Consider the following 50,809-nt stretch of genomic DNA (forward strand, 5'->3'; position numbering starts at 1 on the left):
CAAAGCAGAAACGAACTCCAACGAAAGAACCATTGTAAAATTTTCGTTGTGACCGCTGCGTCTAGCCCGACCGCGGGCGAGTTCGTGAATTTGATCAGAACTTGCTCTGGCAAGTTCTGGTGCGAGATTCGGGTCTGCATAGCAGACATATTTCAAATCCGAATCTCTGCACATTCATGCGAAGCTATTCTAAGTGGAGGTGAAACCTCCGCTTAGGAAATAAGCGACGCAGTGGTCACAGAAAATTTTTCAGGTTCTTGTTGGAGTTTGTTTCTGCTTGTTCCAAACCACCCTAAACAAGAATTATTCTTGGCCTTGTTTGATTTCGCCTCGTTCGCAGCGATTTCCCCAGGAATCAATGAGTTCTCCATCACGGTAAACGCAGATGATTTCGCAGTGGTTTGCACAGTTTGGACATACAACTTCGCGAGTTACAAATTCCATATCTGCCACATCAAAGCTGAACGGTTTCTCAATGCCACATCCAAGTGCAAGGATCGCAGCACCATAACAACCCATCAGATGTCCGTTCTCATCTACGATGATATCTTCTCCCAGAGAGTCGGCAAAGGCTTTTACAACGCCTTCGTTTTTACTTACACCGCCCTGGAATACGATCGGCGGAAGGATTTTTTTACCTTTTCCGATGTTGTTTAAGTAGTTATTTGCAACGGCATTACACAGACCGGCAATGATATCTTCTTTTTTATGTCCCATCTGGATTTTGTGAACCAGATCGGACTCTGCAAATACAGTACAGCGGGCAGCAATCGGAGTCGGATTTTTGCTTCCGAGAGCGATTTTTCCAAATTCCTCTACTTCCACACCAAGACGGCGTGCCTGGCTGGAAAGGAAAGAACCGGTTCCGGCTGCACATAAAGTATTCATCGCGTAATCCACAGCAACACCGTTTTCCACACAGATGATCTTGGAATCCTGTCCGCCAATCTCAAGGATGGTGCGGACATCTGGATGCAGGGTTGTGGTTCCGACTGCGTGAGCTGTGATTTCATTTTTTACAATACTGGCGTTGCACATAGCACCGACCAGTTTACGGGCACTTCCGGTTGTTCCGGCGGCAACGACTTTATATTCATTCTGATCAATTTTTTCTCCAAGGGCAGCAATTACTTTTTTTGCTGCGCCCATCGGATTTCCCTCTGTCCAGAGATAGATTCCGGCGAGGATGTTTTTTCCTTCATCGATAATGACACCTTTTGTGGAAATGGATCCGATGTCAATTCCTAAATATGCTTTTTTCAAGATTCTGTTACTTCCTTTCTCATGGCAATCATATCATAAAATGCTTCCAGTCGGGTCTCGATACCAGTATCACTGGTCTGGGTGTCATAGTTTAAGTACAGCACCGGAATTTTGTAGTCGGAACTGATGTTGTGCAGTACCGGAACGGCATCCATCTCTGGTGTACAACCAAATGATTTTACATGAACCAGCCCGTCAAAGCCTTTCTCAGCATAATGTTCTGCCAGGGCAATGGTGGAAATGCTGGAACTTCCCATGTCAAATTTTGTGTATTTGCTGGAAAGCTTTTTCTGAATATTGACCCAGAGGGAAGATGGAAATTTATACAGGTCGTAGGTGAGGTAGCCTTTCAATTTCTTTAGAGTTCCCTCATCCGGACAGAGCAGCACACTGTTGGACAGGTTCATCCAGCGATGTACTTCCGCACCCATCTGTGCAATTTTTTTCTCAATTTCATGGTTGGAATAAGGATCCATAATGGTGAAATATTCACCGACCACACCGACACGCAGCGGATGCTCCGGTTTGTTTTTTGGAATGGCATCAAAGTCTGCAATGGTTTGTTTGTAGATGCGATTGACGTCTCTTAATCCTTTTGCTTTACGAAGCTGTGCCAGAAAACGATTGTATACTTTATCGTAAGAACCTTTTTCAATCTCAAAGCCCATGTTCTGACGGTAATTATCTTCTACTTTATCGATGACGACGATCATTCTGGCGGTGGCAGGTAAGGCCTTGGCCATCTGAAACAGTGTGGCATTCGGAGCAAACTGTTTCATGCCTTTTAACATGCCAATGAGGTTTTTGTAGCGGAAGAGGGTCAGGTTGAACATGTCAAAATCATAGCCCATATCCTTTAAAATCTGTTCATGAAGTTCGCCGTAGTAGCCCAGCCGACAGGTTCCACCGGTCTGGATCAGAACATTGGCGCCCTGCTCTAAAGCTTCAATGTAACAGCCCATCATACATTTGAACGGTGCACAGACGAAGTCCGGGCTGTATTTTGCACCAAGTTCAATCGTTCGTTTGGTCATGGCAGGCGGAGCCAGATATTCCAGATGCAGACCATTATTTACAAAGTACTGGATCGGTATGTCATAGTTTCCAAGCTGCGGATAACAGAGTTTATATTTCTTTTCCGGCATTACAGACGAGCCTCCTTTCGGAAACGGATAATATCAATAAAACTTTCCAGACGGGTCTCAATACCGGCATTTCCGTCCTGGCTGTCAAGCAGCAGGTTCAGAATCGGGCGGTCTTTGATCCGGCGGATGATCATCTCGTTGACCATGGAATCAGGTCCGCACGGGAAGGCGGTAAGCAGGATAATACCATCCACATCGTTGTGATATTTGGAAATTGCTCCAAGCAGCTCTCTGTTCATGATCCACGGAACTGCTTTGCAGATAGTCAGGGAATCCGTCTGTGCCTGCTTTAAATCTACAGCATCAGAACAGATAGGAACAGCATCCAGCTGTTCAATTCCTTTCATGATCGGTTTCCCGATATATTCATCATAAAGGTTGTAGCTGTGTCCGACTACAAGGATTTTGATGCGGTCATCGTGAAGTTTTGCTTCCTCTTCCTGAATGTGTTTTTCGTGCGATTCCTGCCATGCGGCATAAGCTTTCTGATAAGCGTCTTTTGCCTCATTTTCGGAAGCACCGAGAGAAAGCCCCAACATTATATAAGCCTGTGCTTCCGGGCATTTCTGCTGAAGATCCACGTTGCAGGTGATAAAGTTAATTTCATGCCCGCGGAAAGTATTGGCAGACATGTCATACAGGGCCTCGAAACGGGAGCACATGACACCGTCTTTTCCGTAGTTTGCGATACGCGGAACAAAGACAGCGTCACATTTTCCTTCCAGTGCGGAGACATGACCGAAAAATAATTTGCTGGAGAGGCAGTTTTCGTCGATGGCGTAGTGGCTGCCTGCATCCATAAGTGTCTTATTTGTATGTGGGCTTGCGATGGTCTCGTGACCAAGTTCCCGGAAAAAAGTTTCCCAGAGAACATGGTAACGATAATAAAGTAAAGCCCGTGGTATACCGATTTTCATATTTTATATACATCCATTCTTTTTAAAATAATTCAGATAAGCGCTAAACAGCTTTTCATCCACCGGTGGGCAGCTGATGCCGGACTGATTTAGCAGGACATTTGCTTTTGTACAGTCATAAATGGTATCTTTTCCCACAAAGTGGCGCAGGACACCAGGATTGGCGTCAGTGCCACTCTCAAACAGGCAGGCTAGTAGTGTTAGGGCATTTTCCGATGCGGTTGCCTGTTTCAGTTTGCTCTTCCATGTGCCAAAAGTAATGTAGCGTACCGGATAACCGTTGGCACGGATATAGGAAACCGCCTTTTTTACAGGAACCGGTTCCGGGTTGACCAGATTGAAGGCCTGATCCATGGCTTCCGGTTTGCGGGAAATGCAGCAGATCGCATCCGCCACGAAATCTACCGGTGTCATATGCATGCAGTAGCTTGTGCGCGGAATTGCCTGCATCTGGATCGTTCCAACGATCATACGGCTGACCATATCATCCATTTCCCAGATACCATTGGCTGCACCGGTGATATCACCAGGGCGATAGATTACGGTGTGCAGTCCGCGTTTCTGTGCGATTCCTACCAGTTTTTCTGATACCCATTTTGTCTCAGAATAAGCGAGGGAGAAGCCGTGTGCGGTGTTCAGCGAATCGTTTTCATAGACACGTTTACCCTTGTTATTCGGGGTGTCATAAACACTGTAGGAAGATACATAGTGGTAATATTTTGGTTTGCCGGCGCAGGCAAGCCGCAGCGTTTCTACTGTTCCGTGTACGTTGGTCTCTTTCAGGAACTCATAAGGGAAAATGAAGTTCAACAGGGCACCGTTGTGGTAGATGACCTGGATTTTTTCTGTCAGTTCCTGCCACAGTTCTTCGGAAAGACCAAATTTTTCTGTGGAGAGATCGCCGATGACCGGATGTAAAAATGCGCGAAAATCCTCGCTCCAGCATTCATAATGTTTCATGTTGTTGACCAGACGTTCCAGACCGGCTTCTTCAGAGTCTGCACGCACCAGGCAGCACAGGTTTAGTCCGTCATGCGGATACTGTGTCAGGATTGCACGGATCAGCTGAGCTCCAAGGAATCCGGTGGCACCAGTCAGCAGGATGTTTCTGCAGTCCTGTGGTGCGGTATCATAAGCACCTGTCGGAGCGATGGAAGGATCCAGATGACACTCTTGTTCCAGATCCACTGCTTTGGACACACCTTTTCCGCCGGTCAGTACCCGGCGGATATAGTTGGCCACACCGGAGACAGATGAGTCTAAAAGTACTTCTCTCAGATCCAGTTTGACATGGAAGCGTTCTTCCATTTTATTGACCAGCTCGAATCCCATCAGGGAATCACCGCCAAGCTCCAGGAAAGAGTCTGTGAGGTTGTACTGCTCAATATTCAAAACTTTTTCAAATACAGATTTTACCTGAAGCAGGATCTCGTCTGCTTTATCGATGGATTTGTCGATAATCGTGGTCTCACCGCTGCTGGTACGGTATGCATGGCTGCTGTGCAGGATCTGTAATTTACCTTGCAGATACAGTTCCCGGGCTTTCAGCATCTGAAGCTTGCTGTTGTCCGTACGCGGGATTGCGCCTCTCGGCACAAAAATAATATCGTAGAAAGAAAAACCAAAGCGCTCGGATACAGCAGCATTGATCTGCCCTACCCGTCTGACAAAATCTTCTTCCGGTTTGGATTCCACCACGGCGATGACATGTTCTTTTTCACTGTCATTAGTGGAGAAAAATCCGAAAGAAGTAGTAGCCAGAGCCGGTACTTTCTGCATGATCAGCGCCTGCAGATCACTTGGAAAGATATTATGTCCATTGATGATCAGCATTTCTTTGATGCGGCCGGTAATGTAAAGATGGCCTTCATACAAAAATCCAAGGTCGCCGGTTTTGTAAAAGTTGCGGTCATAGCCTTCCAGGCGTACGCGGAAGTTTGCATTTTCCTTTAAATTGCCCCAGTAACCGTTGGCCACGCTGTCACCGGAGATGAAAATTTCGCCGATGTGCAGATCCGGATACGGTTTCTTCGTTTTTGGATTGGCAATGGCCACGGTGAGATCTTTGACCGGTTTACCAACGCTGACGATTTCTTTGACCTGCTGGTTTTCTTTTTCCTCTGTTTGCAGAACCGCACAATTTTTCTGGTAAGCGTCATAGTCGAGCTTTAAGGTGCGGTAGTCCTGACTGGCAAAGGTAGCCAGACAGACATTTTCAGCCAGTCCGTAGCCCGGTGCCATGGCATTTGGGGAAAGCTGAAACATTTCAGCAAATTTTTCCACTGTTTTCGCACTGATAAATTCCGAACCGTTCATAAAATGGGTCACCTGGGTCAGCGGATATTTTGCTGCCTCTTCCGGTGTGAAAATACGGGTACATGCGTCAAATGCAGAACCCGGTCCGACGGTTAAGGTAAGGTTGAAGTCATGCAGCATTTTTATCCACAGCTTTGGATTCTCCAGAAATTGCATGGTGGATAAAAAGTATGCACAGGCATCTGTTGTGCAGAGTGGCATGCAGATTGTGACAACCAGTCCCAGATTGTGGAAAAACGGAACCCAGGTGCCGAGGGTGCCGTGATTAAAATCGTAACAGGCCTGGCATTGTTCCAGGTTTTTCATCAGTGCTTTCCAGGTGACACGAACGCCTCGCGGTGCGCTGGTGGAACCGGAAGTGTACTGCAGGTAAACGAGCCGGTTTTCTGCAGCTTCCACGATAACGTCTTTTCGTTTGTACGGGGTCAGCCGGTCAGTGTAAATACGTTTCAGTCGGATCACACTGGTAAAGGCCTCGCGGATCAGCCGGCCGGTCAGACTGACACCGGATTCCTGCTCCAGGGCATAGTTGGAAATCAGTGCTTTCGGCTGACAGGATTTCAGTACGGAGATAAAACGGGCAATCTTGCCTTCATCCAGCGGCGGTGGGATGACGGTGAAAGTGACACCGGCCATCATACAGCCGAGGATCGCATAAGTTGTGCCATAATCCTGCATACTGAAAATGACTGCCCGGTCGCCCGGACGCAGCCCTTTTTTTCGGAGTGCATAGGCAATCTCCAGAGATTTATGATAGAGGGAGCGCATGGTGATATCCTGCATCTCCCAGTCGCCGTTTTTATATTCCAGAAAACGGTAGATGACACGTTCCGGAGACTTTTCGGTCTGCGCGGAAAGAATGTCAATGAGTGAGGTTATTTTTTTCATGATCGATTCTTTTATCTCCTCTGTTCTTTCTGCTTACATACAGAAACTTTTACTTATTAATAATAGTGCATTCCCCTATGCTTCGCAAGTTAAATAAGTATAAAATATTTATTGCTCCGGTTCAGGCCTTATGTGTATTTGCGCAATAGCTCTGTTTGGAAGAATCGTAAGAGCTTCCCCCTTGACATTCGTTCACGATTCGCTTAGAATAACGGTTGATTACAGTTTTTCCGTTAAGGAAGGCACAAAAAATAAGAAATCGGCTGTGACAGGAAATAGTACAGATGGAAAATTCTACAGAGAGAGGATGTACATGGATTCCATGTATGCTGCGACATCCTTGTATGGAACATTTGGAACCGGGCCTTGAGCCCCGTGCGATGAGTACGGCGTAGAACCGGCGTTAACGGTATTGAGTGGATATGCGAAAAGAATGCATATAAGCAGGGTGGTACCGCCGGAATTCCGGTCCCTATGTGGGATCTGTTTTTCGGCGTTTTTTGATTTGACAGGAAAGGAAGTTGATTTTTCCGTCAGACAAAATATAGCAATACACAGTGATTCCAAGAGAACAGGATTAATAAGTGAAAAGGAGATACAGTCATGGCAAAGGACAAAAAATTAGTAGAAGCCATTACATCTATGGATGTGGATTTTGCACAGTGGTACACAGATGTAGTAAAAAAAGCAGGATTAACCGATTATTCCAGCGTCAGAGGATGCATGGTCATCAAACCGGCAGGTTATGCAATCTGGGAGAACATCCAGAAAGAGCTTGACCGTCGTTTCAAAGAGACAGGTGTAGAGAATGTATACATGCCAATGTTCATTCCGGAAAGTCTCTTAAATGTAGAGAAAGATCATGTAGAAGGATTCGCACCGGAAGTTGCATGGGTAACACACGGTGGATTAAATCCGCTGCAGGAGCGTCTCTGCGTACGTCCGACATCCGAGACATTATTCTGTGATTTTTATAAAAATGATATCCAGTCTTACCGTGATCTGCCAAAGGTATACAACCAGTGGTGTTCCGTTGTAAGATGGGAAAAAGAAACACGTCCGTTCCTTCGTTCCAGAGAGTTCTTGTGGCAGGAAGGCCATACAGCTCATGCAACCGCTGAGGAAGCAGAGGCACGTACAGTACAGATGCTGAACCTGTACGCAGATTTCTGTGAGGAAGTACTGGCTATGCCGGTTATCCGCGGACAAAAGACAGAGAAAGAAAAATTTGCAGGTGCTGAGGCTACTTACACCATCGAGGCCCTGATGCATGACGGAAAAGCGCTGCAGTCCGGTACAAGCCACAACTTTGGCGATGGATTTGCAAAAGCATTCGGCATCCAGTATACAGACAAAGAGAACAAATTACAGTATGTACATCAGACATCCTGGGGTATGACCACACGTCTGATCGGTGCCATCATTATGGTTCACGGTGATGATTCCGGACTGGTTCTGCCGCCGCACATTGCACCGACACAGGTTATGGTAATCCCAATCCAGCAGAGAAAAGAAGGCGTTTTGGAGAAAGCACAGGAAATCCAGGAGCGTTTAGGCAAAGTCTGCCGTGCAAAATTAGATGATTCTGACAAGAGCCCGGGCTGGAAATTCTCTGAGCAGGAAATGCGTGGTATTCCGATCCGTGTGGAATTAGGACCGAAAGATATCGAGAACAATCAGTGTGTACTGGTTCGCCGTGATACCCGTGAAAAGATCGTTGTTTCTCTGGATGAAGTAGAGAATGTAGTTCCGGAATTATTAGAGACTATCCAGAAAGATATGTTTGAGCGTGCAAAAGCACATCGTGATGCACATATCACAGATGCGCACAACTACGACGAGTTCTGTGACGCAGTAGAAAACAAACCAGGATTTATCCGTGGTATGTGGTGCGGAGACCGTGCATGCGAGGACAAGATTAAAGAAGAGACATCAGCAACATCCAGATGTATGCCGTTCAACGATCAGGAGCATATTTCTGACGTATGTGTATGCTGTGGAAAACCGGCGAAAAAACTGGTATACTGGGGTAAAGCATATTAAAATACACTTAATATGCTCTGCATGACCGCATAGATTTGCAGAAGAAGATATCACTTTGCAACACAAATCTGGCGGGAAAAACGCAGAGAGATTTTTCAATATTAAGTGAGCGAAAAATTACAGAGTTCAGGAGGGTGCGCAATGAAGATCGAGTTACCGGAAAAAGTGAAAACCGTCATTGGTGAGCTGAAAGCACATGGCTATGATGCCTATGCGGTAGGCGGCTGTATCCGTGACAGTATCCTTGGGCGCATCCCTGGAGACTGGGATATCACCACTTCCGCCAAACCGCAGCAGGTTAAGGCGATTTTTCCGCGGACGGTGGACACTGGTATTCAGCACGGAACCGTAACGGTTCTGATGGACAAAGAAGGCTTTGAGGTGACCACGTACCGCATTGATGGGGAGTATGAAGATGCCCGTCATCCGAAGGACGTGATTTTTACGTCAAATCTGCTGGAAGATTTAAAACGCAGGGATTTTACCATCAATGCCATGGCCTATAATGATGAGACTGGTCTGGTGGATGCTTTTGACGGAATCGCAGACTTAAAGACGAAGCGGATCCGCTGCGTGGGTGATCCGACAGAGCGTTTTACGGAAGATGCACTGCGCATGATGCGTGCGGTTCGTTTTGCAGCGCAGCTTGGATTTACCATCGAAGATGCCACCCGCCAGGCCATATGTGACATGTCAGAAAATCTGGCAAAGATCAGTGCAGAACGTATTCAGGTAGAACTTGTAAAACTTGTAACATCTGATCACCCGGAAGAAATGAAGACTATTTATGACACCGGGATCGCGGCTGTTATTTTACCGGAATTTTGCACGATGATGGAGACTGAGCAGCACAATCCGCATCATATTTATACGGTGGGAGAGCATACGATCCGTTCCATGCAGGAAATACGACCGGATAAAGTGCTGCGTCTGACCATGCTGTTCCATGATGTGGCAAAACCTGTCTGTCGCACAGAGGATGAAAACGCAATCCATCATTTTCACGGACATCCGGAAGTCGGTGCGGAGATGACACGAAAAATTCTGCGCAGATTGAAATTTGACAACGATACGATACGAAAAGTAACGGCGCTGATCCGGGCACATGATGACCGTCCGCCGTTGAAAGACCGTGCGGTCCGCCGTGCGATCTTCCGCAATGGAGTGGAGCTGTATCCGGAGATTTTTGAAGTGAAACGTGCGGATATTATGGCGCAGAGCAGTTTTTTGCAGCAGGAAAAACTGCTGTATGTGGATCGTTATGAGCATATGTATCAGCAGATTCTGGAACAGCAACAGTGTCTGTCGCTGAAAGATCTGTCAGTAAACGGCTCAGATCTGATCGCAAAAGGCATCAAACCGGGCAAAGAGATCGGTGCGATCTTGCATGAAATGCTTGATAAAGTACTGGAAGAGCCGGAAGTAAACGAAAAGGAAGTATTGCTTGACTGGTATTTTAACCAGAGTAAGACATAAATTCAGACACCTCTTCATATGATGAATAGAGCGAATCGGCAGTTCGAATATTTATCATATAAAGGGGTGTTTTTGTGTATTATCAGGTAGAGCAGGTATTGGAACGACAGGAACCGGAAATTGAAAAATTTTATAAAGGAAGGGGCATTCTCATCTGTGAATCAGAGGAAGGACTGTACGCATTAAAGGAATATTTTGGCTCCGCACAGAAGGCGGAGTTTTTATATTGGCTTGGGATCTGCCTGGAGCAGCAGGGCGTTCTGTGTGATTCCATGTTGAGAAATAAAGATGGGAATCTGATCACGGAAGGTGTGGATCATGTGCCCTATACCTTTCATCACTGGCTGCGGGGGCGGGAGTGCGAGATCCGAAACCGGATGGATCTGACGGTGATCGTCTCGTTTCTGGCCCGGTTTCATGTAGCCTGTGGCGGAGCGGAATTTGACGAGATGCCCGAAGAAGCAGAAGGTGGACGAAAAAAAGACCTGTGTCAGGAATATGTGCGGCATCACAGAGATTTAAAACATATCCGCAGGTTTATCCTGAAGCGGAACAATAAAAGTGATTTTGAACAGCTGTTTTTGCAGTGTTATGAAGAGTTTTTTCAGCAGTCAGAGGAAGTGACATGTTATCTGGAACGTTATCCGGAGCTTGGCAGCGGTTATACGACAGGAATCTGCCATGGAGAAATGAACCAGCACAATATCCTGCTGACAAGTGGCGGGGCAGCGGTAATCCATCTGGAACATGCCCATGTCGGAGCGCAGATTACGGATCTTGGAAATCTGCTGCGCAAGATTCTGGAGAAAAATGAGTGGAACCGGCAGCTTGGACTGGATCTGATCCGGGAATACAGTCGGGTGCATCCATTGAGCCGGCAGGATCTGCGGGGGCTTTATTATCGTCTGGCGTACCCTGAGAAGTTCTGGAAAATTGCCAATCATTACTATCGGACGAGAAAGGTGTGGGACTCCGGGCATAACTACGAAAAACTGTCCCGGGAGATCCGTCAGAATCAGGTGCGGAGTCAGTTTTTGCGTGCTTTGTGGGAATGCTGCAGAAAATGGTAATAATCATATAAGACGTACCGCTTGAACTTGAAAAGGTAGTTTCTTTTTGGTTAGGGATATGCTATAATATTTGGCGTGGATATGAAAACGAATCATGTCAATGAAAGAAACGCAGGAGGTCGATCATGAGTTACAGAGAAGCATATGAATCCTGGCTGAGTAATCCGTATTTTGATGAGGATACACAAACAGAATTGCGCAGCATTGCAAATGATGAGAAAGAGATTGAAGATCGTTTTTACATGGATCTTGAATTTGGTACAGCAGGTTTAAGAGGTGTGATCGGAGCGGGTACAAACCGTATGAATGTTTACACCGTCCGCAAAGCGACACAGGGACTTGCAAATTATATTATCAAAGTTGGAGCACAGGCAAAAGGTGTTGCCATTGCATACGATTCCAGAAGAATGTCTCCGGAATTTGCAAATGAAGCAGCTTTATGTCTGGCAGCAAACGGAATTAAGGCTTATATTTTTGAAAGCCTTCGTCCGACACCGGAGCTGTCCTATGCAGTTCGGTATCTTGGATGTACTGCAGGAATCAATGTGACAGCAAGTCACAATCCGCCAGAGTACAACGGATATAAAGTATACTGGGAGGATGGCGCACAGATTACACCGCCGCATGACAGCGGTATCATGGCTGAGGTAAAAGCTGTGACAGATTATGCGACGACAAAGACAATGGCAAAAGAAGATGCCGTTGCAGCAGGTCTGTACGAAGTGATCGGAGCAAACATCGATGATCCGTATATTGCGGAACTGAAAAAACTGGTGCTTCACCAGGAAGCCATTGATGCGGTTGCAGATGACCTTAAAATTGTATACACACCACTTCATGGTACCGGAAATATCCCGGTTCGCCGTGTGTTAAAAGAACTTGGTTTCAAACACGTTTACGTTGTTCCGGAGCAGGAACTTCCGGATGGAGAATTCCCGACTGTAAGCTATCCGAACCCGGAAGCTGCTGAGGCATTTACTCTCGGACTTGGCATGGCAAAAGAACTGGATGCGGATCTGGTACTGGCTACAGACCCGGATGCAGACCGTCTCGGCGTGTATGTAAAAGACAGCAAGACAGGCGAATATCATTCCCTGACAGGAAATATGTCTGGCTGCCTGATCGGTGCTTATGAGATTAGCCAGAGAAAAGAAAAATACGGACTTCCGGCAGACGGAGCTTTTGTAAAATCCATTGTTTCTACCAACCTGGCAGATGCCATCGCAGCAGATTACGGTGTAAAACTGTATGAAGTTCTGACCGGTTTCAAATTTATCGGACAGAAAATGCTGGAGTTTGAGACAAAAGGAAACGGCACATACCTTTTTGGTATGGAAGAAAGCTACGGATGCCTTCCGGGTACATACTGCCGTGACAAAGATGCAGTTGTTGCATCCATGGCGCTGTGCGAGGCAGCAGCATATTACAAGACACAGGGCAAGACTTTGTGGGATGCAATGCTTGATCTCTATGAGAAATACGGTTACTACAAAGATGATGTAAAAGCCATCACATTAAAAGGTATCGAAGGTCTTGCAAAAATCCAGGAGATCATGACGACACTGCGTGACAATACTCCTGCACAGATCGGTGAGTACAAAGTGCTGAGAGCAAGAGACTACAAGAAGGATACCGTGACAGATCTGGCTACAGGTGCAGTAGAGCCGACCGGACTTCCAAGTTCCAATGTACTTTACTATGAACTTCCGGATGCAGCATGGGTATGTTTCCGTCCGTCAGGTACAGAGCCAAAACTGAAATTTTACTACGGTGTAAAAGCAGACAGTATGGAAGCCGCAGATGCGAAAGCAGCTGAACTTGGCGCTGCTGTCATGGCAATCGTAGAGCCGATGTTAGGCTAGGGAAAATACAAATTGGCAGTATTGTTCTGTTGCAAAAGGGGTGTTTACGCTTGTTTTCCTTGACAAATACAGGGAAAACAAGTATAAATAGTCTATAGTAAAAAAAGAGAACATATTTTTCGTTCTACAGGAGGACATTATAATGAACAAAACAGAATTTGTTGCAGCAATCGCAGAGAAAGCTGAATTATCCAAAAAAGATGCAGAGAAAGCTTTAGCAGCATTTACAGAAGTTGTTGCAGATACTTTAAAAAATGGGGACAAAATCCAGTTAGTAGGCTTCGGTACTTTTGAAGTAGCTGAGCGTGCTGAGAGAACAGGTAGAAATCCACAGACAGGTAAAGATATCGTAATCCCGGCTTCCAAATCTCCGAAATTCAAAGCTGGTAAAGCATTAAAAGATATCGTAAATGCATAATAACTTGGTAAGTAAATAAAAAGTATAGCTGGGGCCGTTCCAATGGGACAGGCCCCTTCTTATTAGATAAAAAGTAATTGCGAAAGGAAAATAAAGATGAGATTAGATAAATATCTGAAGGTATCCCGCCTGATCAAACGTCGTACTGTGGCCAACGAAGCCTGTGACGCAGGCCGTGTCATGGTAAACAACCGTGTGGCGAAAGCCTCCCAGGACGTAAAAGTCGGTGATATCATTGAAATCGCATTCGGAAATAAAGCTGTCCGGGCCGAGGTACTGGTAGTGACAGACACTTCCCGCAAGGAAGAAGCAAAAGAAATGTTCCGATATCTGTAATAAGTTAGCAGAAGGTGTAAATATCCGGGTGACAGAAACTCAGAACAGATACGATTTCGTGGAATCAACCGTCATAATTTCAGAAACCTCCCATATACTGGAAACAGTAAGGGAGGTTTTTTATATGGAAGAGAGACAGGCAGCCAGACAGCACAAAATTATCCTGAACAATCGGGGAACCTGTGCGTTAAACGGAATATCCGACATCTTATCCTTTGATGTCAATGAAATTTTGCTGGAGACAGAGATGGGCATGCTGATGATCCGGGGGATGGATCTGCATGTGAATCGGCTGACCCTGGAAAAGGGGGAAGTGGATCTGTCGGGTAAAATTGATTCCATTCAGTATTCAGATGTAAACAAGGCGAAAAATGGTCAGGGGGAGTCGCTGCTCGGGCGGCTGTTTAAGTGATGGTAAGTCCGGAAATCTGGCAACAGGGGCAACTGTTTGTACAGGCAGTGTTTTTCGGGATCGCTATGTTGTTTGTCTATGATCTGCTGCGGATCTTTCGGCGGGTGGCGACTCACGGAACCGTATGGATCGCGGTGGAAGATATGTTTTTCTGGGTGATCAGTGCTTTTGTGCTATTTCAGTTCCTGTATCAGGAACATGACGGGAAGGTCAGGGGATTTGTAATCCTTGGAATGTTTTTAGGAATGCTGCTGTATGGAAAGAGTTTTAGCTGTATCGTGGTGCGAACCGGGACATTTTTACTAAAGAAAATTTGCGGTGGAGTCTGGTGGACTTGCAGGACTTTTATGAAACCTGTACGAATACTGATGAATCCAATTGGTAAAAGTGTACAGAGGTTGTATAGAACTGGTAAAAAAAGTAACCGATATGTAAAAAAACGATTGAAAAAATTATGGAAAGCAGTTAGAATGAGTTTATGTAAACTTTAAACGCAGAGTATAGGTAAACAGAGGGCGGATTACATAATGCGTAAAATGAAAAAGAAAAAACAGAACAGAACAGGTAAAATTTGTATCTCCTGTATGGTGCTGGTCCTGACACTGATCCTGTCGATTCAGATCGTGCATCTGTATGGAGTGAATGAAGGATATAAGCAGGAAGAAAAGACGAAGCAGGCGCAGTTGAAGGATGAACAGGACCGGGCCAGTGAGTTGCAGGAAAAGGAAGCTTATGTTGGATCGGATCAGTATATTGTTGATACAGCGAAGTCTAAGCTGGGGATGACATTTCCGGATGAGATTGTATTTAAAGAAAAATAATAATGGTACCTTATTATTATGAGGTTATAAAAGCGGGATTTTAAATTTGTCCTGGCAGCTAAATCGCTCGCCAGGACAAATTTGAAATCCCGCTATTTACGTTACCCCCTTCTTAAAGTGCTTGAGTTGCGTCGAAAGGCTTCAAAACCACAGTCATGAACGATTTTTGGCGAACGGTTCTCGAATTTTGAACTGCTATTTGACAAAGATTTTGCCGGTGGACAGGTAGAATGACTCTCTGAATAAGTAGAACGCAGGTGAAAAAAACGGCTGCGTTCATGAGCAAGCAGCAAAAGCGGATTGCGAATGTTCGCTTTAGAAAAATTCAGGGAGGGATGTATCGTGAGAAGAATGAATTTTAGTTTGAAGCATCTGGTTTTGTGCATGGCGGCGTTATTGGCTCCACAGTTTGAGGTGGCTGGGGTCTATCCAATGGTTCCGGCTCTTTTTATGATTGGATTTGTGTCTGGGGTGAACCGCAACCTTTTGTTTTTGTGCAGTATCAGTGGCCTGATCATTCTGGCGCCGGTGGCGGTGATGGTGAAGTATGCGTTGATCGTGCTGGCAAGTGCATTGGTAGTGCGGGGCGTGGAATGGTACAGGGGGCATTGCCGGTCGCTTCTGGCAGGGGGATTGTGCGGAGGGATCACCGTAATCGTGGGATTATTCTGGCATGGACTGCAGTTGCCGGGAACTGCTGGGATTTTTATCCGGATATGTGAAGGGATTATGGTAAGCTGTTTTGTGTATGTGGTGAGCCGGCTGTTGTCCATGATTCCGGAGTGGGAGCCAAAAAGGGAACAGCCACCGTTGATGTACGCTCCGGGCGGACGCAGGCTGACAGATTATGCGGAATCTTTTGAAAAACTGTCCCGCACTTTTCGGAAAATGAACCGGTTTAAGGATGATTTTTCCGCGGAGGAGCTGGGACGCATGCAGACGGAGGTCACCGGGCGGATCTGTGCTTCCTGCAGTCAGTGTGCCTTGTGCTGGGAGGAGGACACCATGCCGATGTATCAGGTGTTGTACCGTTTTTTGCAGTCGCTGCAGCGGGGAGAGGATGTGCGGGAGAGTTCCGCAGAGCTTGGAGAATATTGCATGTATAAGGAAGAACTGGTGGAACAGGTGATGCTGGTATTTGAGAAGGCGCATCTGAACATGGCATGGTATAACCGTCTGCAGGAAAACCGGGATGTGATCGCGCAGCAGCTGGATGCCATGGCTTATATCATGGAGGACTGCGCCAATGAGGAGCAGGATGTGACGGCTCGGGAAGGCAAAATATCTGCGTCCATTCGCTATGTATGGAAAGAGGCGGGAGTTGTGATCGAACAGCTGCGACTGCTGGAAAACAGTCATGGAAAATGGCAGGTATTGCTTCGGGGCAGGGCAAAGGGAAGCAAGTGTATATCTGTCCGGGAACTGGCAAAACTATTGAGTAGCGTCAGTGGCAGAAGGTTTGCGCCGGTGAAGGACAGTAAAGCCCTGCTGGGAGCCAGGGAGCAGTCCATGGTCTTTGTGGAGGGATGCCGGCTGACGGCAAATTACGGTGTAGCCCGGGCGGTGCGGGATGACGAGCAGGTCTCCGGGGACAATTTCTCTTTTCAGATGCTGGACAACGGAAGCTGCGTGATGGCGGTGTCGGACGGCATGGGAAGCGGTTATGCGGCTTGTAAAGAGAGCGAAATGGTGATAGATTTAATAGAGAAATTTATGGAAGCCGGATTTTTGCCGGATACTGCGTTGCGGATGATGAATTCTGCCATGGTGACACACGGGGAAAATAATCTGTTTTCCACGGTGGATCTGATGCGATTGGATCTGGACAGCGGTCAGGGTGAGTTTTACAAGATTGGTGCGGCGGCAACTTTTATTCGTCATGGAGATGAAGTGCGGCTGATCGTGCAGAAAAGCATGCCGGTGGGTGTGTTTGCGGGACAGAGTGTGCCAAAAGTAACGGAGCAGATCGAGGATGGTGATTTCATTATCATGATCACGGATGGCGTCATGGATCACCTGCATGTAAAAAATGCCGGTGAGGTGATGCGGGAAATCATTCATGGCATTGATACCACGAATCCGGCAGAATTTTCACGAAATGTACTGGAACAGGTGCTGCTTTTTACCGGTGGCCGGGTGCGAGATGACATGACGGTGCTGACGGTGGAAGTCTGGAACCGATAAACGAGGAAAACAGATATGAATATGCAAAGGAAAATACAAATATTTATAGAAGAATATCATATGATAGAACATGGAGACCATGTGGTGGCCGGGGTATCCGGCGGAGCGGACTCTGTCTGCCTGCTATTGATGCTTGAGCGGTTGCGAAAATCCATGGGATTTTCGTTGTCAGCGGTGCACGTAGAGCACGGGATCCGCGGAGCGGAAAGCCTGCAGGATGCAGAATTTGTGCGGAAACTGTGTGAACGATTGCAGGTTCCGCTGCGGACATTTTCTGTGGATGCGCCCAGGAGGGCGCAGAAGAGACGGCAGTCTCTGGAGGAAGCGGCCCGGGAACTACGGTATGAGTGTTTTTATCAGGCGTGCAGGGAACTTGGTGGCAGCTGCCTGGCGGTGGCGCATCACGGAGATGACTGTGCGGAGACAATGTTGTTTCATTTAAGCCGGGGAACCGGAATCCGGGGACTGTGCGGCATTGTGCCGGTGCGGCATGTGGCGGAGCAGAACGTAAATCTGATTCGGCCCCTTTTGTGCCTGACCCGGACGGAGATTGAGAAATTTTTACAAAAGGAGCAGCAGGAGTTCCGGACGGACAGCACAAATGCGGATCAGAATATGAGCCGCAACCGGATTCGCAGCCAGGTGCTGCCACAGCTGCGTCAGATTAATCTGGCAGCGGTACCGCATATGGTGCGGACCGCGGGGTATATGGAAGAAGTGTGCGATTATATTGATGATGCGGCATGGAGTCTGGGAAAGCAGTATATCTGTTATTTCCCAGAGGAGCAAAAACCGCAGGAGATTCGGATTGCGAAGGATGGTTTTAAAGAAATGCCGAAAATACTGCAGGAAAATCTATTGCACCGGCTGCTTGGAGAACTGGCGGGGAGCCGTAAAGATCTCACGGCGGTGCATGTGGAAAAAGTGCGGGAACTGTTTGAACTTCAGGTGGGACGGCAGATTGACCTGCCTTACCAGATGATCGCAGAGGCCGGGTATGAGGATATCTGCCTATATCGAAAAGCGGAAATATGCGGAACATGCGATACAAATGAGAATACAGCTGCACAGATGGTATGCAAAACATGCGGCATAAATGAGTGTGTGAGTGCACAGGCGAATACGAAGGAAAAAGGACAGAAAAATACTTCGGAAAAGATTTCCCCTAAAAAAAGGACAGAACTGCCACTGAATGTATCCGGTCAGGTGCAGGAGTTTTCCGGTATGCAGATAAGCGCCAGAGTTTTTCCTTTTGATGGAAATTTTCAACAAATTCCGGAAAAAACATATACGAAATGGTTTGATTATGATAAAATTAAAGATACTGTTCAGATAAGAACACGCCGTCCGGGGGACTTTCTACAGGTCAGGGCAGAGGGCGGACACAAGAAACTGAAAGATTATCTGATTGACAGCAAAATCCCGCAAAAGGAGCGGGATGCACTGGTTCTTCTGGCGGATGCCAGTCATATATTATGGATTGTTGGCCGGCGGATCAGTGAGACATATAAAGTGACACAGGAGACAAAACGCATTTTAGAAATATGCGTCAATGGAGGAAAAGAAAAAAATGAGTGACAAAATCCGTGTTATGTTTACTGAAGAAGAAGTAAACGCAAAAATCAAAGAACTGGGTGCTCAGATCAGTGCTGATATGAACGGCGAGCCGGTAAAGATCATCTGTATCTTAAAAGGTGCAAGCTTTTTTGCATGTGAACTGGCAAAACGTATCAGCGTTCCGGTTTATATTGATTTCATGTCTGTATCCAGTTATGGTGATGGCACAGAGTCATCCGGTATCGTTCGTATCATCAAAGATCTGGACGATTCCATTGAAGGTGAAAACGTACTGATCGTGGAAGATATTATTGATTCCGGTCGTACTTTAAGCTATCTGGTAGAGAACTTAAAGAGTCGTGGAGCAAAATCCGTACGTCTCTGCACACTGATGAGCAAACCGTCCCGTCGTGTGGTAGATGTTCCGGTGGATTATATCGGTTATGAGATTCCGGACGAATTCGTAGTTGGGTACGGTCTGGACTACGCACAGAAATACAGAAACCTTCCGTATGTAGGCATCGTAGAATTAGATTAAAAATAGAAAAAGGAGGGCTTTAAAAATTGAAACGTAATTTTAGAGGCCTTGGAATATATGTAGTTATTTTCCTGATTATTATTTTGGGATGGTATAGTTTCGGTTCCAAAGGAATCGCGTCAAATACCTGCACCCAGTCCGAGTTTGAACAGAAGCTGGATGACGATAAGATCAATTCCATTGTGATCAAACAGAACGAAGAAGTACCGACCGGTACTGCCACGATCCTCTTGAAGGACGGCAGCCGGGTACAGATGAATGTATCTGACGTCAGCACACTGCAGGATACATTGAAAGAAGCAGATTTTACAAACTACACCTTAAAAGATGTGCCGGGACGGAGTACTCTGGTTGAGATTCTCCCGACACTGCTGATGGCGGTGGTACTGATCTTCTTTATCATGAGCATGAATGCGCAGGCTGGAGGCGGCGGTAATTCCAAGATGATGAATTTTGGTAAAAACCGTGCCACACTAACCATGGGCGAAAACGTCAAAGTCAGATTTAAGGATGTAGCCGGTCTGAATGAAGAAAAAGAGGAACTTGAGGGAATGGTTGATTTCCTGAAAGATCCGGGTAAATACACAAAGCTTGGCGCACGTATTCCGAAAGGTGTTATTTTAGTGGGACCTCCTGGTACCGGTAAGACACTGATCGCAAAGGCAGTAGCCGGAGAAGCGGGCGTACCGTTCTTTTCTATTTCCGGATCTGATTTCGTAGAGATGTTTGTCGGTGTCGGCGCCTCCCGTGTCCGTGATATGTTTGCCGAGGCAAAAAAACATGCACCATGTATCGTGTTTATCGATGAAATCGATGCGGTAGGACGTCGTCGTGGAACCGGTATGGGTGGTGGCCATGATGAGCGTGAGCAGACTCTGAACCAGCTGCTGGTTGAGATGGATGGTTTTGGTATTAATGAAGGAATCATCGTCATTGCAGCAACGAACCGTGTGGATATTCTGGATCCGGCGTTACTTCGTCCGGGTCGTTTCGACCGAAAAGTATATGTTGGCCGTCCGGATGTGGGCGGACGTGAGCAGATTTTGAGTGTTCATGCCAAAAACAAACCGCTGGCAGACGATGTGGATCTCAGACAGATCGCGCAGACCACCGCAGGTTTTACCGGAGCAGATCTGGAAAACCTGTTAAATGAGGCTGCCATCATTGCGGCAAAAGAAAAGCGGATGTATATCTGTCAGGAAGATATCAAGAAAGCGTTTATTAAAGTAGGAATCGGTGCGGAGAAGAAGAGTCGTGTCATTACCGATAAGGAAAAAAGGATCACAGCCTTCCATGAGGCTGGCCATGCGATTCTGTTCCATCTGCTTCCGGATGTGGGACCGGTCTACACCGTGTCTATCATTCCAACCGGAGCAGGGGCTGCAGGTTATACAATGCCGCTGCCGGAAAAAGATGAGATGTTCCATACAAAGGGCCAGATGCTGCAGGAAATCATCGTGGATCTTGGTGGTCGTGTGGCAGAGGAACTGATCTTTGAAGATGTAACTACTGGCGCATCCCAGGATATCAAGCAGGCAACTTCTCTGGCGAAATCCATGGTTACCAAATACGGCATGTCCGATGACATAGGTCTGATCTGTTATGATGATGACGAAGAAGTGTTCATTGGAAGAGATCTGGGACATACCCGTGGATACAGCGAGACTGTAGCAGCCAGAATCGACAGTGAAGTGAAACGGATCGTGGATGAGTGCTATACAAAGGCCCAGGCAATGATCCGTGAGCATGAGGATGTACTGCATCGTTGTGCCCAACTGCTTCTGGAAAAAGAAAAAATTAACCGTGATGAGTTTGAGGCTTTATTTGATACAAAGGCAATAGAAGCGTCTGCTGAGTAAGAAATTGTGGAAGTTGCATGGTTGATTGTGCGATTTTCATTTAAAATGCGGAGAAGTTACTATTTGGTAATGGAAGATATGCACAAAAACTGAATGTGATATTTGTGAACTTTGTGAACACTTATCGGCTGGGGTTTGCTATTATAATACCTGTAAATACCCCCAATACATTATATAGTTTTTTGCTACCCCCATAGTAAAAAATACCTTCTCCTTTTGAAAGAGACAGCAGATCGAAATGGCTGTCTCTTTTATTTTTTTGATAAAACGGAAATTATTGAAAAAATACGAAATCGGGAAATCTTTTCTCGGCAGCTAGTCACTCGTTACCTTCGTTTCGCAAGAGTTTTATCGCGCTCGTTTCCAGCTCCTATAAAAGCTGGTCGCTTCCCACTCGCGCAAAATCTTGTGAAACTCAGTCACTCGCTAAATCGCTTGCCGAGAAAAGATTTCCCGATTTCTTACATTATATCAATACCAATGTTAAAAAAAGATAATTTGAGGAAGATAATATGAAGTATGATTCAGTGCAAAAGTTTAACAGTGTGGAAAATTATATTCTGCAGATGCGTCCGATTTTGAGGAAGAGAGCACTTTTCTCAGATGGAACGTCTGATTACAGGATTCCGCCGGAGCCGAAGGCAGGGGAAACTGTGAAAATCCGGTTTCGTACCGCAGCAGATAATGTAGATCTGGTAGTGCTCTGTCATGAGGATGAAAAAATCGAGATGCGCTTAGCAGATCGTGAGCGCGATTTTGATTATTATGAGGCTGAGATCCGCGTGGGCGAGGAGCAGTACAAATACCATTTTGAAATTGTTTCCGGTATGCTGCGCTGCACTTATGACCGGGCCGGTGTGTCCAGAGATTTTCGCCCGCAGTATGAGTTCTGCATTATTCCGGGATTCTCTACTCCAGAATGGGCGAAGGGTGCCGTTATGTACCAGATTTTTACGGACCGCTTTTATAATGGAGATAAATCCAATGATGTAAAAACCGGTGAATATTATTATATTAACCGCCAGACGAAGCAGGTGGAGAACTGGGATAAATGTCCGGAAGATTTTGATGTTGCTAATTTTTATGGCGGTGATCTGCAGGGCGTTTTAGATAAGATGGATTATCTGGAAGAACTTGGTGTGGAAGTTATTTACTTTAATCCGTTGTTTGTGTCTGCTTCCAGTCATAAATATGATACGCAGGATTACGATTATATCGATCCGCATTTTGGCGTGATCGTTGAGGATGGCGGCGAACCGATGCCGCAGGGCTGCACGGACAACCGTCAGGCTTCTATCTATAAAGCGCGTGTGACGAACAAGAAAAATCTGGAAGCCAGCAATGAACTGTTTATCAAACTGGTGGAGGAAGCGCACAGCCGTGGCATGCGTGTCATTCTGGACGGCGTGTTCAACCACTGCGGTTCCTTTAATAAATGGCTGGACCGTGAAAAGATATATGATGAATGTGCTGATTTTGAACCGGGTGCCTTTGCAACGAAAGAGAGTCCGTATCATAGCTATTTCCATTTCCAGAACGACAATGCGTTCCCGGATAATGTGACGTACGAAGGCTGGTGGGGACATGATACTCTGCCGAAACTGAATTATGAAGCGTCTCCGGAACTGGAAGAGTACATTCTGAATGTGGCGAAAAAATGGGTTTCTCCGCCATACAATGCAGATGGATGGCGTCTGGATGTGGCAGCTGATCTGGGACATAGTCAGGAATATAATCATTTGTTCTGGAAAAAGTTCCGCAAAGCGGTGAAAGAAGCAAACCCGGAAGCACTGATTCTTGCAGAGCATTACGGAGATCCGAAAGACTGGCTGCAGGGCGATCAGTGGGACAGTGTTATGAACTACGATGCCTTTATGGAACCAATGACCTGGTTCCTTACAGGTATGGAAAAACACAGTGATGAGTATAAGGATTATATGCTTGGAAATATTGAAAACTATGAGAATGCCATGACACACTATATGGCAAGTTTTGCAACCCCGTCTCTGCAGTGTGCCATGAATCAGTTGTCTAACCATGATCACTCCCGTTTCCTGACACGAACAAACCATAAGGTAGGCCGTGCGGCGCAGCTTGGCACCAAGGCTGCTTCCGAGGGGATCAACAAAGGTGTTATGAAAGAGGCAGTTGTTATTCAGATGACCTGGCCGGGAGCACCAACCCTGTATTATGGAGATGAGGCAGGACTTTGCGGATTTACCGATCCGGATAATCGCCGTACTTATCCGTGGGGCAGAGAAGACAAAGCGCTGATCCGTTTCCATCGTGATATGATTCGGATCCACCGGGAAAACCCGGCGCTGAGAACCGGTTCTGTGAAATTTCTGCGGGGTGAAAAAGATATTCTCTGTTTTGCAAGATTTAACAGAAGTCAGCAGTTTGTGATTGTAATCAATAATGATGCTTATACGAGAAGCATTGAGGTTGGTGTGTGTGGAGCTGGAATTCCGTCCGCCTGTAAGCTGACACAGATCATGTATTCCACGGAAGAAAATTATTCTATGGCGCCTGTTAACTATCAGGTGGAGGGCAGCTACCTGAAACTGACGTTGCCGAAATACTCAGCAGTTGTGCTGAAACATAATACAGAAGAGGACTAAAACAACACACATAAACACTAATTTAATCTGACGGAATTAGTTGTATGAAGGTGGCCACTATGATATACTTTGGTTGCAACTAAAGTAATTGAAACAAAAGGTTTTGGCTATCAGAATACATTACACAGTCAGCAGCAAGACACACAGGTGTGGCTCCTGAAAAAAGTATTCACAGTGAAGCAATCTTCATACTTTCTTCTGTTGTCAAACAAAAAGGCACATGTTACAATGAATGCAGTGGGATATCGCTGGTAATCTTGTAATACCAGAAACATCGTTCAACTAAAAAAAATAACAACAAGATCAATTATAATAATAGCAGCATAATTGATAGGAAGTTCACTGCTTGAACATGTACATCTCATAAAAGGGCAAGGAATTATAAGGAGGAGAATGTTATGCTGGAGAATGACTTGACTAATATTGAAATGCTGATAATGAAATGTATCTGGGATACACCTGAAGAACTGGCCTTGTCACAATTGGTAGCAATGGTGAATGAGCGCTTTGATAAAAGCTGGAGACCTCAGACAATTTCTACCTATTTGGCACATCTGGTAAGAAAAGGTTATCTTACCATGCGCAGATCCGGAAAAGTATTTCTGTATCACCCGGAAGTATCTGAGGAGGCTTATCGTTCTTCTCAGATCAATGAACTGGTTCATTACTGGGGAGATCCGGGAACACCGACAGAATTCCTTTCGGCACTGTTTGTGACTGGTGATAAGGATCATAATACACAAGAAGGTCTGAAGGACTTAAAAGATTTAATGGATGAACTGGATTAATTTTTTCTTTCTCGTAATTATTTTGAATACGTTGACAGGGACGGTAGCCTATTTTCTATGTAAGCTGCTGACCCTGATCGCAAAGAAGCGCAATGCGATACGGATTATTTATCCGTTACATAGAATGGTATTGTTATTTTATATCGTTCCATTTGGATATTTGTATATCCGTTTTAAGTTCCAGATACAATATGGAACACATACGATTGGTGATGGCTTTTATGGAAATTCCATGTTATATCTGTTTCTGGAAGTATGTCTTGCAATCTGGGTGCTTGGAATGATATGGTATGCGGGTTATTACACGCATAAATGGCAGAACTATCGCTGGATCTGCAGAAATAATTTACCGTTTCGCAGTGAAAAATATCGGGAAATGCTGCAAAATTTGTATCCGAATAAAAATTGGAAACGAATAACTTTCTGCACAAATTTTACGATAAAATCACCATGCGTGATGGGAGCTTTTTCGCAGAAAATTGTGCTTCCGGAAATTGAATATTCAGATGAGGATATGAAGATTATCCTGATGCATGAGGGAATGCATATCGTGCGAAAGGACAACCTTGGGAAAAAATTGCCCTGGGAATTATATTAGTTAACTGGTTTAATCCGATTTTACACTTTTACCTGGATGATCTTGATGCCTGGTCAGATATTGCCTGTGATATTCGTGTGTGTAAGCAATACTTCATGGGGAAAGCCAAGGTGTATTTTAATCTGTTGCGTAGAGCAAGTGAGAGTGGCCAAACTGTATTACCACCTTTTGTTTCACAACTGAACAATGAGGAATCATTGAGAAGGAGAGTGGAGTATATGATTAAATGGCAGAAAAGCGGGAAAAGAACCTGCCTTAGTGTGGCTTTGGCAATGGCACTGATTATTGGAAGTTCAGTGACGGCATTTGCATCCAGTGTACAGGTTTCTAATCAGCAGAATAATCTGTATCGAGAAACAAGAATGCTAAATGTTAGCGATGAGTTTGATACTCAGTCAGAACAATATGTGATTCCAGCAGATCAGGTGGATGAAGAAAAGTGGAACAATGCAATTGTAATGGAAGAAGAATCCATTGAACCATTATCTGTGCAGAAGAATTTTGACTGGAAGGTTCCTGCAAATAATTTTGCACGTTCTGCAGGGTTTATTAAGAAAAAGGGAACAAGTATCTCGGTATCTTGCTATATTTATTCTGATCGGTATCAGCGTGTCGGAATCCGTAGACCAGATGGTTCCATGCTTTATGTGAATGGATTTCATAACGTAGCATCTACATTTCCGTGCGATGCGACAGGAACCTATTATGTGTTTGTTGAAAACATCACGTCTACTCAGATCCGTGCTGCAGGATATTACGTAAAATAAGAGTTATATTCTTTAATTACGAAGAACAATTAAGAGAGAATAATACATACCACCGGGCAGCTGTAGAAGCTGCCCGGCGTATTTAAAAGTAGAAAACGAAAGACTGGAGGAGTCGTCGGATCTGTGCTTTGCATATGGCACAGTTCTGACGGCTCTTTTTGTCTGATTAAGTTGATGGATTTTGTAATAATCAACATTAACAATTCCATTAAAAAGAAATGTATATTTTTGCACCATTTGTCGAATTTTGTCGAAATCGTGTCGAACCCTGTCGACAGCACCCGGAATCCCATTTTTTTTCGGAAAAAACACTTGAAACCTACAAGACTAGATTGATAAAATAGTCGCACGCAAGGATGCTGCTATCCTAAGCGCAATATTACAGGATTAGGAGAAAAGAGATGGAAACAAGAGTATCAATCAGAGACATTGCAAAAATTCATGTAAAACAGCAGTTAGAACGAAAGAAAGCAATTTTATTAAATCTGGAACTGGATGCCTGTGCGCGCCAGGGAGTCGAATGGAAACCGACCGAAGGTATTCTTTCAATGGAAGACCGCATCCGGTATGAAATGGATCAGAAAGTGACATTGCCGAACGAGACTTTTACCAAGCAGTTTTCTCTGCCAAATTATTTCAGAGGTGAAAATGCATACATGGACAAAGGATGTCATGTGCAGAAGCGTGAACTCCCGATGGAGCACATTCCAGGTGTCGCGTCTGTGTACTGTGGGGAGCCGAAGGAATGGATGGCCTTTACAAGTAATTTTGACATTGCGCTGTTTTATGCGTGTTGTACATGGGATGAGACAGATCAGGAGTGGCGCCCACTGATGGAAAAGGAAATTTACGGTCCGATTGGTGAAGATGGCGCGGATTACCGTTATGGTGTAATCTATATGGCGGATGCCACAGACCACGGATTTCGCGGTTCCTACGATGAGACACCGGAGTATCATGTGATGACACCTGCGGGAAGTCTGCTTCCGGGGAAAAACAGCCAGTACATATTTGCAATGCGGATGAGAGACACCGAAGGGCTGCAGACGGATCAGCGTTTTGAACGTTTGGTGTTTGAACATAGCGAGAAGCTTTGCAGGGATGTGTACGAACTTGTGACAGGCGAGCCATATGTTCAAAGAAATTTAAGAAAATAAATTGTTGAGTTTTTTATCTGTGTGCGTTATTATATTTGCATGCATGCGAGAATTGTATGCGTATTTTTAACAAGAATGGCAATGAAAACAGCATGGAGATAAAAAATGGCGAGAAACAAAAAGATATCTAAGAAACAAAGACGAAAACGGAAACTGATTTTATTTATTATTGAGATTATTATTTTGATTCTGGTAGCAGGTGCATTATTCCTGTTTAGCAAGCTGGATAAGATTAACACGAAGACACTGGATGCATCCAAAGTCGGAAAAAGTGATGTTTCGGCAGAAACGCAGAAAACTTTTGAAGGTTATACGACAATCGCATGTTTTGGTCTGGATAACCGTGAGCAGGGCGTGTACGAAACTGGTAACAGCGATACGATCATGATCATGAATATCAACAATGACACGAAGGAAGTAAGCCTTATGTCTATCTATCGTGATACATATCTGAACGTTGCCGGAAAAGGTGAGGAAGAGAAATTCCGAAAAGCAAATTCCGCATATGCATACGGAGGTCCTGAGCAGGCAGTTACAATGCTGAACCGTAACCTTGATATTGATATTGACAATTATGTTGCTTTTGACTTTAAAGCGGTTGCAGAAGCCATTGATATTCTCGGTGGTGTAGACATCAATGTCGAGACAGAGGAAGAACGTAAATATCTGAATGATTACGTATCTTACACCAGTGAGTATGTTGGCGGCAGCAATGCTGAAGTTGAGCATACCGGATTACAGACACTGAATGGTGTACAGGCGGTTTCTTACGCTCGTATCCGTTATACCAAGGGCGATGATTATAAACGTGCAGAGCGTCAGCGTCGTGTTCTGACTGAAATGATCAAGAAAGCAAAGAAAGCAAATCTGTCCGAGGTTAACGAACTGATCAATACCATATTCCCGCAGATTTCTACTGATTTATCAAAGAAAGATATTATCAGTATGGCATCTGTTATGCTCAAATATGATATGGCAAACAGTGGCGGATTCCCATACAGTCGTGATACCTTTACACCTAGCAAAAAGCTGGGAAGTGTGGTTGTGGCGTGTGACCTTGAATCGAATGTCATTGAGCTGCATAAGCGTTTATTTGGAACGGAAGATTATCAGCCATCTGAGACCGTAAAGGAATACAGTGAAAAAATTGTGGATGAAAGCGGATACACGGCAGATCACAATGCGGATACCCGATTTAGTGATCAGGACGATTTCTTTGGAAACGGCACAAGTACACAGACCGAATCTGATGATACCTCAAGTAGCTCGGAGGGAACGACGGAATGATACGTTTGTTCATATGCCCGAAATGCGGGTGGTTGCGGACTGTTTCGAGAAGAAGCGGCGTGGAATGTTTTAAATGTGAAGGCGCAGAAATGCAGCCGGTGAAACTGGAATATTCCAGATACGTGAAAATGTCGGAGCAGGAACGCAAAGACTATGTGGACAGCTGGATGTATATACATCGGATAAAGTAAATACATGAAAACGGAGACATCTTTCATGCAGGAAACTGTGTGGAGGATGTTTTTTGTTTGATGGAAATTACGATGAATTTCCTATCAAACAAAAGCACTTCGTGCAAACGATGCTTTTGATATATGATGATAATCGTTTCATAATTACCAAAAATATTGCAAATATTTTTACAATTTTGGTTAATCTGTTTCTGCTATAACTGCTATAATTGCGTTGTAACAAATAAGGAACTACTTAACAAAACCTCTTTGTAGAAGGCTGCTAAGCAATTCAGATTTTTGGAGGAAAAGATAAATGAATACTTTAAAAGCTGAAAAAAGAAGCATGGATGTCAAAGCAAAGAAACTCAGAAGAGAGGGATTCGTAACAGGTAACCTGTTCGGTAAAGAAATCGAAGGCTCCGTTCCGTTGAAAATGGACAGAATCGAAGTTGAGCGTCTGTTGAAGACAGATCACAAGGGAAGCCAGATCATGCTGAACGTAGAAGGACAGGATTACGATGTTCTGATCAAAGAGGTAGATTATAATTCGATGAAACGCTGTGTTGATGAGATTGATTTCCAGGCACTGGTAAGTACCGAGAAAGTTCACTCAACAGCTGCAGTTGTAATTGCAAACCGTGAAAAAGTCCTGGAAGGTGCTTTACAGGAGTGCTTAGAGGAAATTGAATACAAAGCATTACCGGCGGCATTGGTTGACCATGTTACCGTTGATGTAGCAGGTATGAAAGTTGGCGACGTTATCCGTGTCAAAGATCTTGAGATTACTAAGAACCCGGATGTCGATGTTCACACCGATCCGGAAGCTATCGTTGTCATGGTTGATGCGATCAGAAACAGCATCCCGGAGGATGAGACAGCTGACGAAGAAGCAGAGGCAGAAGCATAAGAGCCCAATTTTCAATTCGCTGAATAATGTTAAAAAAAGGGGATCACAGAGTTAAGCGCTGTGGTCCTCTTTTTGTTTGATAGGAAATTTTAGTGCAAAAATCGGACAATTCATGGAAGAGTATTAGTTTTACTTATCGTGTACACAAAAAAGATACACAGAATTCTGCAAAAATATATTGTGCAAGATATATGATATATGGTAATATAAAACATATAAGAGTGCAAAATAAAAAAAGCAGGAGGATTACGATAATGGAAAAATTATTAATTTTAAATCCGGGTTCTACTTCTACAAAAATCGCATATTACGAAGATGAACAGCAGATCTTTGTAGAGAGCATTTCCCATTCCGCAGATGAGATCGCAAAATACGACCTGATCGTAGACCAGTACGAATTCCGTAAAGATATGATCATGGAAGTTCTGAAAGAGAAAAATGTAAAACTGGAGAATCTGACAGGTATCGTTGCCCGTGGTGGATTACTTCCGCCTCTGAAAGCAGGCGCATACCGCGTAAATGATGACATGGTATGGCAGCTGAAAAACAAACCGGCGATGGAGCATGCGTCCAACCTTGGTGCTGTAATTGCAGATGCAATCGCAAAACCACTTGGAATCCCGGCTTTCATTTATGACGGTGTAACAGTTGATGAGATGATGCCGATCCTGAAGATCACAGGTCTGAAAGAGATTACAAGAAAAGGTATCGGTCACAACCTGAATACAAGAGCAGCTGCAATGAAATATGCTCGTGAGAACGGTAAAGAGTACAAAGACTGCAAGCTGATCGTAGTACATCTTGGTGGTGGTATTTCTGTAACATTACAGTATGGCGGAAAAGTTGCAGATATCATCAACGATGAGGACGGTCCATTCGCTCCGGAGCGTGCAGGTGGTCTTCCGGTTCAGTCTCTGATCAAATATTTTGGACAGAGTGGCATGACTACAAAAGAAATGCTGAAAAAAATGAAGAGCCGTGGTGGTCTCGTAGCACATCTTGGTGTAAATGACAGCCGTGAAGTTGAAAAAATGATCGAGAATGGCGATGAGCATGCAAAACTGATCTATGATGCAATGGCATTAAACGTAGCACGTAAGATCGGTGAGGAAGCTGCAACAGTTGCAGGTGATGTAGAAGCAATCATCCTGACAGGTGGAATCGCATATTCCGAGTACTTCACAAACGAAGTAAAGAAAAATGCAGAGTGGATCGCTCCGGTTATTGTATATCCGGGAGAGAATGAGATGGAATCTCTGGCACTTGGCGGACTTCGTGTACTGCGTGGGCAGGAAGAAGCACACGAGTTTGTAAGAACTGAGTAATCAACATTTTCGTTTAGAAGTCCGAAAGGATTTTCTATAAAGGGAGTATTTTTTTATTACATAAATTAAGAACGCCTGTATTTTTTCTCAGGGAGCGATTGGTAGCGACCGAGACAAAATACAGGCGTTCAATTTAAAAACCTAAAACTTAAAAATTAAAAAAATATATAAACACACTGAGAAAACGTCAATTCTGTTTAAGACGCAATCCGTCGAATCACTTTTGTAGATCTGGAGCCGTGTGCGATCGGTTTCCATTCCACTTTCTTAAACATTGCTACAAATGCGATCGGAATATAAGTCAGCATATAAAGAGGGAATGTGAACATATACCCGATTTTTTTATACCATGCCATATGGATATGATTCCATTCTGTCAGTGTCGTATAAATGCCGAGGACAAGCATTGCGGCAGAGGTATTTACCGTAAATTTTCCGACACAAAGCAGTGCTGAAGTAAAATCCTGTGCAGTCAACAGAGCAAGGATTGTCAGTGTCAGTCCTGCAAAGGTGGCCACCATGGTCAGGATAAAGGCCGGAAGATTAGACATCAACATGTCGAAACAGGAGAAGCCACCTTTTTTGCCGACTTTGGATAATAACTGTCTGCCGTATTTTTTGTATACCTGGAAATAACCTTTCACCCAGCGCATACGCTGATGCCAGGATACCGAAAGTTTGGTTGGCTGCTCATCAAAAAATTCTGCGCGCTCACAGTAACCGATTTTTATACCGTTTGCAATGCAGTCAGCGGTAAATTCAATATCCTCCGTTAAAAGGAAGAACTTCCAACCGTCATTTTTTTCAATCAATTCACGGGAGATCATATAACCCGTTCCGGATACCATACAGCTGTTGCCTGTTCTCATTCTGCCACGGTTCAAAAACTGTGCTTCATGTAAGAACCATAGACCATAGCCGTGGGAAATCCAGTTATCACCAAAGTTTTTGGAGTTACGGTAGCTTGTAACGGCGTCGTATCCGTCGTTAAATGTCTTGTTCATCTCTGTTATGTAATTTTCATCCAGAATATTATCTGCGTCAAAAATAAAGAATCCATCGTAATCTTCCAGATTGTTACTGAGTGAAATCTGATCCAGTAAATACTTTAATGCGTATCCTTTTCCGACCTGAACCCGGTTAAAACGTTCATATACATAAACGCCGTGTGCATAAGCAACGTCTGCAGTGGAATCTGTACAGTTGTCGGCAACAACATAAATATCGACCAGCTCGGACGGATAATTCTGTGCGTGAATGCTGTCTAACAATTCGCCAAGTACATTTTCTTCATTTCTGGCTGCAATCAGTACGGCATAACGATGAAGCTGTAACGGTTTGTGTGGTTTTTCCTTCTTAATATACGGTGCGATCAGGTAGACAATCTGATAAGCAAAACAGGCAATGAATGCAAATAAGATTGACCAGTTGATCACACGGGTGATTGTAACTAACATAATTGGTCCCTCCCTGTGTGTTTGTATTTTTTTCTTTGTTGTAACCAATATAACAGTTAAATGTTAGGATTTATGGCGGCAATCCTTAACGATTCTTTAAGAAAAAAGGTTAAAAATATAAAGAATGAGAAAATGTGCTATCTTCATAAATCGTTAAGAATTTGGCGTGGTTTCCGGAAAGAATTGTCTGTTAAAGTGTCAGCATAAAGGAATTGCGGGAAATGATTCCTTTTCGAATGCATTCAAATCGAGTATAATAACGGGGAGGTGAAAGATTATGATAAATATTTTAGTATGTGATGATGATAAAGATATTGTAGATGCCATTGAAATCTATCTGGCTCCGGAAGGATACCATATTTTAAAGGCGTACGATGGCATTCAGGCCATCGAGATGATGCGAAGCAACGATATTCAGCTTCTGATCATGGACGTTATGATGCCGCGTATGGACGGTATCCGGGCCACGTTAAAAATCCGTGAAGAATCAAACATTCCAATCATTATTCTTTCCGCGAAAACGGAGGATACGGATAAGATTTTCGGATTAAACGTAGGAGCAGATGATTATGTGACAAAGCCATTTAATTCTCTGGAACTTGTGGCGAGGGTAAAATCGCAGCTGCGTCGTTATACAAAATTGGGGACAATGACGCCGGAAACAGTATCCAATGTTTACCGTACAGGCGGACTGGAGATCAACGATGATATGAAACAGGTCACCGTCGATGGCAGAATCGTAGAAAAATTAACACCAATTCAATATAATATCCTTCTTTTCCTGACAAAAAACAAAGGAAGAGTGTTTTCCATTGAACAGATTTATGAAAATATCTGGAACGAAGATGCCATCAATGCAGATAATACCGTAGCGGTACATATCCGACATATCCGGGAAAAAATTGAGATCAATCCAAAGGAACCGCGTTATCTGAAAGTGGTATGGGGAATCGGCTACAAGATGGAGGATATTAAAGTCGAGTAGAACAGGAGATTCTTTATGAAGAAAAAACATTTTTTCAGTGTATGGGCAAAAACACTGACAACGGCGGCGCTTCTGATCGCTGGCGGTCTGACTGCAGTCTGTGCCGGATGGAGTATGGCTGGGCTTTCTTCCGGCATGAATGTGAATGAGATTATGAGCCCGGTTTCCTATGAGGAAAGTCAGAAGGCAGAGCGCTATGTGAGACGGGAACTACAGGATCAGCTGGGTAAATTCAGTTCTGAAAATAAAATTTTGAAAGGAAGTGCTTATAATGGTGATCTGACCCTGGATATATCTAATCTGAATGATGGTGTATTTGCAGAGAACAAAAATCAGAATCTGGAATATAAACTGTCTGATCTGGATGCATTTTACAATTCTGATGGCTATCCAATCCTTCGCTGGCTGACGCAGACAAAACATGAGTATGTGTATGATGTATACGAAGAAGGTGATGAGACTGATACCAGCGACTATAAGACTTCTGACTCCAGTACGGAAACTACAACTGTTCCTACAGCGGAATCTGCCGCAGATACCAATATTCCGGAACCGGTGAATGTAGAAACGACGGATATCAGTTACTGGTTTAACGAAGGTGATGGAAGTACCGGTGACAACAGACATCCGGAAGCATATGATTCTTATCAGGTGAAATGTTATAATAATGAATCGGACGTAGTCTATGCAAACGGAATTGATGTTGAGCAGAAATTTATCAAAAATATCAACGGTGTGACGCTGGCTGAGTATGCGCGTGAAAATGATCAGCTGAATCTGCTTTCCGATTATTATGAAGATTTGCTGGAGGCAGCAAGTCAGGTACACGATCTGGTAAACCAGACGCAGAGTATACAAAAGCAGTATGACAATACGAATGTATATGTATATCTGGTAAACGAAGATGATGGCACTATATATACGAATGTGCCGGCCTGGAATACAGAACAGGCCATGTCCCTTGACCAGCTGGAAGAACAGTATCAGAGCAAAGATTATTCTGCACAGGGGAAATACCTGTATCTGATGGTGGACGAGGCATCCGGAGATAGTTATGCATCTGTAACTTTCATGGCAGATGAACTAAAGGGAATGATCAGAGATATTATGGGAGACGGCAACTGGAGGCTTTTTGCCGGACTTGATACCAATTATCATTGCAGAACATCGCAATCCTATTATGATTCCATGTATTATACGGCTTATCAGGATATATCCGGACAGATTGCATTTAACTTTGGAAATGGCGAATACCGCATAAATGTTTTCGCAGCTATCTGGGTATTCTTAAGCCTGGCAATTGTAATGATTATCATGATCGGAGTACAGACCGGACGCAGACCGGAAGATGACGAGATTCATCCGGTACTCATGGATAAGTTCCCAATCGAGATTTTGATGATCAAGGATATGATTCTCTGGGTTGCACTGGTTGTTGGATATGCGGAATCCGTTGTTCACATTTCCTCTAATTACAGATATTATTACAGTACATTGCCGTCTGCGTTTGGAAATGCCATGGCACAGTGTACGGTTTTAGGAGTCCTGGCAGCCGTATTGTTCGCATGGAATGTGAAGAGTTATGGACGAAGGATCAAAGAACGTAAACTTGGCGGAAGTATCATCGCAAGTATTACGCATGCAATAAAAAGAACGGTAGATGCTTCCAGAAAAACAATTCAGGATTCTTACCGTGCCCAGAAAGCAAACAAACAGCTTCTGATCGCATATATCGTGCTGATCGGTGCACAGACCATTTTTATGTGGATCATCTGTGTATTGGGAGTCAACTACATGGGCGGACTGGCATTTATCTTCTTTGTGCTTATGGTTTTATTTGATATTTTTGTTTATCTGAAAATGTTAAAGAGCACAAGTGGAAAAGAAGCCATCAAGGACGGTATCCAGCAGCTTGCAGCAGGTAATCTGGATTACCGTATCAATACCGAGCACATGTCCGGAGAAAATCTGGAACTGGCAGAAGAAATCAATAAAGTTCGTGATGGTGTGGAAAAAGCAGTCGACGCAGAGATGAAGAGTGAACGTCTGAAAACAGACCTGATCACTAACGTATCTCACGATATCAAGACACCACTGACTTCCATCATCAACTATGTGGATATTTTAAAACGTGAAAACATTCAGGATGAGCGGATCGCCGGTTATATTGAAATCCTGAATCGCAAAGCACTTCGTCTGAAACAGCTGACAGAGGATCTGGTGGAGGCTTCCAAGATCAGTTCCGGAAATATTACCCTGACGATGCAGGAAATTAATCTGAAGCAGCTGATCAAGCAGACAAACGGTGAATTTGAAGAAAAATTTGAAGCAAAGAACCTGGATCTGATCTGTAATCTGCCGGAAGAACAGATGCTGATCATGGCAGATGGACGCCGGATGTTCCGTGTCATCGAAAACTTGTATAACAATGCGGCAAAATATGCAATGCCGGGCACCAGAGTGTATGTAAACGGAAGTATTGAGGGTGATACCGTCGTATTTTCCATGAAAAATGTGTCCGAGAATCCGCTAAACTTTAAGGCGGATGAGCTGATGGAGCGTTTTGTACGGGGCGATGTGTCCAGAAGTACAGAGGGCAGCGGATTAGGCCTTGAGATTGCGAGAAACCTTACTATTATGCAGAAAGGCACCTTTGATCTGTATCTGGATGGAGATCTGTTCAAAGTAACGATCACATTCCAGAAAATCAAAAAAGAGGAACAGAATCCAAAGACAGAAAAGCCAGAAGCATAAGTAAAAACAGAAAGCCGTGGGCATTCTTAAATGATTGAACTTTAGCATTGTGGAGATGCGTAGAAGAATGAAGTCATGAATCCGGTTGAAGAAAAGAGATGGACAGACGTAAGAAAAAGTTACGGAAGTTCATCTCTTTTTTTAGGAATGCCATGTTGCGGATTGTGTCGAAATTTTACGATGAGATTTTCTTGAGTACGGGCATAAATGTGCTACAATTAATGTAACAGTAATAAAGGAGGATTTTATCGTGAAAAAAGTACGATATATGATTTCAGATGCGGCAAATATGATGCAGGTAGAGTCGCATGTGTTACGTTACTGGGAAGAGGAACTGGATCTGGAAGTCCCACGCAATGAGATGGGACACCGTTACTATACCGAAGAGAATATACAGCAGTTTCGTCAGATTAAGAAATGGAAAGAAGAGGGCTATCAGCTTAAAGCCATTAAAATGATGCTGCACAATGAAAATCCGGACTGCGAGGAATTTTTACATGAAACTAAGGCAAACAGCCAGACCGGACAGACATCTGCAGTGCAAAATGAAAAAAATACGACAATGCCTTCGCCTGATCAGCTGCCTCAGGTGAAAATAGGTGGACAAGTTCTGCAGGCGGAGGCGGCAAAGGACATGACACGGCTGGAACAGTTTCAGCTTATGATGAATGACATTGTGCGAAATGCCATCGCCGAGAACAATCAGGCACTTGGACTGGCTGTCGGCGAGCAGGTAGGAGAAAAAGTCATCAAAGAAATGAATTATCTCATGCGTGAGCAGGAAGATGCACAGGAAGACCGCTTCCGAAAACTGGATGAGGCCATCCGAAGCAGACAGATGCAGAAGCGACGATTGCGGAGGGAGAAAAAACAGAAGGCACCGAAGGAGAAAAAGTCCCGGGGACGTTTTCGAACCGGGGAAAGCACGCTTTGAGGTGGCTGAAAATTTAGGCCACGCAGTGCTACGGCGTAGATGGAACAAAGCAGAAACGAACTCCAACGAGAGAACCATTGTAAAATTTTCGTTGTGACTGCTGCGTCTAGCCCGACCGCGGGAGTGTGTCTGAGCCCGCTGGTTTTGCGGGCGAGTTCGCGGGAGCGGTCGGAAATAAGTGACGCAGTGGTCACAGAAAATTTTTCAGGTTCTTGTTGGAGTTCGTTTCTGCTTGTTCCAAACTACCCAAAACAAGATTTTGATGGTATCATAGAGAGAAAGAAAAACACAGGAGAAGACTAAATATGTACATTATTCCAAAACCACAACAGTGGTATGAGAAAGAGGGAACGTTTATATTAAAATACGATCGGAGAATTGTGCTGGGCTGTAATTGTCCACAGGAGGTTTATGAGGATGCGCAGATTCTGCAGCAGGATCTGGCGGATTATGCAGGTTTTTCCATGCATATCCGCCGTGGAATCCCGGAAAATGGTGATATCTGTCTGCAGTTAGGGGAGCACATGGCAGAACAGGAGTACACACTGCTTGTTCAGGCGCAGGGCATCTGTATCACCGGCGGCAGCGCCTGTGGCATTTTTTATGGAATCCAGACGCTGCGTCAGATCATTCGGCAGTGCGGATGTTGTATTCCGCATACAATTATTGTGGATCAGCCGGAAATTTTGCACCGTGGTTTTTATCACGATGTGACCAGAGGACGGATCCCGACCATGGATTATCTGAAAAAACTGGTAGACCGCATGGCTTTTTACAAGCTGAATCAGCTGCAGCTTTATATGGAGCATACTTTTTTATTTCGGGGATTTTCAGAAGTTTGGAGGGATGACACGCCGCTGACGGCGGAGGACATTCTGGAACTGGATGCGTACTGTAGAAAAAGGCATGTGGAACTGGTTCCGAGCATTGCCTGTTTTGGACATCTGTATAAAGTACTTCGGACAAAAACGTATCGTGCGCTGTGTGAGATGCCAGGAATGGAAACCGAGCCATTTGGTTTTGTGGAACGGATGCGGCATCATACCCTGGATGTATCAAATCCGGAGAGTTTGCGGTTGGTAAAATCCCTGATTGACGAATTTATGCCGCTTTTTACAACGCAGTATTTTAATATTTGTGCGGATGAAACCTTTGATCTTGGAAAGGGAAAAAGTGCAGCACTGGCAGAAAAAAAAGGAACACAGCGTCTGTATCTGGATTTTGTAAAAGAACTTTGTGAATATGTGGTGAGCAAAGGAAAAACACCGATGTTCTGGGGGGATATCATCGGTGAGTTCCCGGAGGCAGTGCAGGAGTTACCGAAAGAAACAATTTGTCTGAATTGGGGTTATGATGCGGATTGGCCGGAGGATTCGACACGAAAATTATCAGAGGCGGGAGCAAGACTTTATAACTGCCCGGGAGTCAGCGGTTGGGATCAGCTGGTGAACCAGATTCGTGTTTCTTATGAAAATATCAGCAGAATGTGTCGGTATGCGCATACTTACAAGGCAGAGGGAGTGTTGAATACAGACTGGGGTGACTGCGGACATATCAATCACCCGGATTTCAGTCTGCCGGGAATGATTTACGGAGCAGCTTTTTCCTGGAATTTGGACATCCCGGAATTTGAAGATATGAATCGTCAGATTTCAAGAGTTGCCTACGGAGATGAGACAGGAACACTGGTGTCTTTGTTGGCGCGCATTTCTGAAAGCTGGAAATTTACCTGGAGAAATGCAGTAGATTGGTTAGAACAGGCGCCAGATGTACGGTTAGAATCTGCTGAGGTATATGGGAAAGCTGTGGAGGATCTGGAACAGATCCAGACAGAATTGTATCAGTCTATCACGCACCTCCCAATCGCGCAAAGAGGACAGATCCATGCATACCTGATCGCTGTAAAGGGAATGATTTTACTGCAAAAGATTGGTATTGTATTGACGGATAAAGGAAGTATTTCTGAAATGCAGGAAGAAGAATGCTTGTCAGAAAAAGGACAAAATAAGTCAGAAGACGAGCGTTGGAATCCAGAGAAAGAACAAAACATGTCAGAGGATGAGCGTTGGAATCTGGCAGAATTACTGGAATACTGGCTGCATGATTACAAGGAACTCTGGCGCAGCACGAGCCGGGAATCAGAACTTTTCCGGATTCAGCATGTGATCTGTGCCTATGCGGACTGGCTGCGAAGTTAAGTATGACATTGGGCTGTTTTTCAGGAAAATAGCGTTAGCGTTTCACATGCAGTGGGTTTGTACATTCCTGAGAACTGGAAATTCTTAAGAAAAATTCAGAAATTCAATAGAGGATTTTCAAAATTCTTTGTTATACTAGTCAAGTCACAAAAAAAGAGAAAAAGAGTTTGAGCGCGGATGATGCGTGCGTTAATGAATGTGACTTGGAAGGGCAGACGAGAATGAAAATGACAGAACAGAGAAAAAAGAATTTGATCCAGACCATGATATATACAGCCATTCTGGTTGCATTGTTTGTATGTCTGATCGGGCTGATCCTGCCGGAGGGATGTTTTTACGGTTCTACGACAGACTGGTACAATCAGCATGTAACACTGGCAGAGACAATCCGCAAGACATGTTTGCAGGAAAAAACGCTGGCGTCGGCATGGATTTCTCTTGGGGGAGGAAGCAACGGTTTTCAGTTTGCGTATTATGGATATTACCGGCCGGATATTATCATTGGATGTCTGCTTCCACAGGTGCCGATGACGGTTTTGATTCCGCTTTATGCGCTGTGCTGCTATCTGGCAGCAGTTTTGCTGATGGAATACTGGCTGCGGCTGGAAGGGCTTTCTCCGTTCGTGGCATTTTTCGGAAGTATGCTGTTTTTGCTGGCAGACTGTTTTTTTCAGACACATCGTCAGATTATGTTTGTAAATTATCTGCCGTTTCTGATTCTGGCATTGATCTTCCTGAAAAAAAGAAGATTTGCGTTGATGTCAGTTAGCCTGACGCTGGTTTATCTGCATAGTTTTTATTATGCGATCGCCTGTCTGGCGGTCATTGGATGGTTTGCCATCGGCATGCTGCGCAGGGAGGACAAAACAGGGAAGAAGAAGCTGCTGTTTCAAGGTGTGGTAAGTGTATTTTTGTCTGTGGGAATGGCGATGATGCTGCTTCTGCCTACGTTTCTGGCAATTTTGGAGCACAGACACAGCGGAGAAAAGGCGACAACGATGGCGGATCTGATTGTACCAAATGCGCAGAATCTGCTGTATTCTCCGTATGGAATGGGACTTACGATCATTTGTGCGTATCTGTTGCTTCTGGGACTTACGATTCATGAAGTGCGCTGGCAGTGTGCCCTGCTTCTGGCGGGCAGTCTGTTTGGAGTAGCTTCTTATATATTGAATGCGACATTGTATGCCAGAGGAAAAATTCTGATTCCATTTGTACCGGTTGTGATTTTGTATTGCATGAAGATTTTTCAGAAGATCCGGTGTGGGGAAGTGCGCTGGCAGTTCTGGCCTTTTGTGCTTCTGGCGGTTGAAATTTTTACTCAGCGGAATGAAATCTGGTTTGCGGGAATTCTGTTTGATCTGATCGTACTTTGCGGGATTGCTGTGATCGATCTGATCTGGCGCAAAGCAACGGGAATGATGGGCGCAGGCCGTATGTTTACCGGGGAAACCGGTCTGGTGCGGTATCTGCCGCTGCTTGTAATGCCATTTCTGATTTTTCTGTGTGTGGCTGCCGGAGAGGGATGGCGGGGCATTCCAAATAAAGATGCCAGTCAGCTGGCAGGCTCGAAATCGGCAGAACTGGTAAATTTTCTGATGGGAACGGAGAAGGAAACGCAGAACAGTTCTGCATCGGCAGAAAACAGTACAGACCAAAAGAAAAAAGATGATCAGAACAAAAACGCGGATCAGATACAGGAAGAAGAGAACTTTACAGAGGAAGAGCTTCAGACCCTTTGTGGGAATAAATTGTATCGCTGCGATAAACTGACAGATACCAAGACAGAGTGCAATGCATTGCAGTTTTATGGTCAGCAGAGTGCAAATATGTATTCTTCCGTGACGAATCCGCTATATCAGAATTTTTACTATAGTGTTGTGAAAATGCCGATTCAGATTAACAACCGGACCGCTCTGCTGGAGGAGCGCAATCCACTGTTTGCACAGCTGATGGGTGAGCGTTATATTCTGACGACGGAAAACAAAATGCCATACGGATATGCTGTGCTTTTACAGAAGGGAAAAAATGTGATTGCGGAAAATCCAAATGTGCTGCCAATCGCATATACGACATCGGATACTATTTCAAATACACAGTTTGAAGCACTGAATGATACGGAAAAAATGTCGGCGCTGAGCCGTTACACGGTAGCAGGAAGCGGAGAACAAAACGAAGTGAATGTTTCTGAAATGGAGCAGATTTCGTTGCCGTCACTTGATTCGGAAGATGTCAGTGTGACTGGTGATGTTCAGATCAAGACGTTGAAAAATGGGTACAGCATTCAGGCTGGAGAAGGCGGCGGTGTGCTCCGTATGCCTTTGGATTCGAATATGAAAAACGGCACGTTATATTTCCGGTTTGATGTGAAAAACCGTACCGAAAATGCGGTTATTATTTCAGCAAATGGCAGAAAAAATAAACTGTCAGGGGCAACGGCGCCTTACCCAAATGAAAACGATTGTTTTTCCTATATGCTGAAAGAAAAGGGAAATGATAAATATATCTCTCTGAAGTTATCTGCAGGTACTTATGATCTGACTGATATGGAATGTTACCGTCTGCCGACAAAGCTGTTTAAGGAAAAACAGGTGGAAGCGATGGAACTGCAGCCAGAAACAAAGTGGGAGTCAGACAGTATCTTAAACGGTACGGTAACTGCCAGGGAAGATGGGTATTTTGTGACATCCATTCCAATGCAGAAAGGTTTGAAACTGTATGTGGATGGCAAAGAGACAAAGCTCGAGATCGTGAATACTGCGTTTGCGGGTGCAAAAATTTCCGCGGGATTCCATTCGATCGATCTGCGGTTTGATGCGCCGGGACAAAAATATGGTAAGAGGGCAAGCTTGTTGTCAGCAGTACTGTTTGTGATCTGGGAAGCAGGAACTGTACTATATAAGAAGAAAAGAAAGCAGGAATTAAGCCCAGACAGGTAAAACATTTGACAAATGAATACTGAAAATAACAGTGATAGAAGAAAATTGTGAATAACAGATTGGAATGAAAATGGATGCCTTATCTGGTGTCCATTTTACTTTGTAAAAAAATCTCTTTTTTTTAATAAAATTGGTAGCACCAATGTATTGAAATTATTGAAAAATATGATATAATAGTTGATAAACTGAATTGCATTTTTAGGGAAAAATAATTACTATAAAATGTAGACTTTTTGACCAGGGAAAAGAGGCGTTGTTATGAAATATATTCGTCAATTTGTCATTATTCTTTTTATTTCTTTTATAGGAGAAGTTTTGAAATATGTATTGCCGCTGCCGATTCCGGCAAGTATTTACGGACTGGTACTGATGTTTATTTTGTTAGAGACAAAAGTACTGAAAGTGGAAGCGGTTCAGGATGCGGGGAAATTTCTGATCGAGATCATGCCGATGATGTTTATCCCGGCTGGTGTTGGTCTGCTGAATGCATGGGATAAGTTAAAACCAGTGTTGATTCCGGTTATTGTGATCCTGTTTATCTCAACGATCGTAGTTATGGGAATATCCGGAAGAGTAACACAGACGATGATTGAAGCAGAGGAGCGTAAGAAAAATGAAGGACATTCTGAGTAATTCTATGTTTTTCGGCGTACTGGTGAGTATCCTTGCATATGAAGTCGGTGTACTGCTGAAAAAGAAATTAAAATTTGCACTGTTAAATCCGTTGCTGATCTCCATTGTGATCATTATTCTGATCCTTGTAGGATTTCATATCGATTATGATACATACAACGATGGCGCACAGCTTTTGAGTTATTTGCTGACTCCGGCAACGGTATGTCTGGCAATTCCGCTGTATGAGCAGATGGAGCTGCTGAAGAAAAACTGGAAAGCTATTATCGGTGGTATCGTGGCGGGTGTTCTGACCAGTTCAATCTGTATTTTAGTGCTGTGTCTGATCTTTCGACTGGAGCATGATATGTATGTTACCCTGCTGCCGAAATCCATCACGACAGCAATCGGTATGGGAGTATCAGAAGAATTGAACGGTATCGTAACCATCACCGTTGCGGTTATCATCATTACCGGCGTGATTGGAAATGTGCTGGCAGATTTTGTATACAAGTTGTTCCATGTTACCCATCCGGTGGCAAAAGGAGTCGGACTTGGTACATCAGCTCATGCGATCGGTACGGCAAAAGCGCTGGAAATGGGTGAGATTGAAGGGGCCATGGGAGGATTATCCATTGCCGTAGCAGGTATTTTAACCGTTATCGCAGCACCGATTTTTTCGCATATTATATAGGAGTGATGGATATAATCCCATAGAGGTGAATTGGATTCCAGTATGTTATTGGAAGCGCTGAGTAAAAAATTATATGCTCTCTTTCAGATAGGCAGAACTGTTTATTTGAAAGAGGGCATTTGTTTTTATCAGTGATGAATCCTACTTGCAAAAATAATTCATTATACTTATAATCTATGTTAGAAAAAACTGGAAGATGTTGGGGTCAAAAGATGCCATATGAATTGTAGAAAGAGAGAAGAAATATGAAGTATAAATGCGTGAACGAACTGGACAAATTCATGTTCCAGGATGCGGAAGTGAAAAAAATGGAGTTTAACCCGGGACTTATGACAATGGTATTGCTTGGAGTAGCCGCAAGGCATAATAATCCATCCAATGATACCTTGGTGGACCGTTATCTGGATGACACAGAGATTCGGTTCAAATCCCCGGTGATCACGAGATTTTTATTAGAGGGTGCAAAATATTACGATGCAAATAATGTACTGCAGCGTGAAGTGCCGGATCAGGATATTCCGGAAAATCAGTTTAAAGAGATTTTCCAGAAAATGCAGGAAGACGGAAAAGTATTTGTAGTGACACCGAAGCCTGCAAAAAATGGCGGCGCGTGTTGCTGTGAGATTGCTGTGGATGTAGACGAAGATACTTACTGGGTAGAAGTAGAATTTGAAAAAGCAGTCGTAGAATGGGAGCATTTCCTGAATAAAGTACAGGCATAGAGAAGCACGGAGGAAAAATAACGGGAATGGTACTGACAGGTATTCTGATTGCTGCTGCAATTATTATTGGTTTACTTGGCTTGAGCGTGTACATGCTTCGACCGGAAACAGAAAAAACACGTTCGTTTGCTGCTTTTGACCATACAATGATCGCCCATCGTGGCTTGTTTGATAATAATGCAGAAGCACCGGAAAACAGTCTGGCTGCGTTTCGAAACGCAGTGGAGCATGGCTTTGGCATGGAGCTGGATGTGCAGCTGACAAAAGATGAAAAACTGGTTGTTTTTCATGATTTTGATCTGAAGCGTATGTGCGGTGTACATAAGAAATTGACTGAATTAACATATGCAGAATTAGAGCAGTATTTTTTAAAGAACAGCACAGAAAAAATACCGCTTTTTTCTGATGTCCTGGAACTGATCAATGGAAAAGTGCCTCTTGTAGTGGAGATAAAAGTTGGCTTTGACTATAAGGCAACCACGGAAGCTGCGGCCGCAATGCTGTCAGAATACAAGGGAGTTTACTGTATGGAATGCTTTAATCCATTGTCACTGGTGTGGTACCGCAGACATTATCCGAAGGTACTTCGTGGACAGTTATCCATGGATTTTTTTCAGAGTGAGGATAAAATGCCGCAGATCGTACGTTTTTTCCTAACACATTTATTGTTAAACTTCTGGGCAAAACCGGATTTTATTTCCTATAATCACAAGGATCGCCAGATCCGGGGTTTTCGCATGTGCCGAAAGCTGTTTGGGGTAAAAACTGCGGCATGGACGATAAAAAGTGAAGCTGAACTTCAGGCGGCCCGTGAAATATTTGATATGTTTATTTTTGACAGTTTTCTGCCAAAAGAAGGGAAAAAGGTGAGATTGAGTTGAGAAGACAAAAACAGAAGATTGATAAGAGTAAGCTGCTCTTTTCCAACCACGATCTGAAGGTGTTGCTCATACCGTTGATGGTGGAACAGTTGTTGAACTCCCTGATGGGAACCGTGGACAGTATGATGGTCAGCAACGTGGGAAGTGCAGCTATTTCTGCGGTTTCGCTGGTGGATTCCATCAACGTGCTGGTTATTCAGGTGTTTACGGCGTTGACGGCAGGCGGTGCCATCATCTGTTCCCAGTATCTTGGCAGAAAAGATGTGAAAGCCTGCAATAAGGCGGCGCGTCAGGTGTTGCTTGCGATGCTGGTGATTTCCGTTGGATTGATGGCAGTGTGTATCGTATTCCGTTACCCGTTGCTGCGGCTGATTTTCGGAAATGTGGAACAGGATGTTATGGATAATTCCCAGATTTATTTCCTGATCACGGCGATATCTTTCCCATTTATCGGATTGTTTGACGCCAATGCGGCATTTTTCCGGGCAGAGGGAAATTCCAAACTGCCGATGACAATTTCTGCGTTGTGTAATCTGGTAAATATTGCCGGAAATGCGGTTTTGATTTTTGTATTTCATATGGGTGTAGCAGGTGCGGCCATTTCCACACTGGTTTCCCGTATTTTGATGTCCATCATTATGATCTGCCGTCAGCGTGTGCCGAAACAGGAGATTGTCATCCGCGATTATTTCGGTATTCGTCCAGATATGAAATTGATTTTGATCATTCTTTCCGTGGGAATCCCATCCGGTATTGAAAATGGTATGTTCCAGTTTGGTAAACTGGCAATTCAGTCCACGGTATCAACCCTTGGAACGACAGCAATTGCAGCTCAGGCGATGACAATTATTCTGGAAAACTTAAATGGTATAGCAGCGATTGGAATCGGAATTGGATTGATGACGATTGTTGGTCAGTGTATCGGAGCCGGAGAGAAAGATCAGGCGGTATATTATATCAAGAAACTTGCTGTGATTTCAGAGTTTGTGGTGATCGGCTGCTGTCTGTTGATCTGGGCATTGACGAAACCGATTACAATGATCGCAGGCATGGAGCCGGCAAGTGCGGACATGTGCTTTTACATGATGACAGTAATCACCATTGTAAAACCGATTGTGTGGGTTCCTGCGTTTATTCCACCGTATGGACTGCGTGCAGCAGGGGATGTTAAATTCTCTATGATCTTGTCAACCTGTTCTATGTGGATTTTCAGGGTAAGTCTGTGTATTTACCTTTGCCGGGTGCAGGGATTTGGACCGATTGCGGTGTGGATCGGAATGTTTACGGATTGGACGGTACGGAGCATTGTCTTTACGATTCGGTTCCACAGACGAAAATGGCTTGACCACAAAGTCGTGTAATGTATTGGATAAAAATTTAATTTATTAATACGGAAATGCAGTATCTTTTCTCGGACACTAGTCGTTCGTTACCCTCGTTTTGCTTCGGTTTTATCGCGCTCGCTCGCACTCTCCTATAAAAGCTGGTCGGTTCCCGCTCGCGCAAAACTCGCAAAACTCAGTCACTCGCTAAATCGTTTACCGAGGAAAGATACTGCATTTCCGCTATTTACACTATGAAATTATTGCTTTGATACTCTATATGCATGTGTGGCACGAAGTGCAGGATGGCGCAAAAATTTACTAATTCCACTGCGTGAATTAAGAACTCCTGGCATTTTTTCTCAGGGAGCGATTGATAGCGACCGAGACAAAATACCAGGAGTTCCCATTAAAATCTAGAAAGTAAATTTTAAGCCACCTTAAACAAGAAGTTATGACAATAAATCGTTATCCTTTTTCAGCAGCGGCGGCGCAAAAGGAAACACATCCTGATAGGATTCAATTTCGTCATCATTTTGTGGCCCAGCTGGAATCAGACCGGTCTGGTCATTTGCAGAAGCAGATTTCCCCAGATAATCATAGTCAAAATCCCCGGTTTTATCGGCCTGCTCAAACGTATCGGTAGAAATGGCATCTTTGCTTGGATTGCCATAATTTCGATGACAGTTGGTATCATGGATATTGCTATGTGTATGCGTGTTTTTGTTCATGTTCAGTCCTCCAATTCAAGAATGCCCTCGGCATTCTTGCTGCGAGATGCACGTCATGCAATGCATGACATATTCTTCTGTGCATCTCTGCAATCCTGCCGGAGGCTATATCAGATGGGAGAGTGAATCCCACCACTGATATAATCTTGTTGCTCACCATCCTGCAGAGGTGGGAGTCATCTGACATCTGATATAGCGTTGTAGTTTGCAACACTAGTATTGGTAGAACGACGGAAATTATACAGGCATTGGAGAAGGACAGCGAGTTTCACAACGTAAAAAGGAGAAGAACGTAGATAAGTGCCGAAAGGCATGGTCTGGGGCCGGAATAAGGACAGCGAGTTTCATAACGTAAAAAGGAGAAGAACTCAGATTAGTGATGAAGGGCGTCTTAGCCCAAAGCACTCATCTGAGTTCTTCTCCTCTTAATCTTCAAAAACCACGCTGTCCAATATGAAGGCCATCGTTTTATCCATTGTAAGCTGATCGGCGATATTCTCCACATCTTCATCTTCTAATGTCTCTACGAATTCTTTCGGATCTTCTTCCTCTTCCAGTGCGATATTTCGCAGTTCCTCTTCTAACTCTTCCGGTGTAATGCTGATCTTTTCAGCTGCAGCGACCGCATGCAGCACACTCTGTGCCTGAATAGCTTCCACAGCTTCCAGCTCTTTATCCGCATAAATCTCATCTTCGCTGTGACCAGAACGTTTGCAGTAAAGTTCCAGCGGAATCTGATTCATTTCCAGTTCATCCAGAAAATCATCATAATAAATCTGTGTCATTTCTTCCTTCAGGTCATCATCAATCGGAATATCAGAATCGGCAATGATTTTTGCCATCACTTCCCGGGCAAATTTTTCACGGACAGAAGTTTCCCGGCGTTCCTGCAGATTTGCCAGAATTTCATCTTCCCATTCATTTAAAGTATCATACTCGGAAAAATCTTTTGCAAACTCATCATCGATCGGCTGGTAGTCCATCAGACGAAGTTTCTTTAATGTTGTGTGGAATACAACGGAACGATTCTGCATGGCACTGATGCGGTAATCGGCCGGGAAAGTAACATTAATATCAAACGAGTCACCGATATTTTTTCCAACCAGTGCTTCATCGAACTCCGGTAAAAAGGCTTTGGCACCGATGGTCAGTGCAAAGTTTTCTCCATTTCCGTGTGGAATCGTTTGTCCATGATAGCGGCCTTCAAAATCAAGAATTGCCTGATCTCCGGTCCGTGCGCTGCGATCGTCGATATTTGTGGCAACGGCGTATTCTTTCTGTTTCTTTTTTAAAACATTCATGACTTCATGCTCTGTCACCTCAGTGTTTGGTCTGGGCATGCGAATGCCCTTGTATGTTCCTAATCTCATAAGAGTATAGTTCCTTTCATATTATTATGTTTACAGACATCATAGCACAGAAGTGACGATATCGTATAGAAATATAAAAAAAATGTTTTTATATATTGACAAAATGACTCATGAGTATTATTGTATTAATCAAGTAATACAACAGTACAATAATACAAAAGATACATGAAATAAAAAGAAAGGGAAGTGGGATGATATGGCGTGGAATTTTGTAAATGACCGATCGATTTATCTTCAGTTGGTTGATATTATTCAAAACAGAATCGCAACCGGATATTATGCACCGGGCAGCAAGCTTGCATCGGTGCGAGATTTGGCCAGTGAGGCGGAGGTGAATCCGAATACAATGCAGAAAGCCCTGGCAGAACTGGAGCGGATGGGGCTGGTTCATTCGCAGAGAACAAGTGGAAGATTTGTGACAGATGATGAAGGGAGAATTCAGAAAATGAAACGTGAGACAGCACGGGAAACCATACAGACATTTTTGCAGCAGATGAAAAATATGGGGTTTGAAAAAGAGGAAATTATAGATTTGATCCGGGAGGACAAGGAGGGAGCGTGTCATGAGCAGTAGACTGGAATGTAAGAATCTGACAAAAGATTATGGAAATGTAATGGCTTTGAGTGATGTGAATCTGACGTTAGAAAGCGGCAGAATTGTAGGATTACTTGGACCGAATGGAAGCGGAAAAACCACATTGATCAAACTGGCGAATGGTCTGCTTCAGCCTACATCCGGAGAAATTTTGTTAAACGATTTGAAACCGGGACCGGAGACAAAATCATTTGTTTCATATCTGCCGGATGCGAACTATCTGCCGGACTGGATGAATGTGGAAGCACTGGTAGGGATGTTTGACGATTTTTATGCAGACTTTGACCGGAAGAAAGCAGAAGAAATGTTAAAACAGTTGAATTTACGGGAGAAAGACCGGCTAAAAACATTATCCAAGGGTAATAAAGAAAAAGTACAGCTGATACTGGCCATGAGCCGGAATGCAGAAATCTATTTTCTGGATGAGCCAATCGGCGGTGTAGACCCGGCGGCAAGAGATTATATTTTAAATACTATCATTCGGAATTATTCCGAAGATGCACTGGTCGTAATGTCTACACATCTGATTTCAGACATTGAGCGTGTACTGGACGAGGCAGTATTTATCAATCGAGGCAATATTGTTTTTCATCGCAGTGTTGATGAAATCCGAGAAACAGAACATAAATCAGTAGATGAGTTGTTCAGGGAGGTATTCAGATGTTAGGAAAATTATTGAAGTATGAGTTGAAATCGACCAGCAGGCTGATGGGCGTGCTGTATCTGGCTATTTTGATCGTGGCAGCGGTAGTTGGATTCCTTGCCAGAGGAACCATCTGGCAGGCGACACAGGGAAATGCAATTGCAGTTGTAGTCAGCGGCCTGATCTATACACTATTGATCATGACACTGATGATCGTGACGGTTGTTATGATCCTTCAGCGATTTTATAAAAATCTGCTGAAAGGAGAAGGTTATCTGATGCACACCCTTCCGGTTCCTACATGGATGCTGGTTGCATCTAAAATGATCAGTTCTCTGATCTGGATTTTGCTGAGTATCATAACATTGATCGTATCTGTGTTCGTACTTATGCTGACCAGTGTTGTTGGTAGTGGAAATTTACTCGCTCTTGACTGGAGTTCTCTTCCGTGGGGAGATTTTTTCAAGCTGTTTCAGGAAAGTGCGGGTGAAATCATTCTGACCATTGTAGCTGCGGTGATTCAGATTGTCCGTATCATTCTGCTGGTTTATACGGCTATGGCAATCGGTGCTGCTGCAAAGCGACATAAAGTATTTTATAGTGTGTTGACCTTTATCGTAATTCTGATTATTATTGCGATTATCGGTACGCTGACAAACATTAATCTGATTGATATGCTCAGCGGCTCCATGGCAGTGGATAATTCCGGTATCGGAGTAAATGCTGATGCAGGAAAAGGTCTGGCCGTAGTCGGATATGTCAAACTTCTGGGAGGACAGTGCATCACGGATGCCGTTTACAGTGTTATCTTTTTCTTTGCAACGACATGGTTTTTGAAAAATAAATTAAATTTGGAGTAAAAATGACATATTTCATATATCCTATGATATAATGAGTACAAGTGAGTCAACATGCTGGCATGATTGACGAGTGGTGAAAATTGGGAGGAACAGGCTTATGGTATTAGTAAACACAGATTATATATCAGGAAAAGAACTGGAGATGCTTGGAATGGTAAAAGGAAGTACCATCCAGTGCAAAAATATTGGCAGAGATATCGGTGCAAGCTTCAAAAATCTGGTAGGGGGAGAAATGAAAGCCTATACCGAGATGATGAACGAAGCAAGAGATTTGGCGATTCAGCGTATGGTAGAAGAAGCTGAAGGACTTGGTGCAGACGCAGTGGTAAATATTCGTTTTGCGACATCAGCTATCATCCAGGGAGCAGCCGAAGTCATCGCATA

General features: G+C 44.1%; 43 protein-coding genes. 36 read left to right on the forward strand and 7 right to left on the reverse strand.

The features are described from left to right. Window positions 1-303 precede the first annotated feature (303 nt). Genes Q0I54_RS04720 through Q0I54_RS04735 form a run of 4 tightly spaced genes read right to left on the reverse strand, consistent with a single transcriptional unit; the run spans window position 304 to window position 6,529 of the window. Entirely contained in the window at window positions 304-1,263 is a 960-nt protein-coding gene (locus tag Q0I54_RS04720; RefSeq protein WP_296116874.1) for an acyl-CoA dehydratase activase, read from the reverse strand. After that, a complete protein-coding gene (locus tag Q0I54_RS04725; RefSeq protein WP_296116876.1) occupies window positions 1,260-2,408 on the reverse strand; it encodes a hypothetical protein in 1,149 nt (382 codons plus the stop codon). Before Q0I54_RS04725 ends, Q0I54_RS04720 begins: the two co-directional genes overlap by 4 nt. Beyond that, window positions 2,408-3,325, reverse strand: a complete 918-nt coding sequence (locus Q0I54_RS04730) for an acyl-CoA dehydratase activase-related protein (protein WP_296116878.1) — start codon at window positions 3,323-3,325, stop codon at window positions 2,408-2,410. The genes Q0I54_RS04725 and Q0I54_RS04730 overlap by 1 nt, the downstream gene beginning before the upstream one ends. 3 nt (window positions 3,326-3,328) lie before the next feature. Beyond that, the gene (locus Q0I54_RS04735) at window positions 3,329-6,529 is read right to left on the reverse strand and encodes a thioester reductase domain-containing protein (protein ID WP_296116879.1); all 3,201 of its coding nucleotides are present in this window, start codon (window positions 6,527-6,529) and stop codon (window positions 3,329-3,331) included. 603 nt (window positions 6,530-7,132) lie between these two features. Here Q0I54_RS04735 and proS point away from each other — a divergent pair. The 22 genes from proS (at window position 7,133) to buk (ending at window position 30,728) form a co-directional block, all read left to right on the forward strand. Then, the gene (gene proS / locus Q0I54_RS04740) at window positions 7,133-8,572 is read left to right on the forward strand and encodes a proline--tRNA ligase (protein ID WP_296116880.1); all 1,440 of its coding nucleotides are present in this window, start codon (window positions 7,133-7,135) and stop codon (window positions 8,570-8,572) included. 141 nt (window positions 8,573-8,713) lie between these two features. Further along, entirely contained in the window at window positions 8,714-10,048 is a 1,335-nt protein-coding gene (locus Q0I54_RS04745) for a CCA tRNA nucleotidyltransferase (RefSeq protein WP_296116882.1), read from the forward strand. A gap of 74 nt (window positions 10,049-10,122) precedes the next feature. Continuing rightward, the gene (locus Q0I54_RS04750) at window positions 10,123-11,118 is read left to right on the forward strand and encodes a phosphotransferase (protein WP_296116884.1); all 996 of its coding nucleotides are present in this window, start codon (window positions 10,123-10,125) and stop codon (window positions 11,116-11,118) included. Between the two features lie 125 nt (window positions 11,119-11,243). Beyond that, entirely contained in the window at window positions 11,244-12,980 is a 1,737-nt protein-coding gene (locus tag Q0I54_RS04755; RefSeq protein ID WP_296116887.1) for a phospho-sugar mutase, read from the forward strand. Window positions 12,981-13,116: 136 nt separating this feature from the next. Next, window positions 13,117-13,398, forward strand: a complete 282-nt coding sequence (locus tag Q0I54_RS04760; protein ID WP_296116931.1) for an HU family DNA-binding protein — start codon at window positions 13,117-13,119, stop codon at window positions 13,396-13,398. A gap of 96 nt (window positions 13,399-13,494) precedes the next feature. After that, entirely contained in the window at window positions 13,495-13,734 is a 240-nt protein-coding gene (locus Q0I54_RS04765; protein WP_294783573.1) for an RNA-binding S4 domain-containing protein, read from the forward strand. Between the two features lie 124 nt (window positions 13,735-13,858). Beyond that, window positions 13,859-14,146, forward strand: coding sequence for a sporulation protein YabP (gene yabP, locus Q0I54_RS04770; RefSeq protein WP_296116889.1), 288 nt, complete (start codon window positions 13,859-13,861; stop codon window positions 14,144-14,146). Continuing rightward, window positions 14,146-14,637, forward strand: a complete 492-nt coding sequence (yabQ, locus tag Q0I54_RS04775) for a spore cortex biosynthesis protein YabQ (RefSeq protein WP_296116890.1) — start codon at window positions 14,146-14,148, stop codon at window positions 14,635-14,637. Before yabP ends, yabQ begins: the two co-directional genes overlap by 1 nt. Window positions 14,638-14,673: 36 nt before the next feature. Continuing rightward, the gene (locus tag Q0I54_RS04780; protein WP_294783566.1) at window positions 14,674-14,967 is read left to right on the forward strand and encodes a septum formation initiator family protein; all 294 of its coding nucleotides are present in this window, start codon (window positions 14,674-14,676) and stop codon (window positions 14,965-14,967) included. Between the two features lie 351 nt (window positions 14,968-15,318). Then, on the forward strand, window positions 15,319-17,151 hold the full coding sequence (locus Q0I54_RS04785; RefSeq protein ID WP_296116933.1) for a SpoIIE family protein phosphatase: 1,833 nt from the start codon (window positions 15,319-15,321) through the stop codon (window positions 17,149-17,151). Between the two features lie 60 nt (window positions 17,152-17,211). Continuing rightward, window positions 17,212-18,729 (forward strand): tRNA lysidine(34) synthetase TilS, encoded by a 1,518-nt coding sequence (gene tilS, locus Q0I54_RS04790; protein ID WP_296116892.1) that lies wholly within the window; start codon window positions 17,212-17,214, stop codon window positions 18,727-18,729. After that, window positions 18,722-19,246, forward strand: coding sequence for a hypoxanthine phosphoribosyltransferase (gene hpt, locus Q0I54_RS04795; protein WP_294783558.1), 525 nt, complete (start codon window positions 18,722-18,724; stop codon window positions 19,244-19,246). The genes tilS and hpt overlap by 8 nt, the downstream gene beginning before the upstream one ends. 26 nt (window positions 19,247-19,272) lie before the next feature. Further along, window positions 19,273-21,105, forward strand: coding sequence for an ATP-dependent zinc metalloprotease FtsH (gene ftsH / locus Q0I54_RS04800; RefSeq protein ID WP_296116894.1), 1,833 nt, complete (start codon window positions 19,273-19,275; stop codon window positions 21,103-21,105). A 512-nt stretch (window positions 21,106-21,617) separates the two neighbouring features. Continuing rightward, on the forward strand, window positions 21,618-23,726 hold the full coding sequence (locus tag Q0I54_RS04805; protein ID WP_296116898.1) for a glycoside hydrolase family 13 protein: 2,109 nt from the start codon (window positions 21,618-21,620) through the stop codon (window positions 23,724-23,726). 398 nt (window positions 23,727-24,124) lie between these two features. Next, the gene (locus Q0I54_RS04810; protein WP_294783547.1) at window positions 24,125-24,514 is read left to right on the forward strand and encodes a BlaI/MecI/CopY family transcriptional regulator; all 390 of its coding nucleotides are present in this window, start codon (window positions 24,125-24,127) and stop codon (window positions 24,512-24,514) included. Beyond that, on the forward strand, window positions 24,501-25,112 hold the full coding sequence (locus Q0I54_RS04815; protein WP_296116899.1) for a M56 family metallopeptidase: 612 nt from the start codon (window positions 24,501-24,503) through the stop codon (window positions 25,110-25,112). The genes Q0I54_RS04810 and Q0I54_RS04815 overlap by 14 nt, the downstream gene beginning before the upstream one ends. 218 nt (window positions 25,113-25,330) lie before the next feature. Continuing rightward, window positions 25,331-25,879 (forward strand): hypothetical protein, encoded by a 549-nt coding sequence (locus Q0I54_RS04820; RefSeq protein WP_296116901.1) that lies wholly within the window; start codon window positions 25,331-25,333, stop codon window positions 25,877-25,879. Between the two features lie 401 nt (window positions 25,880-26,280). Beyond that, complete coding sequence (locus tag Q0I54_RS04825; RefSeq protein ID WP_296116902.1) at window positions 26,281-27,036, forward strand: hypothetical protein; 756 nt, start codon at window positions 26,281-26,283, stop codon at window positions 27,034-27,036. A 105-nt stretch (window positions 27,037-27,141) separates the two neighbouring features. Next, the gene (locus Q0I54_RS04830) at window positions 27,142-28,323 is read left to right on the forward strand and encodes an LCP family protein (RefSeq protein WP_296116903.1); all 1,182 of its coding nucleotides are present in this window, start codon (window positions 27,142-27,144) and stop codon (window positions 28,321-28,323) included. Further along, window positions 28,320-28,514: a DNA-directed RNA polymerase subunit M gene (locus Q0I54_RS04835; RefSeq protein WP_296116905.1), complete on the forward strand. Its 195-nt coding sequence runs from the start codon at window positions 28,320-28,322 to the stop codon at window positions 28,512-28,514. The genes Q0I54_RS04830 and Q0I54_RS04835 overlap by 4 nt, the downstream gene beginning before the upstream one ends. A 295-nt stretch (window positions 28,515-28,809) precedes the next feature. Further along, window positions 28,810-29,403, forward strand: a complete 594-nt coding sequence (locus Q0I54_RS04840; protein ID WP_296116907.1) for a 50S ribosomal protein L25 — start codon at window positions 28,810-28,812, stop codon at window positions 29,401-29,403. A gap of 251 nt (window positions 29,404-29,654) precedes the next feature. Next, entirely contained in the window at window positions 29,655-30,728 is a 1,074-nt protein-coding gene (buk, locus tag Q0I54_RS04845) for a butyrate kinase (RefSeq protein ID WP_296116934.1), read from the forward strand. Window positions 30,729-30,925: 197 nt separating this feature from the next. On the opposite strand, the gene Q0I54_RS04850 is transcribed toward buk, so the two are convergent. Then, complete coding sequence (locus Q0I54_RS04850) at window positions 30,926-32,185, reverse strand: glycosyltransferase family 2 protein (RefSeq protein ID WP_296116909.1); 1,260 nt, start codon at window positions 32,183-32,185, stop codon at window positions 30,926-30,928. A gap of 277 nt (window positions 32,186-32,462) precedes the next feature. Here Q0I54_RS04850 and Q0I54_RS04855 point away from each other — a divergent pair, with 277 nt between their 5' ends. From Q0I54_RS04855 to Q0I54_RS04900, 10 genes are all read left to right on the forward strand, one after another. Beyond that, on the forward strand, window positions 32,463-33,170 hold the full coding sequence (locus Q0I54_RS04855; RefSeq protein ID WP_177976521.1) for a response regulator transcription factor: 708 nt from the start codon (window positions 32,463-32,465) through the stop codon (window positions 33,168-33,170). A gap of 15 nt (window positions 33,171-33,185) precedes the next feature. Further along, window positions 33,186-35,924, forward strand: coding sequence for a HAMP domain-containing sensor histidine kinase (locus Q0I54_RS04860; protein ID WP_296116910.1), 2,739 nt, complete (start codon window positions 33,186-33,188; stop codon window positions 35,922-35,924). A 250-nt stretch (window positions 35,925-36,174) separates the two neighbouring features. Then, window positions 36,175-36,858 (forward strand): MerR family transcriptional regulator, encoded by a 684-nt coding sequence (locus tag Q0I54_RS04865; protein ID WP_296116911.1) that lies wholly within the window; start codon window positions 36,175-36,177, stop codon window positions 36,856-36,858. Between the two features lie 305 nt (window positions 36,859-37,163). Next, window positions 37,164-39,056 carry a family 20 glycosylhydrolase gene (locus tag Q0I54_RS04870; RefSeq protein ID WP_296116912.1) on the forward strand — a complete coding sequence of 631 codons (1,893 nt, stop codon included), beginning with the start codon at window positions 37,164-37,166 and terminating at the stop codon, window positions 39,054-39,056. 227 nt (window positions 39,057-39,283) lie between these two features. Further along, window positions 39,284-41,995: a YfhO family protein gene (locus tag Q0I54_RS04875; protein WP_296116913.1), complete on the forward strand. Its 2,712-nt coding sequence runs from the start codon at window positions 39,284-39,286 to the stop codon at window positions 41,993-41,995. Between the two features lie 258 nt (window positions 41,996-42,253). Beyond that, on the forward strand, window positions 42,254-42,628 hold the full coding sequence (locus tag Q0I54_RS04880; protein ID WP_296116915.1) for a CidA/LrgA family protein: 375 nt from the start codon (window positions 42,254-42,256) through the stop codon (window positions 42,626-42,628). Continuing rightward, complete coding sequence (locus Q0I54_RS04885; RefSeq protein WP_296116916.1) at window positions 42,609-43,301, forward strand: LrgB family protein; 693 nt, start codon at window positions 42,609-42,611, stop codon at window positions 43,299-43,301. The genes Q0I54_RS04880 and Q0I54_RS04885 overlap by 20 nt, the downstream gene beginning before the upstream one ends. Before the next feature lie 245 nt (window positions 43,302-43,546). Beyond that, a complete protein-coding gene (locus Q0I54_RS04890; RefSeq protein WP_296116918.1) occupies window positions 43,547-44,023 on the forward strand; it encodes a hypothetical protein in 477 nt (158 codons plus the stop codon). A gap of 26 nt (window positions 44,024-44,049) precedes the next feature. Further along, a complete protein-coding gene (locus Q0I54_RS04895; RefSeq protein ID WP_296116921.1) occupies window positions 44,050-44,904 on the forward strand; it encodes a glycerophosphodiester phosphodiesterase family protein in 855 nt (284 codons plus the stop codon). After that, a complete protein-coding gene (locus Q0I54_RS04900) occupies window positions 44,901-46,265 on the forward strand; it encodes an MATE family efflux transporter (RefSeq protein ID WP_367270780.1) in 1,365 nt (454 codons plus the stop codon). Before Q0I54_RS04895 ends, Q0I54_RS04900 begins: the two co-directional genes overlap by 4 nt. Window positions 46,266-46,678: 413 nt before the next feature. Here Q0I54_RS04900 and Q0I54_RS04905 read toward each other — a convergent pair whose 3' ends face one another. Both Q0I54_RS04905 and tig read right to left on the reverse strand, forming a co-directional pair. Beyond that, window positions 46,679-46,957, reverse strand: coding sequence for a hypothetical protein (locus Q0I54_RS04905; RefSeq protein WP_296116923.1), 279 nt, complete (start codon window positions 46,955-46,957; stop codon window positions 46,679-46,681). Between the two features lie 425 nt (window positions 46,958-47,382). Further along, window positions 47,383-48,327, reverse strand: coding sequence for a trigger factor (gene tig, locus Q0I54_RS04910; protein ID WP_296116924.1), 945 nt, complete (start codon window positions 48,325-48,327; stop codon window positions 47,383-47,385). Between the two features lie 196 nt (window positions 48,328-48,523). Here tig and Q0I54_RS04915 point away from each other — a divergent pair, with 196 nt between their 5' ends. The 4 genes from Q0I54_RS04915 to Q0I54_RS04930 all read left to right on the forward strand — a co-directional run. Further along, a complete protein-coding gene (locus Q0I54_RS04915) occupies window positions 48,524-48,901 on the forward strand; it encodes a GntR family transcriptional regulator (protein ID WP_288618364.1) in 378 nt (125 codons plus the stop codon). Further along, complete coding sequence (locus Q0I54_RS04920) at window positions 48,891-49,589, forward strand: ABC transporter ATP-binding protein (protein WP_296116926.1); 699 nt, start codon at window positions 48,891-48,893, stop codon at window positions 49,587-49,589. The genes Q0I54_RS04915 and Q0I54_RS04920 overlap by 11 nt, the downstream gene beginning before the upstream one ends. After that, window positions 49,583-50,425 (forward strand): hypothetical protein, encoded by an 843-nt coding sequence (locus tag Q0I54_RS04925; protein WP_296116928.1) that lies wholly within the window; start codon window positions 49,583-49,585, stop codon window positions 50,423-50,425. The genes Q0I54_RS04920 and Q0I54_RS04925 overlap by 7 nt, the downstream gene beginning before the upstream one ends. A gap of 97 nt (window positions 50,426-50,522) precedes the next feature. After that, window positions 50,523-50,809 (forward strand): YbjQ family protein (locus Q0I54_RS04930; RefSeq protein WP_296116930.1); only part of this gene is annotated, 287 nt, incomplete at its 3' end.

The sequence above is a fragment of the uncultured Eubacterium sp. genome, assembly GCF_934295145.1.
Classification (GTDB): domain Bacteria; phylum Bacillota; class Clostridia; order Lachnospirales; family Lachnospiraceae; genus Eubacterium_I.

What these genes read in the sequence shown, in the direction of transcription:
- Q0I54_RS04725 (WP_296116876.1), bottom strand. Translation starts at nt 2,408, where the DNA reads ATGCCGGAAAAGAAATATAAACTCTGTTATCCGCAGCTTGGAAACTAT.
- Q0I54_RS04730 (WP_296116878.1), bottom strand. Translation starts at nt 3,325, where the DNA reads ATGAAAATCGGTATACCACGGGCTTTACTTTATTATCGTTACCATGTT.
- Q0I54_RS04735 (WP_296116879.1), bottom strand. Translation starts at nt 6,529, where the DNA reads ATGAAAAAAATAACCTCACTCATTGACATTCTTTCCGCGCAGACCGAA.
- proS (WP_296116880.1), top strand. Translation starts at nt 7,133, where the DNA reads ATGGCAAAGGACAAAAAATTAGTAGAAGCCATTACATCTATGGATGTG.
- Q0I54_RS04745 (WP_296116882.1), top strand. Translation starts at nt 8,714, where the DNA reads ATGAAGATCGAGTTACCGGAAAAAGTGAAAACCGTCATTGGTGAGCTG.
- Q0I54_RS04755 (WP_296116887.1), top strand. Translation starts at nt 11,244, where the DNA reads ATGAGTTACAGAGAAGCATATGAATCCTGGCTGAGTAATCCGTATTTT.
- Q0I54_RS04765 (WP_294783573.1), top strand. Translation starts at nt 13,495, where the DNA reads ATGAGATTAGATAAATATCTGAAGGTATCCCGCCTGATCAAACGTCGT.
- yabP (WP_296116889.1), top strand. Translation starts at nt 13,859, where the DNA reads ATGGAAGAGAGACAGGCAGCCAGACAGCACAAAATTATCCTGAACAAT.
- yabQ (WP_296116890.1), top strand. Translation starts at nt 14,146, where the DNA reads ATGGTAAGTCCGGAAATCTGGCAACAGGGGCAACTGTTTGTACAGGCA.
- Q0I54_RS04780 (WP_294783566.1), top strand. Translation starts at nt 14,674, where the DNA reads ATGCGTAAAATGAAAAAGAAAAAACAGAACAGAACAGGTAAAATTTGT.
- Q0I54_RS04785 (WP_296116933.1), top strand. Translation starts at nt 15,319, where the DNA reads ATGAATTTTAGTTTGAAGCATCTGGTTTTGTGCATGGCGGCGTTATTG.
- tilS (WP_296116892.1), top strand. Translation starts at nt 17,212, where the DNA reads ATGATAGAACATGGAGACCATGTGGTGGCCGGGGTATCCGGCGGAGCG.
- hpt (WP_294783558.1), top strand. Translation starts at nt 18,722, where the DNA reads ATGAGTGACAAAATCCGTGTTATGTTTACTGAAGAAGAAGTAAACGCA.
- Q0I54_RS04805 (WP_296116898.1), top strand. Translation starts at nt 21,618, where the DNA reads ATGAAGTATGATTCAGTGCAAAAGTTTAACAGTGTGGAAAATTATATT.
- Q0I54_RS04810 (WP_294783547.1), top strand. Translation starts at nt 24,125, where the DNA reads ATGCTGGAGAATGACTTGACTAATATTGAAATGCTGATAATGAAATGT.
- Q0I54_RS04815 (WP_296116899.1), top strand. Translation starts at nt 24,501, where the DNA reads ATGAACTGGATTAATTTTTTCTTTCTCGTAATTATTTTGAATACGTTG.
- Q0I54_RS04820 (WP_296116901.1), top strand. Translation starts at nt 25,331, where the DNA reads ATGATTAAATGGCAGAAAAGCGGGAAAAGAACCTGCCTTAGTGTGGCT.
- Q0I54_RS04825 (WP_296116902.1), top strand. Translation starts at nt 26,281, where the DNA reads ATGGAAACAAGAGTATCAATCAGAGACATTGCAAAAATTCATGTAAAA.
- Q0I54_RS04830 (WP_296116903.1), top strand. Translation starts at nt 27,142, where the DNA reads ATGGCGAGAAACAAAAAGATATCTAAGAAACAAAGACGAAAACGGAAA.
- Q0I54_RS04835 (WP_296116905.1), top strand. Translation starts at nt 28,320, where the DNA reads ATGATACGTTTGTTCATATGCCCGAAATGCGGGTGGTTGCGGACTGTT.
- Q0I54_RS04840 (WP_296116907.1), top strand. Translation starts at nt 28,810, where the DNA reads ATGAATACTTTAAAAGCTGAAAAAAGAAGCATGGATGTCAAAGCAAAG.
- Q0I54_RS04850 (WP_296116909.1), bottom strand. Translation starts at nt 32,185, where the DNA reads ATGTTAGTTACAATCACCCGTGTGATCAACTGGTCAATCTTATTTGCA.
- Q0I54_RS04855 (WP_177976521.1), top strand. Translation starts at nt 32,463, where the DNA reads ATGATAAATATTTTAGTATGTGATGATGATAAAGATATTGTAGATGCC.
- Q0I54_RS04860 (WP_296116910.1), top strand. Translation starts at nt 33,186, where the DNA reads ATGAAGAAAAAACATTTTTTCAGTGTATGGGCAAAAACACTGACAACG.
- Q0I54_RS04870 (WP_296116912.1), top strand. Translation starts at nt 37,164, where the DNA reads ATGTACATTATTCCAAAACCACAACAGTGGTATGAGAAAGAGGGAACG.
- Q0I54_RS04875 (WP_296116913.1), top strand. Translation starts at nt 39,284, where the DNA reads ATGACAGAACAGAGAAAAAAGAATTTGATCCAGACCATGATATATACA.
- Q0I54_RS04880 (WP_296116915.1), top strand. Translation starts at nt 42,254, where the DNA reads ATGAAATATATTCGTCAATTTGTCATTATTCTTTTTATTTCTTTTATA.
- Q0I54_RS04885 (WP_296116916.1), top strand. Translation starts at nt 42,609, where the DNA reads ATGAAGGACATTCTGAGTAATTCTATGTTTTTCGGCGTACTGGTGAGT.
- Q0I54_RS04890 (WP_296116918.1), top strand. Translation starts at nt 43,547, where the DNA reads ATGAAGTATAAATGCGTGAACGAACTGGACAAATTCATGTTCCAGGAT.
- Q0I54_RS04895 (WP_296116921.1), top strand. Translation starts at nt 44,050, where the DNA reads ATGGTACTGACAGGTATTCTGATTGCTGCTGCAATTATTATTGGTTTA.
- Q0I54_RS04905 (WP_296116923.1), bottom strand. Translation starts at nt 46,957, where the DNA reads ATGAACAAAAACACGCATACACATAGCAATATCCATGATACCAACTGT.
- tig (WP_296116924.1), bottom strand. Translation starts at nt 48,327, where the DNA reads ATGAGATTAGGAACATACAAGGGCATTCGCATGCCCAGACCAAACACT.
- Q0I54_RS04915 (WP_288618364.1), top strand. Translation starts at nt 48,524, where the DNA reads ATGGCGTGGAATTTTGTAAATGACCGATCGATTTATCTTCAGTTGGTT.
- Q0I54_RS04920 (WP_296116926.1), top strand. Translation starts at nt 48,891, where the DNA reads ATGAGCAGTAGACTGGAATGTAAGAATCTGACAAAAGATTATGGAAAT.
- Q0I54_RS04925 (WP_296116928.1), top strand. Translation starts at nt 49,583, where the DNA reads ATGTTAGGAAAATTATTGAAGTATGAGTTGAAATCGACCAGCAGGCTG.